Below are 57,272 nucleotides of genomic sequence, written 5' to 3' on the forward strand. Positions count from 1 at the left end.
AGATGTTTATAAGAGACAGGGGTGGTTTCCACCAGTTGCGGATGCTCGCCGTCAGACGCCGTCTCCGGCACCTGCATCCGGCTGGTCGACATGCCGCCGGACAGCGGTTCGGGCAGGGCTTCCGGCAATGCAGCCTCCGGGGCGGCAACCGGCTCCACCGTGTAGAACTGCTCGTCGTGTGCCTTCCACCACACCAGCAGGAACAGCAGCAGGCCGATGACGAAGGCCGCGGCGACAATCTGCAGGCTGTGGCGCGGCAGGCGGAGCACGAAGGCGTCGTCGGATTCGGAGGGTTTGGCTGGGCTCATGTCGGTTCCGGTGCTGTGTCCCGATTCTGGCACAGCCCGCCGGCCGCAGATGAGCGACTGCTGATCGGGCAATCGCAGCCGGAACCGGCGATAATTGCCGTCCGTTTCGCAGATCGACCGATTCCATGCTCGACCCCAGCCTGCTGCGCCAGCAGCCCGAAGACCTTGCCCGACGCCTGAAGGAAACCCGTGGCTACGACCTCGATGTCGCTACACTGGGCGAGCTGGAGTCGCGCCGCAAGCAGATCCAGGTGCGCACCCAGGAACTGCAGAACCTGCGCAACACCCGCTCCAAGGCGATCGGCCAAATGAAGGCCAGGGGCGAGGACACTACGGCGATCATGGCCGAGGTGGCCGGTTTCGGCGATGAGCTGAAGGCGTCTGAGGCCGAGTTGGACGGCATCCGCAACCGGTTGGACGCGCTGGCCATGGGCATTCCCAACCTGCCGCACGAAAGCGTGCCGGTCGGCGCCGACGAGTCGGGCAATGTCGAACAACACCGATGGGGCACGCCGCGGATGTTCGAGTTTCCGGTCAAGGACCATGTCGATCTCGGCGCCCGTCACGGCTGGCTGGACGGCGAAACCGCAGCCAAGCTGTCCGGCGCCCGCTTCACCGTGCTGCGCGGGCAGCTGGCTCGGCTGCACCGCGCGCTGGCGCAGTTCATGCTGGATCTGCACAGCGGCGAACACGGCTACGAGGAAACCAACGTACCGGTGATCGTCAATGCCGACAGCCTGTTCGGCACCGGCCAGTTGCCGAAGTTCGAGGAGGACATGTTCGTCACCCAGCTGGGCGAACACCGTCGCTACCTGATTTCGACTTCGGAGATCGCGCTGACCAACGTGGTCCGCGACGAGATCGTCGAAGCCGAGCGACTGCCGCTGCGGATGACCGCACACTCGCTGTGCTTCCGATCCGAAGCCGGCAGCGGCGGCCGCGACGTGCGGGGCATGATCCGCCAGCACCAGTTCGAGAAGGTCGAGATGGTCAGCATCGTCCGTCCGCAAGACAGTTACGGCGAACTGGAGCGCATGACCCGCTGCGCCGAGGCTGTGCTGGAGACGCTGGGGCTGCCGTATCGGCGCATGCAGTTGTGCAGCGGCGACATGGGGTTTTCCGCCGCCAAGACCTACGACCTGGAGGTCTGGCTGCCGTCGCAGCAGACCTATCGCGAGATTTCCTCCTGCTCCAACTGCGAGGCCTTCCAGGCCCGTCGCATGCAGGCGCGCTGGCGCAACCCGGAGACCGGCAAGCCGGAGCCGGTGCACACGCTGAATGGCTCCGGCGTGGCCGTGGGCCGCGCCCTGATCGCGGTGATGGAGAACTACCAGAACGCCGACGGCTCGATCGACGTACCCGAGGTCCTGCGCCCGCACATGGGTGGGGCCGAGCGGATCGCCTGAGCGGGACGCGCGTTGCGCAAAAAAGCGGCCCGCAGGGCGGGCCGATGGAGAGATACCGCTTTGGGGAACCGTTGCCGGCTCAGGCCGCCTTGCGCAGCGGCGACGGGATCGCCGCCAGCGCGGCATCGATGGCCTCGAGCCGGTGCTGCGGCGAGAGGGCCAGCCCTTCGGCACGGACGAATTCCACGTCCTCAATGCCCAGGAAGGCCAGTACCGCTTTCAGGTACGGTTCCTGGAAATCGGCCGGCGACCCGCTGTGCAGACCGCCGCGCGCGCTGGCGATGATGACCTTCTTGCCGCCTGCCAGCCCTTGCGGGCCTTGTTCGGTGTAACGGAACGTCTTGCCGGCAACGGCCACGCGGTCGATCCAGGCCTTCAGCGTGGACGGAATGCCGAAGTTGTACATCGGCGCGCCGATGACCACGATGTCGCTGTCGAGGAATTCCTGCAGCACCTGTTCGGCCCTGCGACTGGCGACCGAGTCGGTACCGGCCAGCGCGGCGGCGGTCAGATGGGGCAGGGGATCGGCATCGAGGTCGCGATGGGTGACCTGCAGGCCGGGCATTTCGTCGCGCCAGCGGGATACGATGGCGTTGCCGAGCTGGCGGCTGACCGATTGTTCGCTCAGCGCGCTGCTGTCGATGTGCAATAGTTTCATGTGAGGTCTCCTGTTCCGGCACCGTTGCCACTGGGGCCGCATCCTCCTCTGTTGCTTTGGTGGAATAAAGAGGATTAAATATCACTGTTTGTTCCATTTGTGGAATTTCTGTTATGCAGAACGACCTCAACGACCTGTATTACTTCGCGATGGTGGTCGACCACGGCGGTTTCGCCGCCGCCGAGCGCGCGCTGGGCATTCCCAAGTCGCGGCTGAGCCGGCGCATCAGCCAGCTCGAAGCCGACCTGGGCGTGCGTCTGCTGCAGCGTTCCACCCGCCGTTTCGCGGTCACCGACGTCGGCATGAGCGTGCATCGCCATGCACAGACCATGCTGGCCGAGGCCCAGGCCGCGCGCGAAGTGGTCGACCGGCTCAGCGCCGAGCCGCGCGGGGTGGTGCGGGTCAGCGTGCCGGTGGCGGTGGCGCAGATGCAGTTGCCGAAGATCCTGCCGCAGTTTCTCGACAAGTACCCCAAGGTCCGGCTGCAACTGCACGTCAACAACCGCCGGGTCGACATCATCAACGAGGGCTACGACGTGGCCCTGCGGGTGCGCGCCAGGCTCGACGACGACGGCAGCCTGGTCATGCGCAGTTTCGGCCACATCCAGCAGTTGCTGGTGGCCAGTCCGAAATACCTGCGGCGCGCCGGACGGCCGCAGATTCCCGAGGATCTGACCGAACACGTCACCCTGAGCATCAGCGAGGACGAGGCCCGCCAGCGCTGGGAACTGCATGGCCCGGACGGCGAGGTGCGGCGGATCGAACTGCAACCGCGGCTGGCCGGCTCGGATTTCCCGCTGCTCAAGGCGCTGGCCAGGGACGGGCACGGCATCACCTTGTTGCCGGAAACGGTCTGCGCCGATGCGGTGAGCAGCGGCGAACTTGAGGTGGTGCTGCCGCAGTGGTCGCTGCCGCAAGGCATCTGCCACGCGGTATTCGCTTCGCGTCGCGGCATGCTGCCAGCGGTGCGGGTGTTCATCGACTTCCTGGCCGAACATCTGCCGCAGCAGATCGAGGCTTCGCGGCTGGACTGCGGCGGCAAGTGCGACAAGGCCGTGCCGGAGATGCCGAAGGCGGAGCTGGCGCAGGTCGGCTGAAACGTCCCGGCTTCGTGCGAGAATACCGGCGCCAAGCGATCCGGAGAGGTGGCCGAGCGGTTTAAGGCACCGGTCTTGAAAACCGGCGAAGGGTCAAACCTTCCGTGGGTTCGAATCCCACCCTCTCCGCCACTTGATCGTGCTCAATGATGGTCTGCTCAGGTTCGATCATCATGCAAGACATCCCCTGACACATGAGCTTGCCCTTTTCGGCCATTGCTCCACGGTCTCGACTTGGGCATGCGTATGGGCAGGGGTGCCGGAATTGCCGACTGGGTGCCAGCATGCGTGCCTCGCCATCCTCGTTTTCATTGTCGCAGCGGCTCCTGCATTGGGCCATGGTGCTGCTGATTCTGTGCAACCTGCTGTTTCCGCAAGGCATGGGCGGCACAGGGTTGGACTTGGGGTTCGTGTTGCCGGCCCGGGCCCACATCTGCATCGGTATCGCCGTACTGGTTCTGGCGCTGATTCGGCTGTTCCTGCGTTTGGGCAGGGGCGTTCCCTCGACACCGACCCGGGTTCCGGTGTTCTTCCGCGGGCTGGCGCGAGCCGGGCAGTGGACCTTCTATCTGCTGTTCTTCGCCACGCCGATCACCGGCCTGCTGATTCACTATCACGGCAACGCCAGCGCGCTGCTGCTGCATGGCAAAGTCATCCGACCATTGTTCTGGACGCTGATTGCCGTACATGTCGCCCTGGCTCTGGCACACCAGTACTACTGGAAAACAGGCCGGCTGGAGAAAATGGTCAGAGGTTGAAGCAGGCCTGCAGGAGTCGAGGAGGGCTGTCGATCCTGCGATCGCCTTCGCCATGGACTGCTTTATAGTGATGACATGTCACATCTGGTCGCCACTCGTCAGACTATCCCTTGTTCCGGTCGCCATCGGCGATTAGGCTCGTATTCAGGGAATGGAAAGCGGAGGTTAGGATGACGATACGCGTATTCCTGATAGACGATCACGCGCTGGTCAGGGCAGGGATGAAGATGATCCTCGCCGGCGAGACCGACATCGAAGTGGTCGGCGAAGCGGACAGCGGCGAAGAAGCCCTGCCGCAGGTGCGCAAGCTGAAACCTGACGTAGTGCTGTGCGATCTGCACCTGCCGGGACTGAGCGGGCTGGAGATCACCGAGCGCATTGTCCGCTCCGACCTCGGTACCCGGGTCGTGATCGTGTCGGTGCTGGAGGACGGTCCGCTGCCGAAGCGGCTGCTGGAAGCCGGTGCCGCCGGCTATGTCGGCAAGGCCGGCGATGCCGGCGAATTGCTGCGCGCCATCCGCGATACTTCGCGCGGCAAGCGCTTCCTCGGCAGCAGCATCGCGCAGAACCTGGCTCTGAACACCGTCGCCGGCAACGGATCGCCGTTCGACCAGATGTCGCCGCGCGAACTGGAAGTGGCCATGCTGCTGGTGCAGGGATTGCGTCAGGAAGAAATCGCCAAGCGGCTCAGCCTGAGTGCCAAGACCGTCAACACGCACAAGACCCGACTGTTCGAGAAAGCCGGGGTGCAGGACAACATCGCCCTGGCCCGGTTGGCGACCCAGTACGGACTGGTCGACAGCGCGCATTCGCTGTAAAGCAAAAGCCCGGCGCACGCACCGGGCTTTCGATCTTGCGCAGGACTGCAGCGGCCGGAAACCCGGCCGCTATACGGATCAGGCCTGTACGGATCAGGCGTTGTGCCGCCCGTCCTCGCCATCGGTCGCCGCCGCGTCGTCGGCCGCCAGCGTCGTAGCTGACAGTTCGCCGGTTTCGGCGTCTTCGTCGTCTTCCGATTCGACCGGCAGCGACGCCGGGGAAGGATCGATCAGGTGACGGATCACCGAGGCCGGGGTGTCGATATCGGCGGTGAAGAACAGCGAGCCGTTGTAATCCGGCTCCGGTGATGCCACAGGAGCAGCGGCGATGATCGTCGTCTCCTCGGCAATGGCTTCGGTTTCGGCAACTGATGCCGGAACGGGCTCCGCTTCCTGCACGATCGCTTGCGCATCGACCCTCTGCTCCGGTAGCGGAGTCCCTTCGAGGGTGCCGATTTCGTCGGAAAGCGCATTCGCGATTTCCGCGACACTGGCCGTGACTTCTGTCGGTGCAGGCGTTTCGGTCGGAACGTCGGCCTCGGTGCCCTGGGCCTCGAACAGCGAGACCTGGGGCGTCGTCGCAACAACGGTTTCAGTTTCGACGGCGACGTCCGCGACGGCAGCTGGTAATACCGGCTCCGGAACAGATTCCTCCGGTGCAACCGCAGCCGCGCGAACTTCCGGCTGCGCCGCCGCCGGGATGGCGACGTCGTCGAAGTCGAATTCCGGCTGCGCTTGACTGATGGCGATTACCGTGTCGTCGCCCGACATATCGTTGTCGGCACTGGTCTCGTTCTCGCTACCGGTCGCGGCGGCATCGCCGGTCTTGCGGCGACGGCGTCCGCCACGGCGCCCTCGGCGGCGGCGGCTGCCGCCCTCGGCATTGCCTTCTGCCGCAGCCTCAGCAGCCGGGTTGGCGGCATCGGTTGCTGTCGTCGCGACGGCTTCGACCTGCGGCAGCGCATCATCGGCGACCGCGGCCGGAACGGCAGCCGCTACGGCGACGGGATCGACCGGCGCGGTTTCGGCTTCCGCAGCGACCGGAGCCGGCTTGGGCGTCGTTTCCTTGCGCGGCGGGCGCGGCGACTTTTGCTTGGTCGGCTGCGGAGTGTCGTCCTTGTTCTTGTTCGAGGTCTTGCCGGTCGCTTGCTGCTGCGATTTGCCGGATGCGCGGCTGTCGTCGCGGCGCGATTCCTGGCGGTTCTTGCCGCCATTGCGGCCCTGGCCATTGTTGCGGCCATTGCGGCGCTGGCGGGAATCCCGCTGTGAGGTCTCGGGCGCAGCCTTGCGGGTCTGTTCGGCCAGGGTCGGTTCGGGTGCCGTGTCGGCGCTGCCGAGCAGGCGCTTGAACCAGCCGAACACACCGCCGGAGGCGGGTGCCTGCACCGGGGCGGGGGCCGCCGCCGCAACCGGGGCCGGCTCGGGCTCGCGCACCGGAGCCGGCTGCGTGTGCTTGACCGAAGTCACCGCCGGGGCCGGCGGGATGTTCAGCTGCGACTTGCTCAGTGCATGCACCGGCAGCTTGCGCGGGGTGCCACGCTGGTAGCTGGGCTTGCCGGATTCCTCGCTGAGCTCGTTCTCGCGGATGCGGGTGACTTCGTAGTGCGGGGTCTGCAACTGCTCGTCGGCGACGATGATGATCGGCGCGTCATGGCGCTGCTCGATTTCGCGCAGTGCGCCGCGCTTCTCGTTGAGCAGGTAGTTGGCGATCTCGATAGGCGCCTGCACCAGCACTTGGCCAGTGTTGTCCTTCATCGCGTGCTCTTCGGCCACGCGGATGATCGACAGCGACAGCGATTCGACGCTGCGCATGCGGCCGTGGCCCTCGCAGCGCGGGCAGACGATCTGGCTGGATTCGCCGAGGCTTGGACGCAGGCGCTGGCGGCTCATCTCCATCAGGCCGAACTTGGAGATGCGGCCGAGCTGCACGCGCGCGCGGTCGTACTTCAGCGCACCCTGCAGGCGGTTCTCGACCTCGCGCTGGTGCTTGTTCGAGGCCATGTCGATGAAGTCGATCACCACCAGGCCGCCCAGATCGCGCAGGCGCAGCTGGCGGGCGACTTCGTCGGCGGCTTCCAGATTGGTGTGGAACGCGGTTTCCTCGATGTCGCCGCCCTTGGTGGCGCGCGCCGAGTTGACGTCGATCGCGGTCAGGGCCTCGGTCTGGTCGACCACGATGGCGCCGCCGGACGGCAGCCGCACTTCGCGCTCGTAGGCGGCCTCGATCTGCGATTCGATCTGGAAACGGTTGAACAGCGGAATATCGTCGGTGTAGTGCTTCAGCTTGCGCAGGTTCTGCGGCATGACCTGCTGCATGAACTCGGTCGCGGTCTGGTGCATTTCCTCGGTGTCGACCAGGATCTCGCCGATGTCGGCGCGCAGGTAGTCGCGCAGGGCACGGACGATCAGCCGGCTTTCCTGGTAGATCAGGAACGGGGCCGGCTTGCTGAGCGCGGCTTCGGCGATCGCACGCCAGACGCTGAGCAGGTAGTCCAGGTCCCATTGCAGTTCTTCGGCGTCGCGGCCGACGCCGGCGGTGCGGATGATCACGCCCATCTCGTCGGGGATGTTCAGCGCGTCCATCGCCCGCTTCAGTTCGGCGCGGTCTTCGCCTTCGATCCGGCGCGAAACGCCGCCGGCGCTGGGCGAGTTGGGCATCAGCACCATGTAGCGGCCGGCCAGCGAGATGAAGGTGGTCAGCGCGGCACCCTTGTTTCCGCGTTCGTCCTTGTCGACCTGGACCACCACTTCCTGGCCTTCACGCAGCAGCTCGCGCAGGTTGCCGGACTTGTGGTCGGCACCGGCCTGGAAGTAGTCGCGGGAGATTTCCTTCAGCGGCAGGAAGCCGTGGCGTTCGGCGCCGTAGTCGACGAAGGCCGCTTCCAGCGAGGGCTCGAGCCGGGTGATGCGGCCCTTGTAGATGTTGGACTTGCGTTGTTCCCTGGACGGCTGCTCGATGTCGATGTCATACAGGGTCTGTCCGTCGACGATGGCCACGCGCAGTTCTTCCGCCTGCGTGGCATTGATCAGCATACGCTTCATTGTTGCGTTCCTCGCGCAGCTACCGCGCGGAACGCCGTGGCGTTTCGTCTCTGGAACCAACGACCCCTTGCGGGGCGGCGCCCCTTTCGCGCGCGTGCGCGGCCGGGTGGCCGGATCTCCAGCGCTTCGACAACCACGGCAAGCCGCGGGAGCGCTTCTTATTGTCAATCGTGTTGCGGGCCGTGCGGCCGGGAGGGCGCCGGTCAGGCGACCTGTCCCCGCACCGCGCGGGACATGTTCAGCTCCGGCGTCTGACACGCCGGGCGATGGCCGGGTCGGGCATCAGGCCGCTAACATGTCCACCCTGCGGGTGGTGGTTGCGCTCCGGACACCATCGCGGAAAGCCGGGCTTCTGGCCCACGGCCTGCCGGGGGCCGCCCTGGGGCGGGTCCGGACCGGACGACCGTTGCAACTTCCTGCGAAATCAAACCCTTATCTCGCCCGGCGAGTGTAACAGAATAAATGCTCGAATGACCGACCCGGATTCCACCTCCCCCCGCCCGCGCCCCGGCGTCGTACGTGCCGCCGCGCGGATGGCGACCGTGCCGGCCGACCGCGCCGGACAACGGCTGGACAACTTCCTGCTCGGCCAGCTGAAGGGCGCCCCCCGCAGCCTGGTCTACAAACTGGTCCGCAGCGGCCAGGTTCGGGTCAACGGTGGCCGTGCCAAGGCCGAGCGCAAGCTGGAAGCCGGCGACGAGGTCCGCATTCCGCCGGTCAGTCTCAACACACCCGGAGATGCCTCCACACCGCCGGAAGCCTTCCTGCGCCGGATGGAGCGGGCGATCGTGTTCGAGGACGCCCGCCTGCTGGTGATCGACAAACCCTCCGGCGTGGCCAGCCACGGCGGCAGCGGGATCAGCCACGGCGCCATCGAAACGATGCGGGCGCTGCGGCCGGGGCAATCGCTGGAACTGGTGCATCGGCTGGACCGCGACACCTCGGGCTTGCTGGTGCTGGCCAAGAAGCGTTCGGCGCTGACTGCGCTGCAGGCGTTGATGCGCGAGGAGGGCGGCGACGGCATCCGCAAGCGCTATCTGACCCTGCTGCTCGGGCGAATGCCGGACGGCACGATGAGCGTGGACGCGCCGCTGCACGTGGGCCTGCGCCAGGGCGGTGAGCGCCATGTCCAGGTCGATCCCGGCGGCAAGCCGTCGCTGAGCCATTTCCGGGTGCTGGAGCGGCGCGGGGGACATTCCTACTGCGAGGTGCGGATCGAGACCGGGCGCACCCACCAGATCCGCGTGCATGCCAGACACATCGGGCATCCGGTGGCCGGCGACGACAAGTACGGAGATGCCGAGGCCAACCGTCGCCTGCGCGAGAAGATCGGCCTGAAGCGCTTGTTCCTGCACGCCGCCTCGCTGGAGTTCGAGCTGGACGGCCAGGATTACGTGCTGAATGCGCCGCTGGCGCCGGAGCTGGCCGAGGCGCTGGACCGGCTGGGCTGAGGTGCCCGAATCAGGGCATTTCCGGAATGAGGGTTTCCTCGCCGACGTAGTCCAGCCGACGTTGCTGGCGCAGCAGGACGACCCGGGCCGGCAGCTCTTCCAGTCCCGACAGGGTCAGGTCCAGTCCGGTCCAGGCCTGGCAGCAGCGCGGCGCGAACGGGTTGTCGATGCGCGCGACCAGCGGCACCACGATGCGGATCTCGTCGCCGCTGCGCCAGGCGCGCAGGTCGCGGATATCGACCTTGTCCAGTTCGTCATGGGCCAGCCAGGTGAGCACCCGCAGGGTGTGCGCATCGACGATCAGCAATTCCAGCTCACCGGCTTCGATGTCTTCGGGCAACTCGTGGGCCTGCTGCGCGCTGCCGCCGATCGCGACCGCCTGCACGTCTTCGTAATGCACGTCAGGCTGTGGTGGCGACGGAGGCGTAGGCACCGTGGTGGCCGTCGAGGCGGCGGCAAGGGACAGGTACAGCATCCAGGCGCTCATGCGCGGGTCCGTTCGCAGCGCGGCGTCAGTGTTGTTCGTCCAGCGCGAAGCAGGCATCCGGCCGCGGCTGCGGCGGATTGAAGCTGACCGGCACCCGGATGGTCTGCGCGATGGCCTGGCCGTTGCGCGTGGCCGGCTTGAACAGCCAGCCCTCGACCGCCGTGCGCGCGGCGCTGTCCAGCCGCTCGTCGCCGCTACTGCCGACCTGCTCGATCGCGGTCGGCTTGCCCTCGGTACCGACCGTCACCGACAGTGTGACCGTGCCGCCGATGTCGGCGCACGCCAGTTCCAGCGGATATTCCGGTGGCGGCGTCTGCAGCGCGGCCAGTTCGGTGGGTGCGACAGCCGGGGCGGTGGTGTCGGTCGAAGGCGTGCAGGCGGCCAGCGCCAATAGGCAGGCAAGGGTAACGACAGGCTTCAGGTTCATGGCGTGCTCTCCAGCAGGGCGTCGGCCCTGGCCGCGCAGATGAAGTCGTTCTCGCTCAAACCGCCGACATCGTGGGTGGAATAGCGGACCACGGCGCGGTCGTAATGCACGCCGAGATCGGGGTGGTGATCCTCGCGATGGGCCATCCAGGCCAGCGCGTTGACGAAGGCCATGGTCCGGTAGTAGTCGTTGAAACGGAAGGTCTTGAGCAGGGCATGGCCGTTTTCGGCCAGTTCCCAGTTGTCCAGCTGCGGCATCAATTCGGCGATGCGCGCCGGGGGCAGCCGGTGTTCGCTGCCCTTGCGCGACAGGCAGTGCGCTTGCGCGAGCGGGATCAGGTCGGTCATCTGGTCTTCCTCCATGGCTGGATTCGCGCTGGTCGGGCGCAACTGAACATTCCACGCACGTTGCCGGCGCGCGGGCCGGAAAGCCGGGGTTCCGGGGCTAGAATAGCCGCATGATCCAGATATCCGAACCGGCGCAGGCGCATTTTCGCAGATTGATCGAGCGCGAGGCATCGCCCGGACTGGGCGTGCGCCTGGCCGCGGTCGAGCCGGGCACGCCGCGCGCGGATGCGCGGCTGGAATTCGCCGAGGCTTCCGAATTGCTGGGCGACGAATGGGCGGTGGATTGCGACGGTTTCGTCCTCTACGTGGCCGCCGACAGTGTGGCCTGGCTGGATGGTGCCGAAATCGACTACGTCAGCCGCGACACCGGCGGCCAGCTGACGATCAAGGCCCCGCGAATCAAGGGCGAAGCGCCGGGCGAGGCGGCTTCGCTGGTCGAGCGGGTGCGTTGGGTGGTCGAGAACGAGATCAATCCGCAGCTGGCGCAGCATCGCGGCCACGTGGCGGTGGAGCAGGTGGGCGCGGACGGCGAAGTCTGGCTACGTTTCGGCGGCGGCTGCAACGGCTGCGGCATGGCCGACGTGACGCTGAAGCAGGGCATCGAGAAGACCCTGCTGGCGCGCGTGCCGGGGGTGACCGCGGTTCGCGACATCACCGACCACGATACCGGGCAGGCGCCGTACATCCCGCGCGGCAACGCCGCCTGACGCCGCCGCAACACCGGTGACGAAAGCCGCCGACATCATCGAAGCCCTGGCCGGCCGGCAGTCGCCGCCGCTGCTGGAGCGCCAGACCGGGCTGCCGCATGGCTGGGGACTGTGGCTACGCGCGCAGCCGGAGAAGCTGGGGCGGATCGAACACGTGCAGGCACAGGCGCTGGCCGAGGAACTGGCGGGTCGTGCGCCTCCGGCGCCGATGCGGCTGCGGATCATGGGGCGCCTGCGCACCCTGCGCAGCCTGTTCTACCAGCAATGGGATCCGCCCCCGCGCGAGGAGCGCGGCCTGCGCTGGTTCGCGGCGATCTTCAGTGGCTTGCTGCATCTGGCGTTCGCCGTGCTGCTGATCGTGCTGGCCTGGGTCCATCTGCCACCACCGCCACCGCCGCAGGCCGATTCGGGCTCCGGCAGCCGAGTGCAGGTGGAACTGGTCGATCGCACGGATGCCGCCGATGACGGCTCCCAAACTGCGGAACCGACGACGACGCAGCGATCCGCCGCCGAATCCCCGACAGCCGCCTCGCACCCGGCCGCCGCGCCGCAAGCCGACGATGCCGAAGACCGTCCGCAACCCGCCGTGTCGGAGCAGCCTTTGCAGGTCACCGAGGCCGAACGCCCGACCACCGATTTCGTACTGACAGCGCCGGTCCGTACCGAGGTACCCGTGCCCTCGATGCGGACGACCGAAGTGCAGCTGCGCGAACGTGAAGTGACCGTGGTGGAAACCCCGCAGCCACTCGCGCGGCAGCCGCTGCCGACCGAGGTGCGCGCTCCCGATACGCAGACGGCCTTGCCGGCGCTCCGCCAGCGCGAGGTCAACGAACCGTTGCAGGACATTCGTGTTCCCCAGACATCTGCGCAACCCGTCGATGCGACGGCGATCCGCACCACGCAACCGCAGCTGCAGGTACGCGAAGTCGACGAACCGCTGCCGCAGATCCGCGCACCACGAACCGCCGCATCAACGGTCGAAGCGCCCCAAGTGCGCGCACCGGAAATGTCGATGCGGCAGGCCGAAATTCCTGCCCCCACAGTTCCCAGCCCTGCCGCTGCCGCGACACCGTCGACTTCGACGTCTTCGGCAGCGGCAGCCACACCGTCAGCGAACAGCGCCGCGCCGGGAGCCACGATCACGCCGCGCGCCACCGATGACTGGGGCGCCGCCTCCGCGCAACCGGGCAACGGCAGCGGGCTGTTCAATGCGGATGGCAGCGTGCGCCTGCCCGACGGCGCCGGCCAGGCGGCCGAGCCGGTGCGCGGCGCGCCCGGAACCCAGCAGCACCAGGCCTACCAGGCCGACCGCGGCAGCAAGTGGCTGCAGCGGGTCGAATACCCCTACGACGCCACCATGTTCGACCAGTACTGGGTCCCGCGCGAATCCCTGCTGCAGGAATGGGTCCGCAAGAATATCCGCGAAGTCGAACTGCCGATCCCGGGAACCAACAAGCGGGTCAAGTGCGTGGTTTCGGTCCTGCAACTGGGCGGCGGCTGCGGCCTGTACGACCCGAACATCAACGCACAGCCGGCCGAGGCCCGCCCGCCGCCGGAGATTCCGGTCAAGCGCAATCCGTTGCCACCGGACGAGACCGGCAGCGATGGCAATCCGGAGACTGGCGGATGACTTTCCGGCGCCTCACTAGTCTGTTGGCGGGTCTGATCGGAGTGATGTTTGCCGGAATAGGCGTGCTGTTATTGGTGATTGTCGCTTCGGGCAATGTTCACCAGGGCCAGGTGGGCATGCTGATTTATGGAGTCGGATTTCTGCTTGTCGCGGCTCCGATGCTTGCAGTCCCGTTTTCAGTTCCGACCGCCAGATGGCTGGTATGGGCAGTTCTTGCTGGTTTCTCGGGTGTAGCGATCTGGCTGGCCTTCTGGCCGCAAAGTGGCGTTGTTCCTTCACCGGCGGTTAAAGCGGCTGTCGCGGCATTCGTCGGTTTGCTGCTTGTACGGATATTCCTCAGTCGGCGAGATCGCAATTGAGCGTTCGTCACAGACACATTCAACATGCCACAAAAAAACACGGGGCCATCCGGCCCCGTGGATGCATCCAGTCCGCAGGAACGCTTATTCGACGCCGTGCAGATCGCGTAATTGGGTCGTGCGCGAGCCGAAATAGGCGGCCAGGTCGGAAATGTCCTGGTCGCTCAGCGCGGCGGCCTGCGGCGACATCAGCACGTGCACGCGCTCGCCGGCACGGTATTGCTGCAGTGCATGGGCGATGTAGTCGCCGTACTGACCGCCCAGCTTGGGATAGGTGTCGTCGATCGGCGCGTTGCCTTCGGCGCCGTGGCAGTCCACGCAGCTCTGGCCGGTGGCCGCACCCTTGGCGCTGGCCAGTTGCTCGCCCTGGGCGATGCGGCCGTCCGGCAGTCCGGCGGACGAGCTGGAGCCATGCTCTCCGCTGGCATGGCCGGGATCGGCGGCGGAGACTTCGGGGTTTTCGACCTTGGAGCAGGCGGCCACGGCAAGCGCGGCGAACAGGGCGATGGCTAGACGCGGGGCGTACACGGCGTTCGTCATGGAGGGCTTACTTCTTCAGCGAGGACAGATAGGCGGCCAGGTCGGCAATGTCCTGGTCGGAAAAGCTCTGGGCCTGGGCCTGCATGGTGGGGTGCTTGCGGTTGCCCTGCTTGTATTCGCTCAGGGCCTGGACCAGATAGGCCTCGGACTGGCCGCCGATCAGCGGCACGTGGAAATTGGGGTAGGCGTTCTTGTAGCCGGTGACGCCGTGGCAGCCCTGACAGGTATAGGACAGGGTGCGCCCGGTTTCGGCATTGCCCGCAAGCGGGCCGGCAACGGCTGGGGCTTCTGCGGCGGCCGGAGCGGGGGCTTCGACGCTCGCATCGGCGGCGGGAGGAACAGTTTCTTCCTGCGCGGCGCTGGTGGCGGCCATGGTCAGCAGGGCGGCCATGGTCAGGCCGGCGGCGATCGGCAACGGTCGCTTCATGGAATGTTTCAGGCTCCCTTGGAAGTGCTGGCACCGCATGAGGCCGCGGCGCTTGGCCGCCGCGAGTATAGCCTGCCATTCACAAAGGTCGCCATCGGCATGAGATGGCTGCAACCCTGAAGCCGGTCCGGGCATCCCACTACGGTCACCATGACCTTCGGCGCATGAGCCTCACATTGACTTGGTGATATACCTATGTACAACACCTAAACAACGGCTATTACACCATGCGAACCACCACCCCACCGTACGGACGCCGGATTGCACGCGCGGCCATGCTCGCCAGCGCCATGATCCTGATGCTGGGGGCCTGCAAGGTCGGTCCCGGGGGTGAGAAGGCACAAGCCAAGGCTGGCGAGGAAGCCAATGTCGATGCGGTGCCGGTGGAAGTGGCCAAGGCCGCGCACCGGACCGTGGCCGCCAGCTATTCCGGCACCTCGACGCTGGAACCGCGCGCCGAATCGCAGGTGGTGGCCAAGACCTCGGGCGTGGCCCTGGCCGTGCTGGTCGAAGAAGGGCAGGCCGTTCGTGCCGGGCAGCCGCTGGTACGACTGGACCCCGACCGCCCCCGGCTGGCGCTGGCGCAGATCACCGCGCAGATGCGCAAGCTGGAAGCCAACTACGCGCGTGCGCAGAAGCTGGTCAACCAGCAGATGATCAGCGCCAACGACGTCGACGAGATCCGCTACAACCTGGAGAACGTCCGCGCCCAGTACCGCGCGGCGCAACTGGAGCTGTCCTACACCACGGTGACCGCGCCGATTTCCGGTGTGATCGCCTCGCGCAGCATCAAGACCGGCAACTTCGTGCAGATCAACACCCCGATCTTCCGCATCGTCGACAATTCGCGGCTGGAGGCGACACTGGACGTGCCCGAGCGCGAGCTGGTGACGATGAAGGCCGGGCAGCCGGTGGAAATGGCCGTGGACGCACTGCCGGGCCGCACGTTCACCGGCGTGGTGGCGCGGGTGGCGCCGGTGGTCGACTCCGGCAGCGGCACCTTCCGCGTGGTCTGTGGCTTCGACGGCGGCGACCTGCTGCAGCCGGGCATGTTCAGCCGCATCCGCATCGACTACGACACCCGTACCGACGCGCTGGTGGTGCCGCGGGTCGCACTGCTGGACGACAGCCAGGACAGCCAGGCCGTGTACGTGGTCCGCGACGGCAAGGCGGTGCGTGTGCCGATCGAACTGGGCTACCTGGACGGCGAATGGGCCGAGGTGCGCAAGGGCCTGCAGGCCGGCGACCAGGTGGTGACCGCCGGCAAGATCGCCCTGCGCGACGGCAGCGCGGTGCAGGTGATCGGCGAGCCGGAGAAGAAGCCGGTGGCCGCCGCCAAGCCGGCCGCCGAAGACGGTAGCAAGCAATGAGTCCGGCCTCCGGGGAAGAGATGCGCGGTCCCGGCGAGGACAGCACGCGCGGCGGCGGACTGGTGGAATTCTCCACCCGGCGCCGGGTCACCGTGGCGATGTTCTGGATCACCATGGTCCTGTTCGGCGTCATCGCACTGGTCTCGCTGAAGGTCAACCTGCTGCCGGACCTGAGCTATCCGACCCTGACCGTGCGCACCGAATACACCGGCGCGGCGCCGTCGGAGATCGAGACCCTGATCACCGAACCGGTCGAAGAATCGGTCGGCGTGGTCAAGAACCTGCGCAAACTGAAGTCGGTGTCGCGCACCGGCCAGAGCGACGTGGTGCTGGAATTCGCCTGGGGCACCGACATGGACCAGGCCAGCCTGGAAGTGCGCGACAAGATGGAAATCCTGTCGCTGCCGCTGGAAGCCGAGCAGCCGGTGCTGCTGCGCTTCAACCCCTCCACCGAGCCGATCATGCGTCTGGTGCTGTCGCCGAAGCAGGACGCCGCCTCGCCGGAGGACGAGATCCGCCAGCTGATCGAGCTGCGCCGCTACGCCGACGACGATCTGAAGAAGAAACTGGAGCCGGTGGCCGGCGTGGCCGCGGTCAAGGTCGGCGGCGGCCTGGAGGACGAGATCCAAGTCGACATCGACCAGCAGAAGCTGGCCCAGCTGAACCTCAGCATCGACACCGTGATCGACCGCCTGCAGAAGGAGAACATCAACATCTCCGGCGGCCGGCTCGAACAGGGTTCGCAGCGGTACCTGGTCCGCACCGTCAACCAGTTCGCCGGCATCGACGAAATCCGCAACCTGCTGGTGACCACGCAGAGCGGTGGCAGCAATGCCGCGGCCAACGCCGCGGCGCAGATGGCCGCGATCGCCGCGACCACAGGCAACGCCAGCGTGCTGGCGGCGGCGGCGTCGGTGCAGAGCGCATCCTCCTCCGGCTCCAGTACCGCCGCCGGCGGCATGCCGGTGCGGCTGAAGGACGTGGCCGAAGTCCGACAGGGCTACAAGGAGCGTGAAGCGATCATCCGCCTGGGCGGCAAGGAAGCGGTCGAACTGGCGCTGTACAAGGAAGGCGACGCCAATACCGTCGCTACCGCCGACGCCATCTCCGCGCGGCTGCAGCGCATCCGCGCGCAGTTGCCGCACGACATGGAACTGACCATCATCGACGACCAGTCGGTGTTCATCCGCCACGCGATCAGCGACGTCAAGACCGACGCGGTGATCGGCGGCATGCTGGCCATCCTGATCATCTTCCTGTTCCTGCGCGACGGCTGGAGCACCTTCGTCATCAGCTTGTCGCTGCCGGCGTCGATCATCACCACGTTCTTCTTCATGGACCGGCTGGACCTGAGCCTGAACGTGATGTCGCTGGGCGGCTTGGCGCTGGCCACCGGCCTGGTGGTGGACGACTCGATCGTGGTGCTGGAAAGCATCGCCAAGGCGCGCGAACGCGGGCTGGGCATCCTGAAGGCGGCCATCGCCGGCACCCGCGAAGTCAGCATGGCCGTGGTCGCCTCGACCCTGACCACCATCGCCGTGTTCCTGCCGTTGGTGTTCGTCGAAGGCATCGCCGGCCAGTTGTTCCGCGACCAGGCCCTGACCGTGGCCATTGCCATCGGCGTGTCGCTACTGGTGGCCATGACCCTGATCCCGATGCTGAGCGCACTGAAGGCGAAGGCGCCGCTGGCGTTCCCCGAGGAACCGGCACATCCGCGCTGGCAGCCGCAGTCGCGCTTGCAGAAACCGCTGGCAGCGACCGGTCACGGCATCGGCGCGGCCATCCGCGGGGTGTTCTTCGGCATCGCCTGGAGCGTGGTGCGCGTGTGGCGTGGTCTGCAGGCCGTGGTCGGCCCGGTGATGCGCAAGGCCAGCGATCTGGCGATGGCGCCCTACGGCCGCGCCGAGGGTGGCTACCTGAAGCTGCTGCCGGCGGCCCTGCGTCGTCCATGGCTGGTACTGGGACTGGCCGCCGCCGCATTTGCCGCCAGCCTGCTGCTGGTGCCGCTGCTGGGTGCCGACCTGATCCCGCAGCTGGCGCAGGACCGCTTCGAAATGACCGCCAAACTGCCGCCGGGCACGCCGCTGCGCGAAACCGACGCCATGATCCGTGGCTTGCAGCAACAGCACGACGGCGATGAAGGCATCCAGACCCTGTACGGCGTCAGCGGTACCGGCACTCGCCTGGATGCCAGCCCGACCGACAGCGGCGAGAACGTCGGCAAGCTGACCGTGGTCATGGCCGGTGGCGGCAGCGAGAAGCTGGAAGCTACCGAAACCGACAAGCTGCGTGCCAGCATGCGCAAGTACCCGGAAGCACAGGTCGATTTCAGCCGGCCCGAGCTGTTCAGCTTCTCCGCGCCGCTGGAGATCGAGATCGACGGCCCCAGCATGGAGGGCATCGAGAAGGCCGGCCGCCGCATGGCCGAACTGCTGCGCGCCAATCCGCACTACACCGACGTCAAGTCGACGGTGGAGCAGGGTTTCCCCGAAATCCAGATCCGCTTCGACCAGGAACGCGCTGGCGCGCTCGGCCTGACCACGCGGCAGATCGCCGACGCGGTGGTGAAGAAGGTGCGCGGCGAAGTGGCGACCCGCTACAGCTTCCGCGACCGCAAGATCGACGTGCTGGTGCGCGCGCGCGAGGACGAGCGCAACAGCGTGGAAAGCATCCGCAAGCTGATCGTCAACCCGACCAGCGCGCAGCCGGTGCTGCTGGAGTCGGTGGCCGACGTGGTCGCCACCACTGGCCCCAGCGAGATCCATCGTGCCGACCAGATCCGGGTAGCGATTGTCTCGGCCAACCTCAACGGCATCGACCTCGGCGGTGCGGTCGAGGAAGTGCAGAAGATCGTCGCCGAGAATCCGCTCGGCGCCGGCATCGGCATGCACATCGGCGGCCAAGGTGAAGAACTCGGCGAGTCGGTGCGTTCGCTGCTGTTCGCCTTCGGCCTGGCGATATTCCTGGTCTACCTGGTGATGGCATCGCAGTTCGAGTCGCTGCTGCACCCGTTCGTGATCCTGTTCACCATCCCGCTGGCCCTGGTCGGCGCGGTGCTGGCGCTGTTCCTGACCCGCTCGCCGGTCTCGGTGGTGGTGTTCATCGGCCTGATCCTGCTGGTCGGACTGGTAACCAAGAACGCGATCATCCTGATCGACAAGGTCAACCAGCTGCGCGAGGCGAGCATCGCCAAGCATGAGGCGCTGGTGGAAGGCGCGCGTTCGCGCCTGCGGCCGATCATCATGACCACCATGTGCACGCTGTTCGGCTTCCTGCCGCTGGCGCTGGCCTTCGGCGAGGGCGCCGAGGTGCGTTCGCCGATGGCGATCACCGTGATCGGCGGTCTGTTGGTATCCACCCTGCTGACCCTGCTGGTCATCCCGGTGGTGTACGACCTGCTGGATCGTCGCCCGGACGCGTACTACGCCGAGCGCGGCCGCCGCAACCGCGAGGCATTGGGCATGGACGGCGGGGAAGGCGAGGCACAGCCGACATGAGCATCGCCGAGTTCAGCATCCGCCGTCCGGTCACCACGATCATGATGTTCGTGTCGATGTTCGTCATCGGCCTGATCGCCGCCGTGCGCCTGCCGCTGGAAGCCTTGCCGGACATCTCGGCGCCGTTCCTGTTCGTGCAGTTGCCGTACGCGGGCTCGACTCCGGAAGAGGTCGAGCGCACGATCCTGCGGCCGGCCGAGGAAACCCTGGCGACGATGCCGGGGATCAAGCGCATGTTCGGCCAGGCCAGCGCCGACGGCGCCGGCGTGTTCATCGAATTCTCGGACTGGGATCGCGACGTCGCCATCGCCGCTTCGGAAGCGCGCGAGCGGATCGACGCGATCCGTTCCGACCTGCCGGACGACCTGCAGCGCTACTTCGTATTCAAGTGGTCCAGCAGCGACCAGCCGGTGCTGCGGGTACGGCTGGCCAGCAATATCGACCTGACCGGCGCGTACGACATGATCGACCGCGAGTTCAAGCGGCCGCTGGAACGCATTCCCGGGGTCGCCAAGGTCGAAGTCTCGGGCGCGCCGCAGAGCGAGGTGGAGATCGCCATCGCCGCCGACCGCCTGACCGCGCACGGCCTGAGCCTGAACGAGCTCAGCCAGCGCCTGCAAACAATCAACTTCTCCATTTCCGCCGGACAGATCGACGACCACGGTCAGCGCCTGCGGGTGCAGCCGGTTGGCGAGTTGAAGGATCTGCAGGAACTGCGCGACCTCGTCATCAATGCCAATGGCGTGCGCCTGGGCGATATCGCCGATGTGCGCCTGAAGCCGGTGCGGATGGAATACGGGCGCCGGCTCGATGGCCAACCGGCGGTCGGCCTGGACATCTTCAAGGAGCGCAACGCCAACCTGGTGGAAGTTTCTCGCGCGGTGCTGGCCAAGGTCGACGAGATCCGCGCGCAGCCGCGCCTGAGCGACGTGCAGACCAAGGTGATCGAGAACCAGGGCGAGGCGGTGACCTCCTCGCTGCTGGAACTGGCCGAAGCCGGCGCGATCGGTCTGCTGCTGTCGATTGCGGTGCTGTTCTTCTTCCTGCGGCACTGGCCGTCGACGGCGATGGTGACCCTGGCAATCCCGATCTGTTTCGTGATGACCCTGGGCTTCATGCATTTCGCCGGCGTCACCCTCAACATCCTGACCATGATGGGCTTGCTGCTGGCGGTCGGCATGCTGGTCGACAACGCGGTGGTGGTGGTCGAAAGCATCTACCAGGAACGCGAGCGCTTCCCCGACCAGCCGGTCCGCGCCTCGATCGTCGGTACCCGTAGCGTGGCGATTGCGCTCAGCGCCGGCACTTTGTGCCACTGCATCGTGTTCGTTCCCAATCTGTTCGGCGAAACCAACAACATCAGCATCTTCATGTCGCAGATCGCGATCACCATTTCGGTGTCGCTGCTGGCATCGTGGCTGGTGGCAATCAGCCTGATCCCGATGCTGTCGGCGCGGATGAAGACCCCTCCGGCGGTGAACACCACCAGCGGCCTGATTCCGGCCCTGCAGCGCCGTTATGCCGGCCTGCTGCGCTGGACACTGGATCACCGCGGCTGGAGCATCCTCGGCATCCTGCTGGTGATCCTGGTCAGCCTGTGGCCGATGACGCACACCAAGACCGACATGTTCGGCGGCAGCAAGGCTGGCGAAACGAACATCTTCTACCAGTTCAAGGGCTCGTACTCGAAGGCACAGATCTCCGACGAAGTGCTGCGGGTCGAGCAGTACCTGGACGCCAACCGCGACAAGCTGAAGATCACCCAGGTGTACTCGTGGTTCAGCGAGCAGGGCGGTGGCGGCACCGTGGTCAAGTTCGACACCACCAACCCGGACGAGACCCAGCGTCTGACCGAGGAACTGCGCAAGGGATTGCCGAAGTCGGCGCGCGCCGATATTGGCATCGGCGGCAACAATGGCGGCCCCGGCGGCGGCGGGGGCGGGCAGTCCAGTGGTCCAAGTGTGCAGGTCGACCTGGTCGGCGACTCGACCCAGACGCTGGAGGAAATCGCCAGGGAGGTCATTCCGATCCTGTCGCGGCGTCCGGAGCTGCGCGACGTGCGGCTGAACACCGGCGACCAGAACACCGAACTCAACGTTCGCGTCGATCGCGAACGCGCCGCTGCCTTCGGCTTCAACGCGCAGGATGTGGCCCAGTTCGTCGGCCTGGCGCTGCGCGGTGCGCAACTGCGCGACTATCGCCGTGGCGACACCGAAGTGTCGGTGTGGGCCAGATTCGATGGTGCCGAATCGTACAGCGCCGAGGATCTGGCCGAATTCACCGTGCGCTCCCCGAATGGCGACAACGTTCCGCTGATGTCGCTGGTGGACGTGGCAGTGACCCCTTCGGCCTCGCAGATCAATCGTCGCAACCGCCAGACCACGCTGAGCATCCAGGCCAACCTGGCCGAGAACGTCACCGTGCCAGACGGGCGCAAGGCAATGGAAGATGCGCTGAAGGCGATGAGCTTCCCGCCGGGCTACAACTACAGCTTCGACGGCGGCAATTTCCAGGATGATGCCGAGGCAATGCAGCAGATGCTGTTCAACCTGTTGATCGCGCTGATCATGATCTACGTGGTGATGGCGGCGGTGTTCGAATCACTGCTGTTCCCGTCGGCGATCATGAGCGGGGTGCTGTTCTCGATCTTCGGCGTGTTCTGGCTGTTCTGGATCACCGGCACGGTGTTCGGAATCATGTCCTTCATCGGCATCCTGGTGCTGATGGGCGTGGTGGTGAACAACGGTATCGTCATGGTCGAGCACATCAACAACCTGCGGCGACGCGGCATGTCGCGCACGGATGCGCTGGTCGAGGGCAGCCGCGAACGCCTGCGGCCGATCATGATGACGATGGGCACGGCGATCCTGGCGATGGTGCCGATCTCGCTGACCAATACCCAGCTGTTCGGCGACGGTCCGGCCTATGCGCCGATGGCGCGCGCCATCGCCGGCGGTCTGGCGTTCTCCACCGCGGTCAGCCTGCTGTTCCTGCCGACCATCTACGCGATCCTGGACGACTTGAGCAACGGTGTGACGCGCATGATCGCAAGAGCGCGCGGCAAGCGCGTTGCCGAATCGTCTTCCACGGAGAATGTCGCGGCGGAGGCATCGTGAAGAAAACTGCGCGTCTCGCCGGCATGCTCTATCTGGTTGTGGTCGTAACCGGCATCTTCAGCCTAGGCTACGTACCCTCGCAGGTGAATGTCGCAAACGACTGGCCCGCGACCATCGCCAACATTGTCTCGCGGGAATCGTTGTTCCGACTGGGCATTGCTTCCTTCATGCTCGAGCAGGCCGCATTCCTGCTGTTGCCGCTGGCCCTGTACCGGATATTTGCCGATGTCGATCGCAGGGCGGCAGTCGTCATGGTCGCATTCGCGGCGGTCGGGGTTCCGCTTGCCTTGGCCGCGTTGAGTCACCGCATCGATGCGCTTTCGCTGCTGACCGACGCCGATATCGTCAAGCTGATGGCGCCTGCGCAATTGCAGGCCATGGTTGTGCAGTCTCTGGATGCCTACGGCAATGGCCTGGTCGCGACACGGATGTTCTGGGGCCTGTGGCTGCTGCCGCTCGGCTATCTCGTGTATCGCTCTGGACGCATGCCCAGAATCCTTGGTCTGCTGTTGGTGCTCGGCTGTTTCGGCTACCTGGTCGATGTGTTCGGGGACCTGCTCGCGCCAGGCCAGTACACGGGCTCCGCATTCGCCCAATACGTGACGCTTCCGGCCTCGATCGGCGAAATCGGCACCTGCCTATGGTTGCTTGTGGCCGGCGTGCGGGTTTCCGGCAAGCCGGATTCACATCGGACAGCCACCGCTACGCATTGATTCGTATCGCTTGGCGCACCGGTGGAAGTTCCGAATGCCTGTCCTTTCCACCCACCGACGATCACTCGTTGACACGCTCGCGGACCCGTGCCAGCACCCGCTCGCCGTAACGCTCCAGCTTGCCGGCGCCGATCCCGCCGATCTCGGCCAGCGCATCCGGATCGCGGGGGCGATGCAGGGCGATTTCGTGCAGGGTGCGATCGTGGAAGATGACGTAGGCCGGCACGTTCTGCTCGCGCGCCAGTTCGGCACGCAGTTCGCGCAACGACTGGAACAGCGCCAAGCCGGCTGGATCGAGGTCGGCCATCGCCTGCAAAGCGCCGCGTGAGGCGCTGCCGCGGCTTCGTCTTGGTAAGGGATCGCGGCGCAGGAAGACCGGTTGCTCTCCGCGCAGCACCGCACGGCTGGCCGCGGTCAGGCGCAGGCCGCCGTAGCCCTCGCTGTCCACCGCCAGCAAGCCCTGCGCCACCAGTTGCCGGAACACGCTGCGCCAGGCGCGCGCATCCAGGTCGCTGCCAACGCCCCAGGTGCTGAGCAGGTGATGGTCGAAGCGATGGATGCGCTCGCTGTCGCTGCCACGCAGGATGTCGATCAGATGCGCCGCGCCGAAGCGCTGGCCGCTGCGATAGACGCAGCTCAATGCCTTCTGCGCAACAGTACTCGCATCCCAGGTCTGCGGCGGTTCCAGGCAGTTGTCGCAATTGCCGCATGGCTGCGGATAGGTCTCGCCGAAGGCTTCCAGCAGCACCTGACGCCGGCAGCGAATGGTTTCGCAATAGCCGAGCAGCGCGTCCAGCCTGCGGTGTTCCAGCCGCTTGCGCTCCTCGCCGGCTTCGGACTGGTCGATCATCTGTCGCAACAGCACCAGATCGCCCAGTCCGTAGCACATCCAGGCCTCGGCCGGTTCGCCGTCGCGACCGGCGCGACCGGTCTCCTGGTAGTAACCCTCCAGCGACTTGGGCAGGTCGAGATGGGCAACGAAACGCACGTCCGGCTTGTCGATCCCCATGCCGAAGGCGATGGTGGCCACCACGACCACGCCATCGCCACGCAGGAAACGGCGCTGGTTGTCCGCACGCACGCCCGCGTCCATGCCGGCATGGTAGGGCAGGGAATCGACACCATGCTCCTTTAGGAACTCGGCCGTTTCCTCCACCTTGCGCCGCGACAGGCAGTAGACGATGCCGGCTTCGCCGGGATGCTCCTGCACCAGCCGCAGCAGTTGCCGGCGCGCATCGTCCTTCTGCACGATCCGGTAGCGGATATTGGGGCGATCGAACGAGCTGACGAAGCGGCGCGCCTGCTGCAACTGCAGGCGTTCGGCGATCTCGTGCTGGGTCGGCGGATCGGCGGTCGCGGTCAATGCAATCCGCGGCACCTGCGGCCAGCGCTGGTGCAACACGGTCAGTTCGCGGTATTCGGGACGGAAGTCGTGGCCCCACTGCGATACGCAGTGCGCCTCGTCGATGGCGAACAGGGCGACCGGGACGCGTTCCAGCATCGACAGGAAGCGCGGAGTCAGCAGCCGTTCGGGGGCGACGTACAGCAGATCCAGTTCACCAGCCAGCAGCTGACGTTCAACGCTGGCCGCCTGTTCCGCGTCAAGGCTGGAATTGAGGCAGGCCGCGCGCACGCCGAGCTGGCGCAGGGCTTCGACCTGGTCCTGCATCAGCGCGATCAGCGGCGAGACCACGATCGCGGTGCCGTCGCGCAGCAGGGCAGGCAATTGGTAACACAGCGACTTGCCGGCACCAGTCGGCATCAGCACCAAGGCATCGTGGCCGGCGGCGACGTGTTCGACGATGGCGGCCTGCTGGCCACGGAATTCGCCGTGGCCGAAGACGCGGCGCAAGGTTTCGCGGGCGGGGTCAGTCACGATCCGTGCAGGGCGCGGGCGCCGATGCCGCTCACACCAGTTTCCCGAGCATGCGCAGGCCGCCGGTCCACACGCCGATGGCGGTGCCCATGCTGGTCAGGAAGAAGTTCAGCACCAGCCGCGCCACCCGGTTTTTCCACCAGCCCTTCCAGTGCTGCACGTCGTCGCGCAGGGCCAGGAAGTCGGCATAGGTCGGCTTGCGCAGATTGGCCTCGACGAAGGCGCTGACGGTGCCCGAGGCCAATGCCGGATGCAGCGGCGTCAGCGGCGAGGAGACGAAGGCGGCGAGGATGCTCAGCGGATGTCCGCCGGCGATGGCGCAGCCGATCGCACCGAGCACGCCGGTGGCCAGCACCCATTGCAGCAGCAGGTCGGCGCCGACATCGACGCCGCCTTTCCAGAATCCCCAGACGAAGCCACCGAGCAGGAAGGCGCCGATCACCAGTTCCATCCACGGCACTTTCGACTTCGGCTTGACCGTTTCCAGTTCGCGCTCGACCTCGGCCGGCGCATCGGTGTCGGCGGCCAGATGCGTTTCCATCCCGGCCAGATGACCGGCGCCGACCACCGCCAGCACCTCGCGTGGCTTCGGTTCGATCTGCGCGAGGGCACGCAATTTGGCCGCCATGTAGCGGTCGCGTTCGGCGATCAGGGCCTGGTACAGGGCAGGGCTGCCCTGGGCGAATTCGCCGAAGGCCGATTCCAGCATGTCGCCCTGCTTGAGCTTCTCGATCTCGTCGTCCTCGACATCCTCGTCGACCAGCAGGGTGGCCAGCAGGCCGGTGCTGAGCTTGGCGCGGCTCCACCAACCCAGTTCCTGCAGGGCGCGACGGAAGGTCAGACCGACCTCGCGGTCGATCAGGTGCATCGCCAGCCCCTGTTCGCGCGCCTGCAGCACCGCGGTCTTCAGTTCGGCGCCGGGCTCGACTTCCAGTTGTTCGGCCAGCCGGCGCTGGTAGGCGGCCAGCGCCAGGTTGGCGGCGAACATCGGCGTGCGGTTCTCGCGGATGACCTTGACGATGTCCAGCCGCGCCAGCGCATCGGGATCGGTCAATGCCTGCAGCCGACCCGCATCCAGTTCCACCGCGACGGTGTCGAATGCGTCGCTGGAGATCGCCGCCTGCACGGCTTCGACGCTGGCGCGCGACACGTGCGCGGTGCCCAACAGGGTATAGCGCACGCCGTCGCGCTCGACGATGCGGTGCGGCTGGTCCTGCCAGCCGGTGTCGCCGGTCTCGCTCATCATGTCTCCAGTTGCGGTTCGCGGTCGGCGCCAGGGCCCAAGGCGCGTTGCATGAATACGGTGTCCAGCCAGCGTTGCTGCTTCCAGGCGATGGCGACGAAGGTGCCGACGTGACGGAAGCCGAAGCGCTCGTGCAGCTTGATCGAGGCGATATTGGTCGGTTCGCCGATCACCGCGACCATCTGCCGGAAGTCGCGCGCCTCGCATGCCTCAATCAGCCGGCCCAGCAGCGCCGCACCGACGCCGCGTCCTTGCAGTCCGCTGGCGACGTAGACCGAATTTTCCACCACCCAGCGATAGGCGGCACGGCTGCGGAAGCTGCTCGCATAGGCATAGCCGGCGAATTGCCCATCCAGTTCGGCGCACAGATAGGGATAGCCGCCGGCAAGCACGTCGCGCATTCGCCGCCGCATTTCCGCCGTGTCCGGCGCCTCGTACTCGTAAGTATTGACGCGCTCGAGCACTTCTTCGGCATAGATCACGGCGATGGCCGGCACATCGGCCTCGCCCGCATCGCGTACGACCAGCGCCATCAATCGATGTAACGCTTCAGCAGGCCGCCGTACGCGTCGATACGGCGATCGCGCAGGAACGGCCAGATCCGGCGCACGTGCTCGCTGCGGCCCAGGTCCACCTCGGCCGTCAGGATCGTCGTCGCGGTGTCCGCCTGGGCCAGGTATTCGCCCTGCGGCCCCAGCACGTGACTGTGACCCCAGAAATCGATGCCCGAAGCGCCCAGCGGCGATGCTTCGTGGCCGACCCGGTTGCACGACAGCACCGGCAGGCCGTTGGCGACCGCATGTCCGCGGTGGCTCAGCAGCCAGGCGTCGCGCTGGCGGGTCTTTTCGTCTTCCGCATCATCCGGGTCCCAGCCGATCGCGGTGGGGTAGAGCAGCAGTTCGGCGCCGGCCAGCGCCATCAGCCGCGCCGCCTCCGGGTACCACTGGTCCCAGCACACCAGCACGCCGAGGCGGCCGACCGAAGTGTCGATCGGGGTGAAACCGAGATCGCCCGGGGTGAAGTAGAACTTCTCGTAGAAACCCGGATCGTCCGGGATGTGCATCTTGCGGTACTTGCCGGCGATGCTGCCGTCGGCCTCGAAGACCACCGCAGTGTTGTGGTACAGGCCGGTGGCGCGGCGCTCGAACAGCGAGCTGACCAGCACCACGCCGTGCCGCTGGGCCAGCTTGCCGAGGCGATTGGTGCTGGGGCCGGGAATCGGTTCGGCGTGCTCGAATTCGTCCACCGCCTCGTGCTGGCAGAAGTAGGCGCCGTTGTGCAATTCCTGCAGCAGTACCAGCTTAACGCCGGATTTTGCGGCCTCGGCCACCCGTGCTTCGATCACGGCCAGATTGGCCTCGGCATCGCCGTGGTTGGTTTCCTGCACCAGGGCAACGGGAAGGGTCTTGGTGTTCATGGATGCAATTGTAGGTCGGGCTCGGGCCCGACCTACACCAACCCTTCGGGAAGCTGCATGGTGATGCAGTGCAGACTGCCGTTCTGCCAGATCAGCGGACGGCACGGGACTGGCACGATCTCGCGGTCCGGGAAGGCAGCCGCGAGCACCGCAGCGGCGGCGGCATCGGCCGGATCGTCGTAGGCCGGCATCAACACCGCACCATTGACGATCAGGAAGTTGGCGTAGGACGCGGCCAAGCGCCGACCTTCGTCGAGGATCGGCTGCGCCCACGGCAGCGGGAACAACCGATAGGGGGCACCGTCGCGGGTGCGCAGCGCGGCCAGCTCGGCGGCCATTGCCTGCAACTCGGCATGATGGGCGTCGCTGGCATCGTCGCAGGCCTGGTAGACGATGGCGTCCTCGGCGGCGAAGCGCGCCAGGGTGTCGATATGGGCGTCGGTGTCGTCGCCTTCCAGATAGCCATGATCCAGCCACAGCACCCGGTCCTGCATCAGCCAGATGCCCAGGGCGGCGGCCAGACGCTCCCGGGTCTCGTTCGGATGGCGTTCGTGCAGGCAGCGCCAGGTGGTCAGCAGAGTGCCGGCACCGTCGGTCTCGATGGCACCACCTTCCAAGGAAAAATCAATACTTTGAACGAAATAGTTGCGAAACAAGTTCATGCCGGACAACTCGCCGACCAGGCGGTCGTCGCGGCTGGCCTCGAACTTGCCGCCCCAGCCGGTGAAGCGGAAGTCCAGCAGCTTGAAGTTGCCGTTGTTGCGCAGACTGATCGGCCCCGAGTCGCGCAGCCAGGTATCGTCGTATTCGACGAACGGGACGAAGCGGACCCGGCCCATGTCGACCCGCGCCGAGCGCAGGCGCGCTTCGGCATAGGTCTGCAGATCCTCGTCGGCGACGCAGATGACCACCGGCTGGAAGCGGCAGATCGCGGCGACCAGGGCGACATAGGTCTCCTCGACTTCACCCAGACACGGGGCCCAGTCGGTGTTCTCGTTCGGCCAGGCGATCAGGACCGCGGACTGGGGTTCCCACTCCGCGGGAAAACGGTAGGCGTCGGTCATGGGGAGGGACTGGAACGGTACGGTACTGCCGCGATCAGCGGACCGGCGGCTTCGGGCCGATCTCGTCCGGGCCGGCCTGGTTGACCACCACGTCGATGACCCGGTTCTTTTCGAAATAGACCGTATAGCCCGGGTAGACCCAGCGATGGATCACCGGCCAATGCCGCGACTGGCCGCCGCGCGGTTCCAGCTTCTGCTGCGGAGCACCGAACCGGGCCGCGACCTGGTCGGCGCTCATGCCGCGACCGGGCACGTTGCCGGCGGGGGTCTGGACGCGATCGACCAGCAGGGTTTCGGCCTGCAGCGGAACGGCCAAGCCAAGCAACAGGACGAAGGGCAGGGCAAGGATTGGGCGACGCATCGGCTGGCTCCCCCGCGGCGCGGGACTGGACATGGACACTGTTATAGCAAATGCCGGATCGGCAGGGTGCGAAAACGGGAAAGCCGCCCGGAGGCGGCTTTCCAATCTGCAACGGCCGCGCCGGGGCGCTGGCCGGCGTCTCAGCGCTGGCGCGCCTTGAAACGCGGATTCGACTTGCAGATCACGAAGACCTTGCCGCGACGGCGGACCACCTTGCAGTCGCGGTGCCGGGCCTTCGCTGACTTCAGGGAGGACAGGACTTTCATGACAAACCTCTGGAAATTGGCTGATGGGCGAAAACAGCCCGCTATGATACAGGGGTTTTCCTTTCACGTTCAAGCCGTTGCGGCACGCGGCATAATCTCCGCCCTCGCTCGCCAGGAGTCGCCATGTCCAATCCGCCGCCGGTACTGACCATCGATGGCCCTTCCGGGGCGGGCAAGGGCACTGTCAGCCGGATCGCCGCGACCCGGCTGGGCTGGCATTACCTGGATTCGGGCGCCCTGTACCGCGCGGTCGGGGTGGCCGCCAGCTGGGCCGACCTGGACCTGTCCGATCCGGCGGCGCTGGTCCGCTGCACCTTCGACACCGACATCCGCTTCCACGAGCGCGAAGGCGGCGACCTGCGGGTGCTGGTCAACGGGGTCGACGCCACCGACGAGCTGCGGCTGGAAACCACCGGGACCGTGGCTTCGGCGATCGCCGCCATCCCCGAGGTGCGCGCGGCGCTGAAGGACCGGCAGCGGGCGTTTCGCCAGTCGCCGGGCCTGGTGGCCGACGGCCGCGACATGGGCACGGTGATCTTCCCGGACGCCCCGTACAAGGTGTTTCTGACCGCCAGCGCCGACGAACGCGCGGAAAGGCGATATAAGCAGTTGAAAGACAAAGGGGTTTCCGTCACAATAGACGGTCTGCTGCGCGAGATTCTCGCCCGCGACGCCCGCGATGCCCAACGCACGGTGGCGCCGTTGCGGCCGGCCGACGACGCCGTGCCCATCGACACTACCGGTCTGGACATCGACGAAGTGGTCGCGCGCGTGCTGGCCGTCGTCAAGCCGCAAGGCTGAAGCGTCGCCGTCCCGCCAGCAGGCAAGCCCCGACGGAAGCGATTCCGTCGGTTCATCCATCCAGCACTCACGGTCACAGGCAATCCCGCCAGACCGATCAACGGGTGGATCGGCAAGCGCAACGCATTGCGCCGCTGTCGATCTGTTTCATCAACCGAGTAATCAAGACAATGACCGAATCTTTTGCAGAACTGTTTGAACAGAGCCAGACCCAGCTGGCCAAGCTGAAGCCTGGCGCCATCGTCAGCGGTACCGTCGTCGAAGTCCGCAATGACGTGGTGGTGATCAACGCCGGACTGAAGTCCGAGGGCGTGATCGACATCGAGCAGTTCCGTAACGACGAAGGCGAGATCGAAGTGTCCGTGGGCGACGTGGTCAAGGTCGCGCTGGACTCGATCGAGAACGGCTTCGGCGAAACCGTCCTTTCGCGCGAGAAGGCCAAGCGCGCCATGGTGTGGGACGAGCTGGAAGAAGCCCTGGAGAAGAACGAGACCATCACCGGCCGCATCAGCGGCAAGGTCAAGGGCGGCTTCACCGTCGATATCAAGGACGTCCGCGCGTTCCTGCCCGGTTCGCTGGTGGATGTGCGCCCGGTGCGCGACCCGGCCTACCTGGAAGGCAAGGAGCTGGAATTCAAGCTGATCAAGCTGGACCGCAAGCGCAACAACGTGGTCGTCTCCCGCCGCGCGGTGGTCGAGACCGAGCACTCCGAGGAGCGCGAGCAGCTGATGGAGAAGCTGGTCGAGGGCGCCGTGCTGAAGGGCGTGGTGAAGAACCTGACCGACTACGGCGCGTTCGTCGACCTGGGCGGCATCGACGGCCTGCTGCACATCACCGACATGGCCTGGAAGCGCGTGCGCCACCCGTCCGAAGTGGTCGAAGTTGGCCAGGAGCTGGACGTGCGCGTGCTGAAGTACGACCGCGAGCGCAACCGCGTCAGCCTCGGCCTGAAGCAGCTGGGCGAGGATCCGTGGGACAACATCGCGCGCCGCTACCCGGCCAACAGCCGCGTGTTCGGCAAGGTCTCCAACGTCACCGATTACGGCGCGTTCGTCGAGATCGAGCCGGGCGTGGAAGGTCTGGTGCACGTGTCCGAGATGGACTGGACCAACAAGAACGTCAACCCGTCCAAGGTGGTGCAGGTCGGTGACGAGACCGAAGTGATGGTGCTGGATGTGGACGAAGAGCGTCGCCGCATCTCGCTGGGCATGAAGCAGGTCATGGCCAATCCGTGGGAAACCTTCGCCGCCATTCACAAGAAGGGCGACAAGGTTTCCGGCCAGATCAAGTCGATCACCGACTTCGGCATCTTCATCGGCCTGGACGGCGGCATCGATGGCCTGATCCACCTGTCCGACATCAGCTGGAGTTCCACCGGCGAGGACTTGGCCCGCAACTTCAAGAAGGGCGACACCGTCGATGCGGTGGTGCTGGCGGTCGATCCCGAGCGCGAGCGCATCAGCCTGGGCGTGAAGCAGATGGAGCAGGATCCGTTCGGTCAGTACATGGCCGAGCATCCGCGCGGCTCCAAGGTCGAAGGCACGGTCAAGGAAGTCGACGCCAAGGGCGCCGTGATCGAACTGGCCGAGGGCATCGAGGGCTACGTGGCCGCGCGCGACATCAGTACCGAGCGCGTGGACGACGCCAGCCAGCACCTGAAGGTCGGCGACAAGATCGAGGCCAAGTTCGTGGGCATGGACCGCAAGGGCCGCGCCCTGCAGCTGTCGATCAAGGCCAAGGACGACGCCGAGATGCGCGAAGTGCTCGAGGAGTACCAGAGCGCGGCCGGCGGCACCACCCAGCTTGGCGCGCTGCTGCGCGCGCAGCTGGACGGCGGCAAGTCCGAGTAAGCCAACCCGCCGGTCGTACCGGCCCGTCAAACCGGGCCGGTACGACGCTTTCCGCTGGATGCCGTAGCCGATGACCAAGTCCGAACTGATCGAAATCCTGACCCGCCGACAGCCGCACCTGAAGCCGGACGATGTCGATCTGGCCGTGAAGGCGCTGTTGGAGATGATGGGCGGGGCGCTGGCCGAGGGTCAGCGCATCGAGGTTCGCGGTTTCGGCAGTTTTTCCCTGCATTACCGCCCGCCGCGCATGGGCCGCAACCCCAAGACCGGGGACGCGGTGGCGCTGCCGGCCAAGCATGTCCCGCATTTCAAGCCGGGCAAGGAATTGCGCGAACGGGTCAGCGACGTCGTTCCGCTGGAAGAAAGCGCCCGCGACTGATCCCGGTTCCGGCCGGGGCGCGCACTCGGCTAAGCTGACGGCCGACACCCGCCTGGAGACCCTGCAATGAGCGTTCCGCGTCTGCTGGCCGCACTACTGTTCCTGCTGGTCGGCCTGCTGATCGGCATCTGGAACACCGATGCGGTCACGGTCAGCTTCCCTTTCCTCGGGGCGGTCAAGACGACCTCGGGAGTCGCCATCATCGTGTCCCTGCTGTCCGGCGTGCTGATCGGTGGGCTGCTGGTGGTCGCCGCGGTGGTCTGGCCGATGTACGCCAAACTGCGTAAGGCGAACAAGACGCCCGTCGCGACTCCGGTCGACGGCGGCTGACGCGAGGAGGCGACGCAGCGGATGGAATTCCTCAACGAGTGGTTCTGGTTCTTCCTGTTCCTGCCGCTGGCCGCGCTGACTGGCTGGGTCGTCGGCCGCCGCGGCGGGCAACGGCATGGCGATTCGCAGGTCAGCCGGCTGTCCAGCACCTATTTCCGCGGCCTGAACTACCTGCTAAACGAACAGCCCGACAAGGCGATCGAACTGTTCCTGCACATCGCCGAGCTGGACAAGGAGACCTTCGAAACCCAGGTGGCTCTGGGACATCTGTTCCGCCGCCGCGGCGAGGTCGATCGCGCCATCCGTCTGCATCAGGGACTGATGCAGCGCTCGGACCTGAACGATGCGCAGCGGGTGCAGGCGATGCTGGCATTGGGCGAGGACTACATGCGCTCGGGCCTGCTGGACCGCGCCGAGACCGTGTTCACCGACCTGGCACAGATCGATCGCCGCGCCCCGCAGGCGCTCAGGCATCTGATCGGCATCTATCAGGCCGAGCGCGACTGGGAAAAGGCGATCGACAACGCCAGCCGCTACGAAGAGGTCACCGGCGAGCCGATGGGCAAGCTGATCGCCCAGTTCGAATGCGAACTGGCCGAGCGCTTCCGTATTGGCAACGACATCGAACAGGCTCGCGCCGCCATTTCGCGTGCGTATCAGGCCGATGCCGGCAGCGTCAGGGCCGGCATGCTGGAAGGGCGGATCGAATCCGATGCCGGCAATGCCGAGGCCGCCGTGCGTGCGCTCGAGCGCACGGCGCGGAACGACCCGGACTATCTGCCGGAACTGCTGCCGGAGTTGATGCTCAACTACCGCAAGGTCGGCGACCTGTCCGGCGCGCGTACCTTCCTGTCGGAGATGTGCGAGCACTACCGCGGCATCGCTCCGGTACTGGCGCTGACCCACCTGGTCGAAGATCAGGAAGGCGCACCGGCCGCCCGCGCCTATCTGGCCCGGCAGCTGAAGGACCGCCCCTCGGTCCGCGGCGAGGCGGCACTGATCGACCTGACCCTGGCCACCGAGGCCGACCCGGTGGCGACTCTGGGCGACCTGAAACACATCACCGACCAGTTGCTGGTGCGCAATCCGAGCTATCGCTGCACCAAGTGCGGATTCGGCGCGCGCACCCACCACTGGCAATGCCCGAGTTGCAAGGAGTGGGGGACGGTCAAGCCGTTGCTCAACTACGCGGTGGTCTGATGGGGGCAGGGTGGACGTGGATCGCGCTGCACCTGCTCGGTGCGGCCCTGCTGACGGCGGGCGCGTGGCGTTATGCCCTGCAACGCAAGTTGCTGGACGCGCCCGGAGAGCGCCGCAGCCACGACATCCCGACGCCGCGCGGGGGCGGCATCGCGATCGTGCTGACGGTCCTGGCCGGTCTGTTCTGGCTGGCATCGCGAACGCCTGCGAACGCTGGACACCTGCTGACCATCGCTGCGGGACTGGCCCTGGTGTCAGGAATCGGCTGGGTCGACGATCACCGCCCGCTCTCGGTCCGCGCTCGCCTGTTCGTGCATGCCATCGCCAGCCTGATGCTGGCCTGGGTGGCCTGGTCGGAAGGGCATTCCCTGATGCTGGCAACGGCGGCGTTCCTGCTGTCGATGTACCTGATCAACATCTGGAACTTCATGGACGGGATCGACGGCCTGGCCACCAGCCAGGCCTTGATCGCGGCTTCGGCACTGGCCTGTCTGCTGCCGTTGCCCTGGCCGTGGCTGGCGGCGGGACTGGCGGCAGCCTGTGCGAGCTTCCTGCCATTCAATTTCCCGAAAGCCCGGATCTTCCTCGGCGACGTGGGCAGCGGTTCGTTGGGATACCTGCTGGCGGCACTGTTCGTCGCCGGAATGGCAATGCTGCCTTGGGCAAGCTGGCCATGGCTGCTGTTGCCGGCCAGTGCTTTCATTGTCGACGCCGGCTTCACATTGGCCTGGCGCATGCTGAATGGGCAACAATGGTGGTCCGCGCATGTCGACCATCTTTACCAGCGCTGGGCACGACGGATCGGACATCGACGTGTCACATTGGCTTATGCATTATTCAGTATGTTGGCGACGATACTATGTCTGGCTGTGTGGAATGCAGATTTGGAAGATCGCACAGCCGGTGCCCTGACGGGGATTTGGTATGCGGGTGCCGCCGGGCTCTGGTTCTGGGGTCACCGCAAAGCAGGGCGGGCACGATGAGCACAGGGAGCAGTTGCAGATGATGTCTTCGTGGCGGGACAAGGCTACGGCTTGGCTTCCACGTTTCGCCGTGGTCGGGCACGATCTGTTCATGGTCTGGGCCTGCTGGGTCGGCCTGCACCAGATCCGCTATGCCATGCTGCCGAATCCGCCCGCGAACCCCTGGTGGTCGTGGGAAATCGCCATCGTCCTGCTGGCGCAGGGACTGGTGTTCTGGCAGGTCGGCCTGTACCGCGGCCTGTGGCGCTTCGCCAGCGTCCCGGATCTGTGGAATATCCTCAAGGCCAGTATTCTCGGATTGCTGGCCATCGCTTTAGGATTGGCTCTGTACAACCGTCTCGGCGTCGTGCCGCGGGCGGTGTTGGTGCTGTACCCGTTCGTGCTGGCGGGATTGCTGGGCCTGCCGAGGTTGGTCTATCGCGCCTGGAAGGACAACCAGCAAACCCTGCACAAGGATGGCGTCGCCGTACGCGTACTGATCCTGGGCGCCGGTCGTGCAGGCGAAACCCTGCTGCGCGACCTGCGTCGCAGCAGCAGCTACCAGCCGGTCGGCCTGCTCGACGATTCGGCTCGGTTGCATGGCACCAAGCTGCACGGTGTGCCGGTGTTGGGCGCTTTGGACGAAGCGCCGCGGATTGCGCGCGAAACCGCCGCCAAGTTGGTCGTCATCGCAATGCCTTCGCTGGATGCACCCGCGATGCAGAGGGTGGTCGGCATCTGCGAAAGCACCGGCCTTCCGTTCCGGACCGTGCCGCGACTGGCAGACATGCTGGAAGGACGCGCGCTGCCGGGCGAGCTGAAGGAGGTCGCAATCGAGGACCTGCTGGGTCGCAAGGCGGTTACCCCGGACTGGAAGCTGATCCGCAACTGGCTGGGCGCGCGCACCGTTCTGGTGACCGGGGCAGGTGGCTCAATCGGCTCCGAACTGTGCCGGCAATGCGCGCGCCACGGTGCCGAGCGGATCGTGCTGGTGGAAGTCAGCGAACTGGCACTGATCACCGCCGAAACCGCATTGCGGCGGGCATTCCCCGATCTGGACATCGTTTCAGTACTGGGCGACTGCGGCGACCCCGCAGTGATCGGCCATGCGCTGCGAACCTCCGAACCCGATGCGGTCTTCCATGCCGCCGCCTACAAGCAGGTTCCGCTGCTGGAGGACCAGTTACGCGCGGCGGTACGCAACAACGTGATGACAACCGAAACCGTGGCCCGCGCCTGCCGCGAGGCCGGGGTGGCCACCTTCGTGTTCATCTCCACCGACAAGGCGGTCGATCCGGCCAATGCGCTGGGTGCAACCAAGCGGATGGCCGAGATGATCTGCCAGGGGCTGGACGATCTGCGTTCGACCCGGTTCGTCACCGTACGCTTCGGCAACGTGCTCGATTCGGCCGGCAGCGTGGTGCCACTGTTCCGCGAACAGATCCGCCAGGGCGGGCCGGTGACCGTGACCGATCCCGGCGTGACCCGCTATTTCATGACGATTCCGGAAGCCTGCCAATTGATCGTGCAGGCCGCCGCCACGGCCGCCCACGCATCCATCTACACGCTGGACATGGGCGAACCGGTGCCGATCCGCGTGCTGGCCGAACAGATGATCCGACTCGCCGGCAAGGAGCCGGGCAAGGACATCGCCATCGTTTACACCGGCCTGCGTCCGGGCGAAAAACTGCACGAAGCGCTGTTCCATGAAGAAGAGGACTATCGCCCGACCTCGCACTCCAAGATCCTCGAGGCGCGCGCCCGTGAAGTCCACCCGGAAGTGCTGAATCGGGCGTTGTCGATGCTGAAGAACGCGGTTGCCGATTATGACAACGAAGAGATTTCCCGTATCCTGAAGGCCACTATTCCGGAATTCAGTCCGATCGAGTCCACGGATACGGTGACTACCATCGTGCCGTTCCCGGCTCGTGAAGCCAGAACGACACGATGACACAAGCTTCCGGCGCCCATCGGCGCATCCGCAAGGCCGTATTCCCCGTCGCGGGGCTCGGTACCCGCTTTCTCCCCGCCACCAAGACCGTTCCCAAGGAGATGCTGCCGATCATCGACCGGCCGCTGATCCAGTACGCCGTCGACGAGGCAGTCGAAGCCGGCTGCGACACCCTGATCTTCATCACCAACCGCTACAAGCATGCGGTGGCGGATTATTTCGACAAAGCCTACGAACTCGAGCAGAAGCTGGAGAAGGCCGGCAAGCAACAGCAGCTGGAAATGGTGCGCAACGTGCTGCCGGACGGCGTGCGCGCGGTGTTCGTGACCCAGGCCGAGGCGCTGGGTCTGGGCCATGCCGTGCTGTGCGCCAAGCCCATCATCGGTGACGAGCCGTTCGCCGTGCTGCTGCCGGACGATCTGATCTGGAACCGTGGTGACGGCGCGCTGCGGCAGATGGCCGATGCGGCGGAAGCCTCGGGCGCCAGCATGATTGCCGTGCAGGACGTGCCGCGCGAACAGACCGGCAGCTACGGCATCGTGGCAACCGATGCGTTCGAAGGTCGCTCCGGACGCATCCGCGCCATGGTCGAGAAGCCGAAGCCGGAAGTTGCCCCCAGCAATCTGGCCGTGGTCGGTCGCTACGTTCTGGATCCGCGGATCTTCGACCTGCTGGAATCGACCTCGCCCGGCGCCGGCGGCGAAATCCAGCTGACCGACGCCATCGCCCGGCTGCTGGACGAAAAGCCCGTGCATGCCTTCCGCTTCCAGGGCACCCGTTTCGATTGCGGCACCCATATCGGTCTGATCGAAGCGACCATCCGCTATGCGCTGGACCACGAGAAGCTCAGCGATGCGGCGGCGCAGCTGATGCAGAGCGCGTTGAAGGAGCTGGGCGTGCTGGAACTGGACTAGGGCCGTGTCGGCGCCTGTTCAGCTTTCAGTGGACACACTCTGGGCATGACGCCACGGCCCACTTTTCAGAGCTTCCTGTCGATCCTCCTGTTATGCGCTTCGGGGCTGATGGCCACCGATGCCCAAGCGGGAGGGCGCGAGCGCCTTCATGCCTTCACGGACGGACTGAACGGACTGCAGGGAGACTTCAGTCAGCAGGTCTCGGATCGGGGTGGCCGGCTGAAGGAGTCTTCGACCGGGCACGTCGCCTTCTCGGTGCCGCGGCATTTCCGCTGGGAATACGTGAAGCCCTATGAGCAACTGATCGTGGCCGATGGCGACAAGGTCTGGATCTACGAGCCGGACCTGCTGCAGGTCAGCGTGCGCAATCAGGGACAGGAAGAACAGAACAGCCCGCTGGCCGTGCTGCTGGATCCTTCGGCGCTGGATCGCCAGTTCGAGGTGGTGGAGCGCGATGCCGGCGAAAACGGCCTGGACTGGCTGCTGCTGACGCCCAAGGACCCGGGTGGGGCGAATTTCCAGTCCGCGCGCCTGGGATTCGACGCGACCGGGTTGGCGCGGATGGTGCTGGTCGATGCGGTGGGGCAGGAGACCCGCATCGCGTTCACCGACTGGAAGCGCAATCCGCGTTTCGCGGCCGACGCCTTCCGATTCGTCCCGCCCGATGGCGTCGACGTGGTCGGCGATCCCTGACGCAGCACTGCGTCTCATCGTCTGCGCCCCGGCACGCTAGAATGCGCGGGTGGCCAAAGCCCGCAAATCGATCTTCGAAGCCCCCGATCTGCTGAGCGTGGATCGTACCGCCATGCGCCCGCTGGCCGAGCGCATGCGGCCGCGCACGCTGGACGAAATGGTAGGCCAGCAGCGTCTGCTGGCGCCTGACAGCGCGCTGCGCCGCGCCGTCGAGTCCGGCCATGTGCATTCGATGGTGTTGTGGGGACCGCCCGGTTGCGGCAAGACCACGCTGGCGCTGCTGTTGGCACGCTATGCCGATGCCGAGTTCCATGCCATTTCCGCCGTGTTGTCCGGCCTGCCGGAAGTGCGCCAGGTATTGGCCGAGGCCGCGCACCGTTTTGCCGAAGGTCGGCATACGGTCCTGTTCGTGGACGAAGTACACCGCTTTAACAAGGCGCAGCAGGATGCCTTCCTGCCGCACATCGAGCGCGGCACGATCCTGTTCGTCGGCGCCACCACCGAGAACCCGTCCTTCGAACTGAACTCCGCGCTGCTGTCGCGTTGCCGCGTGCACGTGATGGAGGCCGTCTCGGCGGAAGACATCCTGCACGCGTTGAAGCATGCACTGGACGATACCGATCGCGGGCTGGCCGGGCAGGGCCTGAAGGTTTCCGACACCGCTCTGCGGGAAATCTCCACTGCTGCCGATGGTGACGTTCGCCGCGCCCTAACCCTGCTGGAAATCGCCGCCGAACTGGCGCAGGGGGAGGGCGGCGAGATCAGCGAAACAACCCTGGCTCAGGTGCTGGCCGACCGCACCCGCCGTTTCGACAAGGGCGGCGAACAGTTCTACGATCAGATCTCGGCCCTGCACAAGTCGGTACGCAGCTCGCATCCCGATGCGGCTCTGTACTGGCTGACCCGCATGCTGGACGGCGGTTGCGACCCGATCTATCTGGCGCGCCGGATGACCCGGATGGCGGTGGAAGACGTGGGGCTGGCCGATCCGCGCGCGCTGCAGATGGCCATCGACGCCTGGGAGACCTACGATCGGCTTGGCAGCCCGGAAGGCGAACTGGCGCTCGCGCAACTGGTCATCTACCTGGCCAGCACGGCCAAGTCCAACGCCGGTTATCTGGCCTTCGGCGCCGCCAAGCGCGACGTGCGCGAATTCGGCACCCAGGAGGTTCCGATGCACCTGCGCAATGCACCCACCAAGCTGATGAAGGAACTCGGCTACGGCACCGGCTATCAGTACGATCACGATATCGCCGGCGGCGTGGCGCTGGATCAGACCGCATTCCCGGACACGATGGGCGAACGCATTTACTATCAACCGGTCGAGCGTGGCATGGAAATCAAGTTGAAGGAAAAGCTGAGCGGATTGCGCACCGCGCGCGCCGAGGCCATGCGCAAGGCGCGACGAGACAGATGAGCGCCTTGCCCGGTCTGTGGTGGCAGCAACTGGCGCTGGTCATGTCCGGCGGTGCCTTGGGTGCTGCCGGGCGCTTCCTGCTGGGCGGCTATCTGCTCAGACATTTGGGCACCGGCTTTCCGTGGGGAACCTTGGCTGCCAATCTTCTGGGCTCGTTCATAGCCGGCTTCCTGGTGATCTGGCTGGAAGACAAGGGCCCCAGCGCACTGTACTGGCGTGCCTTCCTGATCGTCGGCGTGCTGGGCGCGCTGACCACGTTTTCGGCGCTGATGATCGAATCCCTGCTGTACGCCAAGAGCGACCGCAGCGGCGTATTGCTCGGTTACCTGGTCGTCAGCCTGACAGGCGGTCTGATCTTGGTCTGGCTGGGCAGCCGTTTGGCCCTGTGGCTGAACCTAGGACTCGGGGCATGTCGGTGACTCCTTAACCATGTTATCGTCACCAGAGGATTCCTAAGTTATTGATACGTAGAGGAATTGTTCTGGCGTCTCATGCCGGCACCACTGAGCGCGTGTCGGTTTGCGCCATGGTTATGGGCATAATTTGCAACTAGGTCAGCTTCTGATCTCGACATGACTCAGTCCAGTGCACCTGCTGATGTTCGAGAACTTCCGAAGCCGGAACCCATCTCAACAACACCGCACACGACACCTGAAAACTGAGGTGAACCATGGATTGGACGGCATTGGGCGCGCTGGGGACATGGGCTGCGGTTGTCGCCGCACTCGCTATTGCCTTGAAAGACACGCTTCTGCGATGGAAGGAACGTTCAGCACGGCATATTTTGACGGCCGCCAATATTTTCCCTGAGGTTGCTCAAACCAAGAATGCCTTTGAAACTCTTATCAACGAAACTGCGCCTGAAGCGTTGCCAGAACCATCGGCCCAAGAACTTCGAGATGCCTGCGATCGCTTCCTGTCTGTAGCTGAGAATCTTGGACTACAACACCTCGCCGGGCACGCAGACCAAGTTGATGCATTGCCAGAACATATCCTGATTCCCTTGGTCAAGGCCATAACTGTTACCAGGATGCTAGTACACAACGGTTCGATTGCTCAGAAGATTGACTGGGCAGAAACCGATGACGGACTCCGTTACGCTTTGCACGAATGGCGAGAACAAAGCCAAAGCGTTGTTGGTTCACTGAAGTGGGTTGAGCAAGGAATAGAACGATTCATGCGGACACGCCGATGGAGCAATCCAGAAGACTTCGGTTGGTAGGAAACACTCTTCAATGAATGACATTGCAGACGACTACGACTATTGCACGCTTCGACTGAAACTGGATGTCGGACAAAGATATGGCGAGCCCTCAGAACTCGTGGAATCTCATCGTGCGCTTCGAGACGCATCGGCTTCTAACTACCTGATTCTTATGTTGTGATTTGTTGGATCATGTCGTCGTATCGGCACATGTCACGGTTAGGGATCAGACGGCACAGTTATAGGAACGCCGACAGCAATGTGGCCAACCACCGCCACAACAACCCACCATTTGCGCTTACATAATCGCGTTTTAGCAGCACCAACGGAAAATCCACCCTTCATTTTGAGTAGATGAACCGATTTAGGGTCAGTAGGTTACAAACATAAATCTAATGCATTACTTTAGGTCTTACATAATATACATTATGCGAAATATACAGCGGATTGCCTGGTGCGTATGGCGCTGGCTGGCATGGCAGCTGCACTGCAGGCTTGCCTGGTGTTGATTGCAGAGAATTTGGGGGCAACGAGGCAGAAATACTGCATTTCGAAGTAAAGAAATCTGACGTGCCGGGTGCCCATTCAGAGTTGTTTGAGCCTCGGCTCGCATGCAGCAGAACTTTTTATTTGCAGGTTTGCAGTGTGCGTCTGGGCTGAGCTGTCTTTTTGTGCTCAAGTGGCGCTGGAAACTCTTAGGTCTCAGCACCGTCGGCTTGGGTACGCTTCAGATGCCTGTGCCTGGCAACAGGGAGCTCGTCGGAACGAACCCATCTTCCCACTGGCGGCCCCATTCCTTGATCGCCGCCCACTGCTCGGGCGTGAAATCAAGGATGTCGTCATCGATGGCTGGCGGCACAACGTCTTGGGATGGGCAGATTTCAGTTTTCTTGGTCATGATCTTCGTCTATTCCGGGGTCTGAGGAGTCGTCGTCGATCATTCTCACCTTCGGGCAGTTCGGGCATCAGAGCCAGCAATTCTTCCTCTGACTTCGTCTGTATAGATCACCACCTACCCTTCGGTACGAACTTTAGCGCGCTTTTCTGCCGCTGGTGATACCCCGTCGCTTACTCACTGGCTTTCGCTGCTTCAACGGGATCTCGCTTCGCCGAATCGCCGCTTCCAAGGCCGCGGGTAGATCCTGGAACTTTGCCAGTTGCTTTTCGATCGCATCGGCACGAGCGCGCTCGATGCCGGCGACCCGGCTCGCCTCGGCGGCCGTTGCTTTGGCCAATTCTGCGGCCTGCCGCAGCGATTTCTCGATGGCAGCATGCTCCTTGGTCATGGTAGCCAACCGAGATTGCAGTTCCTTGGCCTCCTGACGAGCGCGATCGATCTCAGTATGAGCGCGATCCTCGACAGCTCGCACATGTTGAGCAAGTCCTTCGCGTTCGGAGCGGGCGGCGTGCTGCAACTCCTGTATGCGCACGTCGAGGGATTGCCGTGCGGTATCTGCTTCTACAACCCCGGCGAGCGCAGCATCACGTTGCCGGATAATTTCCTCAACTCGCCCCTCGAACTGGCTGACCAGCCGTTGCAGCTCAGCGGCCTGGGTTGTGGCAAGTCGTTCGGCCTGGGCAGCGGCGTCCACCTTTTGACGCAGTGCCGCAGCTTCGGCAGCGAAGCCCTCCTGTTCCTGTCGGAGCGCTCCCTGTTCCGCCTGCAAGGCGGCGCGGTCGGCGGCAAGTGCTTCCGAGGCAGCGGTATGGGTATGCTCGAGCGCCAACGCCCACCACTCCCCTGCCAGAGCGGCAACCGCCTCTGGCGCGTCTGGAACTGCCAAGTGGGTTCGCTGACCCTGCAGCCGATCACCGAGCCCCCGCCACCAGGTCTCCAGCCAGCGCGTGACTGTGTTCGGTGAACCGGTGCCCAAATGCGCGCGAATGCGCTCGACGGTCGGGTCGGCCGCTCGCCGATAGCGACGATCTCATCGGCCGCGGTATGGACGTCGGATTCGGTAATCCCTCGGGCCATGAAAGTGCCTCCTACGCGAGTGCCCTACTCTGTTGATTATGTACTCACGATAAGTGATGAGCATCGGAGTCATGCGAATCAGACCCAACTTCGCCAACAGGACGCCATGAATCTCCACTACCCTTTCCATCGGGAGTTCGACGGGGCCGGTAAGGTCCCATAAGAGAGATTCATACAGTGCTTTGGCTTCGTATATGCGGGGGTCTTCATGAACCACATCCTTAAGCCATTTCGAATTGATCCCCTTGAGTGCTCCCGGGTCGTGGCCGTCATGAAAATACCTTTCGAAGGTCCTGCGCCTTCCTCGCTGCTCTGACGCTTGGGCATCTGTCGGCGTCCCCTCATCAATCTTTTTCAACCAGAAGTCATCCACCTTCTGCCAGGAATCAGCACCGGGGGTCAGGTAATACACCAGCCAGGCCCACAGCCGGTTCCGCGTGCGTAAGGAAACATCCGTCGGCTTAGGTCCGGGGGTTTTCTTCACCGTATCGTCTCCGTTGGATGGCAATTGCCCGGCAAATGGCATGCCACAAATGCTTCGGGGAGTATGCAACCTTCTGGTGCCACTACCGGCCATTAAGGGGCGCTAGGCGCCACCAACCATGGAAAGCCACCCGCACCCACCCCATCCGAACGACGTGGTCAAGGCCCTCGTGGACGTCTACGGTGAAGTCGTAGGTGGGAAGGCTCTGCACCGTTGCCTAGGATTTCGTAGCACCAGATCATTTCAGCGTGCACTGCAGGCTGGGAATCTGCCGGTGCAGACCTTTTTGCTTCCTGGACGGCGGGGACGGTTCGCTCGGACGCGGGACATTGCGCTGTGGGTCAAACAGCTCGGCCAGAAGCCTGAATTGGCGGACGTCATGCTCATCACAGACCATACCCGCACCAACCAATAAGGAGGGACAATTAGCTCAATCGGAAGACGTCGCGACGTGTCATCGACGTTACCCACAACGCGAAAAGCCCCTGCGAAGAGGGGCCTTAAGCGGATCTTAGTTTGGCGGCTAAGCCCGTTTAGGGGACCACGATTCGCTGGGCATGTCAAGGCTCTGCACTCATTCAGGTGCGAGGTCACGGGCGTCATTTGTCTGGAGAAAATCAGTGGTCCAACCAATCAATACCGTGGGCGAAGGCCGGGCAGCAAATCCTCTCGCCGACAACGCCGTGCCGTTCCAGCCCCGTCCGCTGACGCTAGCGGAGGAAAAGCGGCTCGATCTGTACTATTACCATTCCCCAAAAAACGGCGAGCGGCTTGTCAGCGTAGTGGAGCCTTGCCGGCTTGCGATCGCACTCGATCTCGAATTTGATGTCGACGTCACGAGCTACGTAGAGCGCCCTCGTGCCCTACTGGTTGACGAACGTGAAGTTGAACTCTGTTTCTGGATTAGACGTCGCAGCGCAGCTGAAACTTTCGTGGTTTTTCGACGTCAAGCAAAACCAAGCGTCCCGGCACTCCGGGCAGAAGAAAAGCTCTGTTCCAAGCTCCTTGATGCCGCGAACGCCGCTGGGCTTTCGCTCACTATCCGGAAACCCGCCTCCATACTCGCTTCCCGGATTGCCAATGCAACCCGTCTAGAGCTTCTGCCGTACGTGCAAGCCGCAGCAAGATTAGAAGGTATCGACGTCTTCTTGAGCGCGATCCTCGCACACATGGGTTCCAATCCGAAGAGTTCGTTTCAGACCATTGAGCGTTCCCTGTGCGGCCCATTTGATTGGCGCGATGTTCGCAGTGCCACCTGCTCACTCATCCATCGGGGTGTCCTGGGTATCGATTTCAGCGAGAAACTCAAGACTTCATCGGCGGTGTACTTGAAAGATGACCGCCATGCATGATCTGACCTTCAAGGATCTATCGTCGTGGGACCAAATAAATCCCGTCGGGCTTTCGCCAAAAGAGCAAAAGGCGTTCCAATCGCGGCGGAAAGCGGTCACGGCAGTTACGAAGGGCCACACGATCGCGGCAGCGGCAAAGCGGCATGGCGTCAACGCCAGGACCCTGGCTTCCACAATCCAGAAGGCGACCTCCAAAGCTCCCGACGGCAGGCCATGGGGATGGCGAGCTTGCCTGCCCCATCGCGTCAGACTGGCTCGCGCCACCGCGCCCGAGGAATTCCCACTAGTCGCCGGTCCTGGCGCGTTTTCCGCCTTTTTGCGGAAATCCACGGAGTTCCAGGAACGCCTTGTCAATTATTCGGGCCCGGTCCCGGGAAGAAACGCTCCCAGCACCAAATTCGAAGCATTCTTCAAGACGCTGTGCGCATGGATCCGAGAAGCGGTCCCCAAGGACCGTTACCCGGCCAACGACAAGACGTATGCACGCCGAAGCGTCATCGAGTTCATCAAGAAGCAGCGCAAGGGACACCCCTTCATTGATGACGACTTCCAGGTCGAAGATGCTGTGATCGCAAGCCAACTCGGCGAAGTCTTCGCGCTGCAGCTTGGGGACTGGGTTCAATACGACGGTCACAGCATGGATTGCGAATTCCATGTTGAAGGCGAAGACGCTGACGGAAACCCCTATCTCCAGCAGGTCACCAAGACTTGGCTGCTGGTCGGCTACATGGCGTTGTTACGTTTGTGCTCGAGTTGGATGCTCTCGTTCACGAAAAACTACAACGGGACCGACTTCAACCAGGTCTGTGCGAATAGCCTGCGGCAATGGACGCCTCGCGAAATCTTGGCGCCATCAATGACCTATGTCCCGGGAAGCGGCATTGGCACTGCCGAGGCGATCGGCTTCGTCACGTCGGGCGCGATCACCAGTATTGACAATGCCATGGCTCACAAGCTGGACGTGAATCGACAGCGGATGGCGGGAGAACTCCTCGGCGTAATCCATTTTGGCAGAAGTGGCGTTCCAGAGACGCGCGGGCATCTGGAAGCATGGAACAAGCGGATTGAGGAAGCGGTCGTCCGTGAACTCCCCGGGGGTTACCGCCCGGCAGGTGAAAACAGCGATACGCCAACCAGGACCAACTCGCACGCGCCAGAGAAATACCCAGTAGTGATCGAAGCACTCGAAGACCTCATGGACGTCACGATCAGTGCGTCGAATGTCACTGGCCTCGATGCTTTCCAATCACGGTCACCCACGCAGGTACTGCAGTCTTTTGTGGCTTCTGGCGGATGGATATTCGCAACGCGCGACCATGAAAGCAGAGCAAATGCCCTTTCGAAGCTGTCGTGCTCTGTGGTTTTTTCCGGATCAAAGCAGAAAAAGCGACAGCCATATGTGCGCTACCGGTACGCACGATACCGTTCGGTATCGTTGAAGAACCGCTGGGATCTCATTGGCGAAAGATTCGCCGCGCAGGTCGACATCCATGATGGCCGATTCCTTCGCCTATACAACGAAAAAGGCGAGCTCTTCGTCGTGTTGCGTGCAGCGCGTCCATGGGGACGATCTGCCCATAGCCTTGCGCTGCGTAAGTTGATCTACCGCTTGGCACGACAAGGACGCTTCGAGATCCGGGGCGTTAAAGACGCTATGCCGGTGTTCCGGGAGTACCTGCGCAAACAATTCCATGCAAGCCGGGAGGCAGCCACGATGGCGATCCAGTTCCGGCAGGACCTCAATGCCACCACCGCGTTGGGCACTACTGATTCGCGGCCAGCGTCAGCGCCTCCCCCGGGCAAACCCGCGCCCTCCAGTGTTGATGTCTATGTGCCCCTCACTGGTCGGGTCACCTTGGGCAAGAAGGGAGATGCACGATGACTGTCTTCTACTGGCATGGAAAGCCCATCGTACCGTCACTCTCGATGGAGGACTCACTCACGAAGCTCGCGTCTGCCATAGAGGCGGAATACAAGGGGGCGGGCCTGCACTCCTTGACTCGATTCGGAAAGAGCACGCTCGCGGAGTACATCTATGCGTACCACGATTGGATAGACATCCCCTATGTGGCAAAGCGGGCTGATGTTCGATCCATCGGAAGTGGTGAAAGCGCGATGTTCGACTGGTTTCTCACACAAATCGGAGTCCAGCCAGTTGCACGCCAGCTTCCCGACCAGAAACTCAACAGGATCGTCAACACCGTCACCATGCAGTTGCAATCCGCGAGCGCGCGCCTCTATTTGCTCATTGTGGATGATGCCAATCTCATAGAGCCTGACGCCTTCCAGCACTTCATCACCATCGACAATGCACTTGAAAAATCGGGAATTTCTCTCTTCGTCGTATTCTTGTTCCAGGACAATCACACCACTAGCAAGCGCGAACAGATCAATAAATTGGTTGTCTCCCCTCAGATTCGGAGTCGCTTCCTGACGCGTTACCACCGAATTTTTGGGATACGCGGACCAGATGACATTTTCGTCTTCATCCAGCGCTTTGAAGATGAAGTGGAGATGGCGCTTGAGGCTGGGATCACGCTACCCAGGAGCATGGCGCCAGCGCTCTACGACTCGAATTGGCGCATGCGCAACGCGAGCGGCATGATTTGGGAACAGGGCTGCATTCATCGCGCTGCCGCAGGTCACTCAGACATCGACGAGTGGCCGATGAAGGCATTCAGTCTGATCGTGTACTACCTGTCGACACGTGTGATCTGCGAGCCCGGTTTCACTGGCTTCACGACGGAACATATAGATCAGGCCATACGGTTCTCCGACCTCGCCGCATTTGACGGCGAATCCGGTGCGGTGGAGTTCAGCGATGATCCCTAGTGATGGAACTCTTCTGACGATCGCTCATCGCGACTTCGCAGAGCTTCATGGCATATCGCCGCTTGGGCTCGTGGTTCAAGGACTGAGGATCAACTGCCTGCTTCCCGTGGATGCCTTTTGCACCATGGGCGTTCGGCTGACCTATGGTGAAGACTGGAGCCAACGGCTGTGTCTTTCCAAACGCCTGAAGGCCGCACTCTTGACCATGCTCCCCGCGGCGTCCGTGCTCGCCCCGATGTGGGAGCCTGAACACTGGCAAGCCTTTGGGGACGGGCACAGGCACTGGCGGCCGATGTTGACGGCCTGCCCGGAATGCCTGAAGAGTGGATACCACTCAATGCTGTTCCAGATTCCATGGGTAGATCGCTGTCCATGGCACCGCGTTTCATTGACGACGCAGTGCACCACTTGTTCCAAGCCCTTGTGGCAAAGCATTGCACGCGACACCCCTCCCCTCCTGTGTGAGTGTGGGCATGACCCGGTCAGTGCCGAGGCGATGCTTCATGAGCCGGGCGAGCTCATTGAGCGTCGACGAACATCCTTGACGCGCTACATGGTTTGGGCGCTTGCAAGCAGGGCCAGAAGGGACGTGTTCGGACTCCGAGATGATCCCAGGGCTTGGGACGTTCTGGGCACGAGGCTTCTCGGCACCCGTCTGGCTTGGCACGAGTCAGGAACGCCAAACCGCAAAGTTCTCGCGAGGACCTCAACCGTTCATCACCCTGCCCCGCTTCCCAGTGGCGAGTGCCACGAGGACCTGGCGCGAATCGCATCGGAAACCAGCCAGGCGAAAGACTTCTTTCTGGAACTCCCTGTCTCAGTCGAGAAGTCTATGAGGCGTGTATCTGCTTCGATCGCCTCAAAGTTCCCGCCTGACACCTTCACTGAACGAGAACGCGTCTTCTTGGGGATCACCACTGGTTCGGCTACCCCTGCCGAACGGCAGCCCCGTCCATCCGTCATTCTCTTGGCCGCATATCGGGTCAAAGACAGGTTGTTCTTCGACGGACGGATACTGTCCAAATCCGTGCAGGCGGTGCTTCAGGAAATATGTCTGGCCTTGGCCGAACAGCCCGGGGACCAAAGCCGCATCGGCGGATATCTTCGTGCTTACGAGCGCATCCTGTCTCGCGGGTATGCCGGCGCGGCTTACCACGCGCTATCCAAGCTCGCATCCCCGAGCAGTCCAAGCACGGCCGCGTTCTGGAGACCGGTTGTTATGGTCCGGCGGCGAAAACAGACAAGTAGGCTGACCATCCTGTGGTTACGAGACCGGCCGCCAACGACGGACACATGAAAGCCACTGGGCACGGAACGCCATTATCCTTAACAATGTGGCTCCCAGCGGGCACAAAAGTCTGCGGCTGCTCCCCATTCCGCAGATTTGTCTGCAGCAGACCCGGTAGGCTAGCGCATGCTCCGTAGAAAAATCATTAGCAAAAACAATTCGTTACAACTCACCGAATTCTCTACCGTAAACACCTGGCGATCAGAGTCCGACGCCAGACTGCAGACCGTTCCGGTCGAATGACTTTTCCACCTGGCATCACCCGCAGGCGTTTCGTCACCGGTATCGGCCTCAGTTTGCTGGCAGCGCGGCTGCATGCCGCATCAAGCTCCGCAACCGCTGTTGCGAACGGCGTGCCCGAACTGTCCGGAACCCATTTCGAACTCGGCATCGCCGCACTGCCGGTGACGCTGGGCAATGGTCCCGCCGCCGCGATCGCCGTCAACGGCTCATTGCCGGCGCCGACCTTGCGCTGGCGCGAAGGCGACACCGTGCATTTGCGGGTGCGCAATCACATCGAACGCGACACCTCGCTGCACTGGCACGGCATCCTGCTGCCGGCGGTGATGGACGGCGTGCCGGGACTGAGCTTCCACGGCATCGCGCCCGGCGGTTTCTACGACTACCGTTTCCCGCTGCGCCAATCCGGCACCTACTGGTACCACGCCCACTCCAGCATGCAGGAAGCCCAGGGCGTATACGGCGCCATCGTGGTCGAACCGCGCGATGGCGAGCGGCATGCCGCCGACCGCGACTACGTGCTGTTGCTGTCCGACTGGAGCGACGAGGATCCGCACGCCATCCTGCGCAAGCTCAAGATCCAGGCCGACTACTACAACCGGCAGAAACCGACCGTGGCCGACCTGTTCCGCGATGCCGGTCGCGACGGTTGGAAGGCGACACTGGCTGACCGCGCGGCCTGGGGCCGGATGCGGATGAACCCCAGCGACCTGGCCGACGTCAGCGGCCTGACCTACACCTATCTGGTCAACGGCGTCCCGCCAGACGGCAACTGGACCGGCCTGTTCCGGCGCGGCGAGCGTATCCGCCTGCGCTTCATCAACGGCTCGGCGATGAGCTATTTCGACGTGCGCATTCCGGGGCTGAAGATGACGGTAATCGCCGCCGATGGGCAACCGGTGCATCCGGTCAGCATCGACGAATTCCGCATCGGCGTGGCCGAAATCCTGGATGTGCTGGTCGTCCCGGAAGAAGACCAGCCCTATACCGTGTTCGCCCAGGCGATGGATCGCAGCGGCTACGCGCGGGCGACGCTGTCGCCACGCCCCGGCTTGCAGGCTCCGGTGCCGGAACCGGATGCGCGCGTGCTGCTGAGCATGGCCGACATGGGGCATGGCGGGCACGACATGGCGGGCATGCAGGACCACGCTTCGATGGACCATGCGGCAATGGACCATGCTTCGATGGGGCACGCTTCCATGGATCACGGATCGATGGACCATGCCGACATGGATCACGCAGCGACGCCCTCCTCCGCGGCATCCGGCAACGGCATGATTTCGCATCCGGTCAGCGAAGCCGGCAATCCTGCCGTGGACATGCAGACGATGAGCCCTAGCCGGCGCCTGGACGATCCCGGCGTCGGCCTGCGCGACAACGGCCGCCGCGTGCTGACCTATGCCGACCTGCGCAGCGAGTTTCCCGACCCCGACCCGCGCGAGCCGGGCCGCACGCTGGAACTGCACCTGACCGGCAACATGGAGCGTTATGTCTGGGGCTTCGACGGCATCCCCTTTTCGCGCGCCGATCCGATCTGGCTGAATTACGGCGAGCGCGTCCGCATCGTGCTGGTCAACGACACCATGATGGAGCACCCCATCCATCTGCACGGCATGTGGAGCGATCTGGAAAGCGCCGACGGCCAGTTCCAGTTGCGCAAGCACACGGTCAGCGTACCGCCCGGCAGCATCCGCAGCTTCCGCGTCAGTGCCGACGCGCTGGGGCGCTGGGCCTTCCACTGCCACATGCTGCTACACATGGAGCTCGGCATGTTTCGCGAGGTGCGGGTCGAATGACGCGCATGCTCGCCCCCGCCCTGCTCTGCTGGATGGCTTCGGCGGCCGCGCAGCCGCAGGATCACGCCAGCCATCATGGCCATGGCACCGAGCCGAGCGCAGCGGCCGAATCCGCCCCGGAATCGCTGCGCCCGCAATCGGTCACCGCACCCACGCCTGAACAGCTTGCCGCCGCTTTCCCCGATCTCGGCGGCATGGACATGCGCGAGCATATGCAGGAAGACCCGCTGATCGGCGTGCTGCGGATCGACGAACTGGAAACCGGCCAGGCCCACGGACTGGACTGGAACCTGCGCGCCAGCCTCGGCCACGACCTCGACAAACTCCTGCTGCGCAGCGAAGGCAGCCAGCCGCAGCATGGCGATCGCCACGGCGATGTTGAATTACTTTGGAGCCATGCCACCGGCCCGTGGTGGGACCATGTCGTCGGCCTGCGCAGCGATTTCGGCGAAGGCCCCTCACGGCAATGGCTGGCGGTCGGGGTCAGCGGCCTGGCGCCGTACTGGTTCGAGGTCGAAGCCACCGCCTACGTCGGTGAATCGGGACGACTTGCGGCGCGGCTCGAGGCCGAATACGAGTTGCTGCTGAGCAACCGCCTGATCCTGCAGCCGAAACTGGAAGCCAACCTGTACGGCAAGGACGACCCGGCCAACCGCATCGGGCACGGATTGAGCGATGCCGAACTGTCGCTTCGCCTTCGCTACGAGTTCAGCCCGCGGTTTGCGCCCTACGCCGGCTACGCCTGGGAACGCCGTTTCGGCCGCAGTGCCGATTTCGCCGAAGCCGAGGACGGAACGGCCAGCGAACATGGCTGGGTTGCCGGAATCCGCTTCTGGTTCTGAAACCGGCGCGCAACCGGTGCGCGCAGCTTGCAAGGGCCGCCCGGCACCGATAGAATGCGCGACCTTTCCCGCACGTGGGGCCATAGCTCAGCTGGGAGAGCGCCTGCATGGCATGCAGGAGGTCGGCGGTTCGATCCCGCCTGGCTCCACCAAATCCGGACTCCTAGGCTGGTCCGGGCCGAAGCGCGAAATCCGCTGTATCCGCGTCCCCATCGTCTAGAGGCCTAGGACACCACCCTTTCACGGTGGCGACCGGGGTTCGAATCCCCGTGGGGACGCCACTTTTCCGTTGTCTGCAGGGCCGCCGAAAGGCGGCCCTGCGCTTTTGTGCCTTCGTAGGAATTTTCCTACGCGAATTCACGCGGCATACCGATACCGCCCGAATCGGCGAACACGCATTCTGTCCCTGCGGCAACGGACTTGCAGCATGCCAGCGCCCCGGGCCAGGGACGGGAGTTCCCCGGGGCATTGGCGCATCTCGAACCATGAGACAGGCAATGCCCAGGATTGACCCCATGCCGACTTGCCGCGTTCGCTACACGTTCACCACGACGTCGTCCCGCCAGCATGCCGATCCGCCGGGTTTCTGCACCGGCCTGGCCGAGGAAATCCGGGAGCCGGACGACGCCGGGCAGCCGGGCAGGCTGGTCTCGCGCTACTGGCTGCGCGCCATCGCCGAAGATGGACAGGACATCGCCGAACGCCTCAACAGCGGCTACTTCCGGATATCGAGCCTCGACCTGATCGGAACCCTGGCCTGGGATACGGTCGAGCCATGATCGACGCGCCGGGTTGAGTCGCTCCGCACAGCGGTGAGCAGTGTCACGGGCACACGAATCAGTAGGCTTCGGCCGTCGCCGCCTGCTCCTGCAACGGATGCAGGGTCGCCACGCCATGTCCCTGTTCGGCCAGATATTCCAGCCACTTGCCGAGGAAGGTGTTCATCCGCATCCGGTGGCCGATCACCTCGTCCGGCGGCGGGTACAGGCCGATCACGTCCTGCCAGCGACGGCCGACATAGCAGTGCGTCGCCTCGGCCTGACCGGCGTCGCGGTACAGGCGGATGAAGGCGGACGGATCGGGTTCACCGGTGACAGGGTCGTGCAACCCGTAGGTCAGCCGCAGTTCCACCGTGTAGCGATGGGTCTCGATCACGTCCAGATACACATCCAGGCCGTCGCCGGTCGAAGACACGTAGCGGCCCGTCGCAAGCCTGCCCGGCGCGAACAGCCGGTTGAGCCGGGCGCAGTTCTCCGCGTACAGCGCCATCAGCCAGCCGAACCGGCTCAGCCTGGGAATGCGCGCAACGCTGGAAGCGGTGTGGGCCATGGCTCGATCCTACACGCGAAATCCGCCTTGCGGCAGCATTGACGCACGCGCTTCGATTGCCTACCTTGGATGATCTCGGCAGGGTCGATCGACCCTTCGCCCGCCCGCTCCCCTCTCAATACATCTCGCGCTGCAGGCCGAGCGTGGTCATCACCTTGCTGGCGATTTCCTCGATCGAGGTATGCGTCGTGCTCAGGGTCGGAATGCGCTCGGCCTTGAACATCGCTTCGGCCACGGCGACTTCGCGCCGGCAGGTGTCGAGCTGCGCGTAGCGGGAATTCGGACGCCGCTCCTGGCGGATCTGGTGCAGCCGTTCCGGATCGATGGTCAGGCCGAACAGCTTGCGCCGGTATGGCCGCAGGCGCGGCGGCAGACGGTCGGTTTCCAGGTCCTCGTCGGTCAGCGGGTAGTTAGCCGCGCGGATGCCGTAATGCAGCGCCAGGTACACGCAGGTCGGCGTCTTGCCGGCGCGCGACACCGCGACCAGGATCAGGTCGGCCTCGTCGTAATTGACCGCGATGCCGTCGTCGTGGCTCAGGGCGAAGTTCATCGCGTTGATACGACGATGGTAGGTATCGAAATTGACCATGCCGTGGGCCTGGCCGACCCGCGAATGCCGCGGTGCCCCCAATTCGTTCTCCATCGGCCCGATGAACGGGGCGAACACGTCCAGGGTCAGTGCACCGCTGTCGGCGACGGTGGCGGCGATGACCGGGTCGACGATGGAGTGGAACACGATCGGCCGGGCCTGGTGCTGCTCGCCGGCCTCGCGGATGCGGCGGACCGCCTCTTCGGCCGCGGCGGGGCTGTCCACGAAGGCGATACGGCCGGTAACGAAGCTGAATCCCGTGAACTGGGTAAGCATGCTGTGGCCGATGGTTTCAACGGTGATACCGGTGCCATCGGAGACGTAGAACACCGGACGGATGCTGGACATGCGGAAACTACCTCGGGATCAACACGAAAAAGCCGGGCAAGACAAGCTTGTCTGCAATTGGTATGCGCTGCATCATAGCGCCCTTCCCCACGGACGCGGCCCCGATCGCCGGCTTTGCGGCGCTGAAGGCCTTTGGAGCTTGGCTTGAACCAGAACATCCTGTGGCTGCACGAACTGCGCCTGGCCGATCTGGCCCGGGTCGGCGGCAAGAATTCCTCGCTCGGCGAAATGATCGGCCACCTGGCCGGGCTGGGGGTTTCGGTTCCCGGGGGCTATGCAACCACTGCCGAGGCCTTCAAGGCCTTCATTGCGCACAACGACCTGCATCAGCGCATCTTCGACCGTCTGGCCACGCTGGATGTCGAGGACGTGCCGGCGCTGACCGCGGCCGGCGGCGAGATCCGCGGCTGGGTCATCGACGCCCCGCTGCAGCCGGATCTGGACAAGGACATCCGCGACGCCTACGCCAAACTGTGCGCCGAAAACGGCGGTGAGGTAGCGGTGGCGGTGCGCTCCTCGGCCACCGCCGAGGACCTGCCGGACGCCTCGTTCGCCGGCCAGCAGGAGACCTTCCTCAACGTGACCGGCGCCGACGATGTGGTGCGCAAGGTCAAGGAAGTCTTCGCCAGCCTGTACAACGACCGCGCTATCGCCTACCGCGTGCACCACGGCTTCAAGCACGAGGACGTGTTCCTGTCGGCCGGCGTGCAGCTGATGGTGCGTTCGGACGTTGGCGCTTCGGGCGTGCTGTTCACCCTGGACACCGAATCCGGCTTCCGCGACGTGGTGTTCGTCACCGCCAGCCTGGGCCTGGGCGAGATGGTGGTCCAGGGGGCGGTCAACCCGGACGAGTTCTACGTCTACAAGCCCACCCTGCAGGCCGGCAAACCGGCGATCCTGCGCCGCACACTGGGCAGCAAGGCGGTGCGGATGGTGTATTCGGACGTGCCGGGCGAGCGGGTGCGGGTCGAGGACACTCCGGTCGAATCGCGCGGCAGGTTCGCCATCAGCGACGACGACGTGCAGGAACTGGCCAAGCAGGCGCTGGTGATCGAAAAACATTACGGCCGGCCGATGGACATCGAATGGGCCAAGGACGGGGTCAGCGGCAAGTTGTTCGTCGTCCAGGCGCGCCCGGAAACGGTCAAGTCGCGTGCCCGCGCCACCCAGATCGAGCGCTATGCGCTGCGCCAGCGTGGCGATGTGGTCTGCGAAGGCCGCGCGATCGGCCAGAAGATCGGCGCCGGCACCGCCCGCGTGGTGCGCTCGCTGGACGACATGCAGCGCGTGCAGCCCGGCGACGTGCTGGTCGCCGACATGACCGACCCCGACTGGGAACCGGTGATGAAGCGCGCCAGCGCCATCGTCACCAATCGCGGGGGCCGCACCTGCCACGCCGCGATCATCGCCCGCGAACTGGGCGTGCCGGCGGTGGTCGGCACCGGCAATGCGCTGGACTGCATCGAGGACGGCAACGCGGTGACGGTCAGTTGCGCCGAAGGCGATACCGGCTACATCTACGCCGGCACCCTGCCCTTCGAAGTCACCACCACCGACCTGGGCAACATGCCGCCGGCGCCGCTGAAGATCATGATGAACGTGGCCAACCCGGAGCGCGCCTTCGATTTCGGCCAGCTGCCGAACGCCGGCATCGGCCTGGCGCGGCTGGAGATGATCATCGCCGCGCACATCGGCGTGCATCCCAACGCGCTGCTGGAATACGATCGCCAGGACGCGGAAACCAAGAAGAAGATCGACGCCAGGATCGCCGGCTACGGCAGCCCGGTCGATTTCTACGTCAACCGCCTGGCCGAAGGCATCGCCACCCTGACCGCCTCGGTGGCGCCGAACCCGGTGATCGTGCGGCTGTCGGACTTCAAGTCCAACGAATACGCCAACCTGATCGGCGGGCCGAACTACGAGCCGCACGAGGAAAACCCGATGCTGGGTTTCCGCGGCGCCAGCCGCTACGTCGACCCATCCTTCGCCGAAGCCTTCGCGCTGGAGTGCCGGGCCGTGCGCAAGGTGCGCGGCGAGATGGGTCTGGACAACCTGTGGGTAATGATCCCGTTCGTGCGCACGCTGGAGGAAGGCCGCAAGGTCGTCGAGGTACTGGAGAAGAACGGCCTGAAACAGGGCCAGGACGGGCTGAAGATCATCATGATGTGCGAAGTGCCGTCGAACGCGCTGCTGGCCGACGAGTTCCTCGACATCTTCGACGGCTTCTCGATCGGTTCCAACGACCTGACCCAGCTGACTCTGGGTCTGGACCGCGATTCCAGCATCGTCGCCCACCTGTTCGACGAGCGGAATCCGGCGGTCAAGAAGCTGCTGTCGCTGGCCATCCAGACCGCGCGCGCCAAGGGCAAGTACGTCGGCATCTGCGGCCAGGGGCCTTCGGATCACCCCGACCTGGCCGAATGGCTGATGCAGGAAGGCATCGAGTCGGTATCGCTGAACCCGGACACGGTGGTCGATACCTGGCTGCGACTGGCGAAATCGAAGGCGGCCTGATCGAATTTGTTCATGCCGCAATTGCTAGACTGATTTCCGGCATCGGAAGCCCCGCTCCTCGCGGGGCTTCCTGTTTCCGGAGACTGGAATCCCTCACCTATGGAGGATCGAATGGCTGACTGGTGGCATCTTGCACAGGAAAAGGGCTGGATCGATCTGGCGCTGTCGATAGGCCTGCGCATCTTGCTGGCGCTGCTGGTCCTGTATGTCGGCAACCGCCTCGCCCGCTGGGTGGTCGGACTGGCGCTGAAGGCGATGGCCCGCGCCGAAATGGAGGAGGCTTCCCGGCAATTCATCAGCCGCACGATTTATGTCGCCCTGCTGGTGGTGCTGATCCTGGGTATCCTGCAAGTGGCTTTCGGCGTGCAGGCGAACTCGCTGATCGCGGTGCTGGGCGCTGCCGGCCTCGCCGTCGGCCTGGCGATGAAGGATTCGCTTTCGAACGTCGCTTCCGGCCTGATGCTGGTTTCCCTGAAGCCGTTCCGGGTCGGCGACATCGTCACCATCGCCGGCGAAACCGGCAAGGTCGAGACGGTCAGCATGTTCCAGACCCGGTTGCGCGGCGCCGACAACCAGACCATCGTTCTGCCCAACAGC

General features: G+C 64.6%; 51 protein-coding genes, 3 tRNA genes and 2 pseudogenes (1 of these 56 running past the window's edge). 35 read left to right on the forward strand and 21 right to left on the reverse strand.

Annotated features, from left to right (window positions below; translation table 11 throughout):
• Positions 1–308, reverse strand: a pseudogene (locus CSC70_RS14680) (energy transducer TonB); the annotation flags it as partial.
• 125 nt (positions 309–433) lie between these two features.
• Between CSC70_RS14680 and serS the strand changes: the two are divergent.
• Positions 434–1,714, forward strand: coding sequence for a serine--tRNA ligase (serS, locus tag CSC70_RS08595; RefSeq protein WP_162456273.1), 1,281 nt, complete (start codon positions 434–436; stop codon positions 1,712–1,714).
• 79 nt (positions 1,715–1,793) lie between these two features.
• Here serS and CSC70_RS08600 read toward each other — a convergent pair whose 3' ends face one another.
• Positions 1,794–2,372: an FMN-dependent NADH-azoreductase gene (locus CSC70_RS08600; RefSeq protein ID WP_162456274.1), complete on the reverse strand. Its 579-nt coding sequence runs from the start codon at positions 2,370–2,372 to the stop codon at positions 1,794–1,796.
• A 113-nt stretch (positions 2,373–2,485) separates the two neighbouring features.
• On the opposite strand from CSC70_RS08600, the gene CSC70_RS08605 reads away from it, so the two are divergent.
• From CSC70_RS08605 to CSC70_RS08620, 4 genes are all read left to right on the forward strand, one after another.
• Positions 2,486–3,469 carry a LysR family transcriptional regulator gene (locus CSC70_RS08605; protein ID WP_162456275.1) on the forward strand — a complete coding sequence of 328 codons (984 nt, stop codon included), beginning with the start codon at positions 2,486–2,488 and terminating at the stop codon, positions 3,467–3,469.
• Between the two features lie 42 nt (positions 3,470–3,511).
• Positions 3,512–3,601, forward strand: a tRNA-Ser gene (locus CSC70_RS08610).
• 152 nt (positions 3,602–3,753) lie between these two features.
• Positions 3,754–4,227, forward strand: a complete 474-nt coding sequence (locus CSC70_RS08615) for a cytochrome b (protein WP_281349601.1) — start codon at positions 3,754–3,756, stop codon at positions 4,225–4,227.
• Positions 4,228–4,397: 170 nt separating this feature from the next.
• A complete protein-coding gene (locus tag CSC70_RS08620) occupies positions 4,398–5,045 on the forward strand; it encodes a response regulator (RefSeq protein WP_162456277.1) in 648 nt (215 codons plus the stop codon).
• 93 nt (positions 5,046–5,138) lie between these two features.
• On the opposite strand, the gene CSC70_RS08625 is transcribed toward CSC70_RS08620, so the two are convergent.
• Positions 5,139–8,087, reverse strand: coding sequence for an Rne/Rng family ribonuclease (locus CSC70_RS08625; RefSeq protein WP_162456278.1), 2,949 nt, complete (start codon positions 8,085–8,087; stop codon positions 5,139–5,141).
• Positions 8,088–8,557: 470 nt separating this feature from the next.
• On the opposite strand from CSC70_RS08625, the gene CSC70_RS08630 reads away from it, so the two are divergent.
• Complete coding sequence (locus CSC70_RS08630) at positions 8,558–9,538, forward strand: RluA family pseudouridine synthase (RefSeq protein ID WP_162456279.1); 981 nt, start codon at positions 8,558–8,560, stop codon at positions 9,536–9,538.
• A gap of 10 nt (positions 9,539–9,548) precedes the next feature.
• Here CSC70_RS08630 and CSC70_RS08635 read toward each other — a convergent pair whose 3' ends face one another.
• Genes CSC70_RS08635 through CSC70_RS08645 form a run of 3 tightly spaced genes read right to left on the reverse strand, consistent with a single transcriptional unit; the run spans position 9,549 to position 10,799 of the window.
• Positions 9,549–10,025 (reverse strand): hypothetical protein, encoded by a 477-nt coding sequence (locus CSC70_RS08635; RefSeq protein ID WP_162456280.1) that lies wholly within the window; start codon positions 10,023–10,025, stop codon positions 9,549–9,551.
• A 25-nt stretch (positions 10,026–10,050) separates the two neighbouring features.
• On the reverse strand, positions 10,051–10,452 hold the full coding sequence (locus CSC70_RS08640) for an energy transducer TonB (protein WP_162456281.1): 402 nt from the start codon (positions 10,450–10,452) through the stop codon (positions 10,051–10,053).
• Positions 10,449–10,799: a 4a-hydroxytetrahydrobiopterin dehydratase gene (locus CSC70_RS08645; RefSeq protein ID WP_162456282.1), complete on the reverse strand. Its 351-nt coding sequence runs from the start codon at positions 10,797–10,799 to the stop codon at positions 10,449–10,451. Before CSC70_RS08645 ends, CSC70_RS08640 begins: the two co-directional genes overlap by 4 nt.
• 110 nt (positions 10,800–10,909) lie before the next feature.
• On the opposite strand from CSC70_RS08645, the gene CSC70_RS08650 reads away from it, so the two are divergent.
• From CSC70_RS08650 to CSC70_RS08660, 3 genes are read left to right on the forward strand one after another with little or no spacing between them, the layout of a single operon-like run.
• Entirely contained in the window at positions 10,910–11,506 is a 597-nt protein-coding gene (locus tag CSC70_RS08650; protein ID WP_162456283.1) for an NfuA family Fe-S biogenesis protein, read from the forward strand.
• Between the two features lie 16 nt (positions 11,507–11,522).
• Entirely contained in the window at positions 11,523–13,136 is a 1,614-nt protein-coding gene (locus tag CSC70_RS08655; RefSeq protein ID WP_162456284.1) for a hypothetical protein, read from the forward strand.
• On the forward strand, positions 13,133–13,495 hold the full coding sequence (locus CSC70_RS08660) for a hypothetical protein (protein WP_162456285.1): 363 nt from the start codon (positions 13,133–13,135) through the stop codon (positions 13,493–13,495). The genes CSC70_RS08655 and CSC70_RS08660 overlap by 4 nt, the downstream gene beginning before the upstream one ends.
• A gap of 84 nt (positions 13,496–13,579) precedes the next feature.
• On the opposite strand, the gene CSC70_RS08665 is transcribed toward CSC70_RS08660, so the two are convergent.
• The gene (locus CSC70_RS08665) at positions 13,580–14,035 is read right to left on the reverse strand and encodes a c-type cytochrome (protein ID WP_162456286.1); all 456 of its coding nucleotides are present in this window, start codon (positions 14,033–14,035) and stop codon (positions 13,580–13,582) included.
• A 7-nt stretch (positions 14,036–14,042) separates the two neighbouring features.
• Entirely contained in the window at positions 14,043–14,462 is a 420-nt protein-coding gene (locus tag CSC70_RS08670; RefSeq protein ID WP_211369459.1) for a c-type cytochrome, read from the reverse strand.
• A gap of 227 nt (positions 14,463–14,689) precedes the next feature.
• Here CSC70_RS08670 and CSC70_RS08675 point away from each other — a divergent pair, with 227 nt between their 5' ends.
• Genes CSC70_RS08675 through CSC70_RS08690 form a run of 4 tightly spaced genes read left to right on the forward strand, consistent with a single transcriptional unit; the run spans position 14,690 to position 23,158 of the window.
• Positions 14,690–15,832, forward strand: a complete 1,143-nt coding sequence (locus CSC70_RS08675) for an efflux RND transporter periplasmic adaptor subunit (RefSeq protein ID WP_162456287.1) — start codon at positions 14,690–14,692, stop codon at positions 15,830–15,832.
• Complete coding sequence (locus tag CSC70_RS08680; protein WP_162456288.1) at positions 15,829–19,329, forward strand: efflux RND transporter permease subunit; 3,501 nt, start codon at positions 15,829–15,831, stop codon at positions 19,327–19,329. The genes CSC70_RS08675 and CSC70_RS08680 overlap by 4 nt, the downstream gene beginning before the upstream one ends.
• The gene (locus tag CSC70_RS08685; RefSeq protein ID WP_162456289.1) at positions 19,326–22,445 is read left to right on the forward strand and encodes an efflux RND transporter permease subunit; all 3,120 of its coding nucleotides are present in this window, start codon (positions 19,326–19,328) and stop codon (positions 22,443–22,445) included. Before CSC70_RS08680 ends, CSC70_RS08685 begins: the two co-directional genes overlap by 4 nt.
• A complete protein-coding gene (locus CSC70_RS08690; RefSeq protein WP_246189375.1) occupies positions 22,442–23,158 on the forward strand; it encodes a DUF4386 domain-containing protein in 717 nt (238 codons plus the stop codon). Before CSC70_RS08685 ends, CSC70_RS08690 begins: the two co-directional genes overlap by 4 nt.
• Positions 23,159–23,219: 61 nt before the next feature.
• On the opposite strand, the gene recQ is transcribed toward CSC70_RS08690, so the two are convergent.
• The 7 genes from recQ to ykgO form a co-directional block, all read right to left on the reverse strand.
• Positions 23,220–25,034, reverse strand: coding sequence for a DNA helicase RecQ (gene recQ / locus CSC70_RS08695; protein ID WP_162456290.1), 1,815 nt, complete (start codon positions 25,032–25,034; stop codon positions 23,220–23,222).
• 31 nt (positions 25,035–25,065) lie between these two features.
• Entirely contained in the window at positions 25,066–26,280 is a 1,215-nt protein-coding gene (locus CSC70_RS08700; protein ID WP_162456291.1) for a TraB/GumN family protein, read from the reverse strand.
• The gene (locus tag CSC70_RS08705) at positions 26,277–26,810 is read right to left on the reverse strand and encodes a GNAT family N-acetyltransferase (protein ID WP_162456292.1); all 534 of its coding nucleotides are present in this window, start codon (positions 26,808–26,810) and stop codon (positions 26,277–26,279) included. The genes CSC70_RS08700 and CSC70_RS08705 overlap by 4 nt, the downstream gene beginning before the upstream one ends.
• Positions 26,810–27,694 carry a carbon-nitrogen hydrolase gene (locus CSC70_RS08710; RefSeq protein ID WP_162456293.1) on the reverse strand — a complete coding sequence of 295 codons (885 nt, stop codon included), beginning with the start codon at positions 27,692–27,694 and terminating at the stop codon, positions 26,810–26,812. The genes CSC70_RS08705 and CSC70_RS08710 overlap by 1 nt, the downstream gene beginning before the upstream one ends.
• A 32-nt stretch (positions 27,695–27,726) precedes the next feature.
• Positions 27,727–28,758 carry an agmatine deiminase family protein gene (locus CSC70_RS08715; RefSeq protein WP_162456294.1) on the reverse strand — a complete coding sequence of 344 codons (1,032 nt, stop codon included), beginning with the start codon at positions 28,756–28,758 and terminating at the stop codon, positions 27,727–27,729.
• A gap of 34 nt (positions 28,759–28,792) precedes the next feature.
• Entirely contained in the window at positions 28,793–29,119 is a 327-nt protein-coding gene (locus tag CSC70_RS08720; RefSeq protein WP_162456295.1) for a hypothetical protein, read from the reverse strand.
• Positions 29,120–29,259: 140 nt separating this feature from the next.
• On the reverse strand, positions 29,260–29,385 hold the full coding sequence (gene ykgO, locus CSC70_RS08725; RefSeq protein WP_010342887.1) for a type B 50S ribosomal protein L36: 126 nt from the start codon (positions 29,383–29,385) through the stop codon (positions 29,260–29,262).
• 123 nt (positions 29,386–29,508) lie between these two features.
• Here ykgO and cmk point away from each other — a divergent pair, with 123 nt between their 5' ends.
• The 12 genes from cmk (at position 29,509) to CSC70_RS08785 (ending at position 41,104) form a co-directional block, all read left to right on the forward strand.
• Entirely contained in the window at positions 29,509–30,186 is a 678-nt protein-coding gene (gene cmk / locus CSC70_RS08730; RefSeq protein WP_162456296.1) for a (d)CMP kinase, read from the forward strand.
• A 170-nt stretch (positions 30,187–30,356) separates the two neighbouring features.
• Entirely contained in the window at positions 30,357–32,036 is a 1,680-nt protein-coding gene (rpsA, locus tag CSC70_RS08735; RefSeq protein WP_162456297.1) for a 30S ribosomal protein S1, read from the forward strand.
• A 70-nt stretch (positions 32,037–32,106) separates the two neighbouring features.
• Positions 32,107–32,415: an integration host factor subunit beta gene (locus CSC70_RS08740; protein ID WP_162456298.1), complete on the forward strand. Its 309-nt coding sequence runs from the start codon at positions 32,107–32,109 to the stop codon at positions 32,413–32,415.
• A 66-nt stretch (positions 32,416–32,481) separates the two neighbouring features.
• On the forward strand, positions 32,482–32,745 hold the full coding sequence (locus tag CSC70_RS08745; RefSeq protein WP_162456299.1) for a LapA family protein: 264 nt from the start codon (positions 32,482–32,484) through the stop codon (positions 32,743–32,745).
• A 21-nt stretch (positions 32,746–32,766) separates the two neighbouring features.
• Positions 32,767–33,945 (forward strand): lipopolysaccharide assembly protein LapB, encoded by a 1,179-nt coding sequence (gene lapB, locus CSC70_RS08750; protein ID WP_162456300.1) that lies wholly within the window; start codon positions 32,767–32,769, stop codon positions 33,943–33,945.
• Complete coding sequence (locus CSC70_RS08755; protein ID WP_162456576.1) at positions 33,945–34,928, forward strand: MraY family glycosyltransferase; 984 nt, start codon at positions 33,945–33,947, stop codon at positions 34,926–34,928. Before lapB ends, CSC70_RS08755 begins: the two co-directional genes overlap by 1 nt.
• A gap of 22 nt (positions 34,929–34,950) precedes the next feature.
• The gene (locus tag CSC70_RS08760) at positions 34,951–36,858 is read left to right on the forward strand and encodes a polysaccharide biosynthesis protein (protein WP_162456577.1); all 1,908 of its coding nucleotides are present in this window, start codon (positions 34,951–34,953) and stop codon (positions 36,856–36,858) included.
• A complete protein-coding gene (galU, locus tag CSC70_RS08765) occupies positions 36,855–37,772 on the forward strand; it encodes a UTP--glucose-1-phosphate uridylyltransferase GalU (protein ID WP_162456301.1) in 918 nt (305 codons plus the stop codon). Before CSC70_RS08760 ends, galU begins: the two co-directional genes overlap by 4 nt.
• A 45-nt stretch (positions 37,773–37,817) precedes the next feature.
• Positions 37,818–38,465 (forward strand): outer membrane lipoprotein periplasmic chaperone LolA, encoded by a 648-nt coding sequence (lolA, locus tag CSC70_RS08770; RefSeq protein ID WP_162456302.1) that lies wholly within the window; start codon positions 37,818–37,820, stop codon positions 38,463–38,465.
• A gap of 112 nt (positions 38,466–38,577) precedes the next feature.
• Positions 38,578–39,882 (forward strand): replication-associated recombination protein A, encoded by a 1,305-nt coding sequence (locus CSC70_RS08775; RefSeq protein WP_425501563.1) that lies wholly within the window; start codon positions 38,578–38,580, stop codon positions 39,880–39,882.
• Complete coding sequence (gene crcB / locus CSC70_RS08780; RefSeq protein WP_162456304.1) at positions 39,879–40,301, forward strand: fluoride efflux transporter CrcB; 423 nt, start codon at positions 39,879–39,881, stop codon at positions 40,299–40,301. The genes CSC70_RS08775 and crcB overlap by 4 nt, the downstream gene beginning before the upstream one ends.
• A 251-nt stretch (positions 40,302–40,552) precedes the next feature.
• Positions 40,553–41,104 (forward strand): hypothetical protein, encoded by a 552-nt coding sequence (locus tag CSC70_RS08785; RefSeq protein ID WP_162456305.1) that lies wholly within the window; start codon positions 40,553–40,555, stop codon positions 41,102–41,104.
• Positions 41,105–41,813: 709 nt separating this feature from the next.
• Here CSC70_RS08785 and CSC70_RS08790 read toward each other — a convergent pair.
• From CSC70_RS08790 to CSC70_RS08800, 4 genes and pseudogenes are all read right to left on the reverse strand, one after another.
• On the reverse strand, positions 41,814–41,984 hold the full coding sequence (locus CSC70_RS08790; RefSeq protein ID WP_162456306.1) for a hypothetical protein: 171 nt from the start codon (positions 41,982–41,984) through the stop codon (positions 41,814–41,816).
• 133 nt (positions 41,985–42,117) lie between these two features.
• Entirely contained in the window at positions 42,118–42,372 is a 255-nt protein-coding gene (locus CSC70_RS14685; RefSeq protein ID WP_246189396.1) for a hypothetical protein, read from the reverse strand.
• Positions 42,373–42,738: 366 nt separating this feature from the next.
• Positions 42,739–42,960, reverse strand: a pseudogene (locus CSC70_RS14690) (DNA-binding protein); the annotation flags it as partial.
• 54 nt (positions 42,961–43,014) lie between these two features.
• A complete protein-coding gene (locus CSC70_RS08800; RefSeq protein ID WP_162456307.1) occupies positions 43,015–43,545 on the reverse strand; it encodes a hypothetical protein in 531 nt (176 codons plus the stop codon).
• Between the two features lie 620 nt (positions 43,546–44,165).
• Between CSC70_RS08800 and CSC70_RS08805 the strand changes: the two genes are divergently transcribed.
• From CSC70_RS08805 to CSC70_RS08840, 8 genes are all read left to right on the forward strand, one after another.
• Entirely contained in the window at positions 44,166–44,897 is a 732-nt protein-coding gene (locus CSC70_RS08805; protein ID WP_162456308.1) for a hypothetical protein, read from the forward strand.
• Positions 44,881–46,779, forward strand: a complete 1,899-nt coding sequence (locus CSC70_RS08810; protein WP_211369460.1) for a hypothetical protein — start codon at positions 44,881–44,883, stop codon at positions 46,777–46,779. Before CSC70_RS08805 ends, CSC70_RS08810 begins: the two co-directional genes overlap by 17 nt.
• On the forward strand, positions 46,776–47,729 hold the full coding sequence (locus CSC70_RS08815) for a P-loop NTPase family protein (protein WP_162456310.1): 954 nt from the start codon (positions 46,776–46,778) through the stop codon (positions 47,727–47,729). The genes CSC70_RS08810 and CSC70_RS08815 overlap by 4 nt, the downstream gene beginning before the upstream one ends.
• 1,527 nt (positions 47,730–49,256) lie before the next feature.
• Positions 49,257–51,053, forward strand: coding sequence for a copper resistance system multicopper oxidase (locus CSC70_RS08820; RefSeq protein ID WP_162456311.1), 1,797 nt, complete (start codon positions 49,257–49,259; stop codon positions 51,051–51,053).
• Between the two features lie 5 nt (positions 51,054–51,058).
• Positions 51,059–51,895 (forward strand): copper resistance protein B, encoded by an 837-nt coding sequence (locus CSC70_RS08825; protein WP_246189378.1) that lies wholly within the window; start codon positions 51,059–51,061, stop codon positions 51,893–51,895.
• A 76-nt stretch (positions 51,896–51,971) separates the two neighbouring features.
• Positions 51,972–52,047 (forward strand) — tRNA-Ala (locus CSC70_RS08830).
• Between the two features lie 53 nt (positions 52,048–52,100).
• Positions 52,101–52,176: transfer RNA gene (locus tag CSC70_RS08835), tRNA-Glu, on the forward strand.
• 234 nt (positions 52,177–52,410) lie between these two features.
• On the forward strand, positions 52,411–52,674 hold the full coding sequence (locus CSC70_RS08840) for a hypothetical protein (RefSeq protein WP_162456313.1): 264 nt from the start codon (positions 52,411–52,413) through the stop codon (positions 52,672–52,674).
• Between the two features lie 58 nt (positions 52,675–52,732).
• Here the strand turns inward: CSC70_RS08840 and CSC70_RS08845 are convergent, their stop codons facing one another.
• Positions 52,733–53,224 carry a DUF1249 domain-containing protein gene (locus CSC70_RS08845; RefSeq protein ID WP_162456314.1) on the reverse strand — a complete coding sequence of 164 codons (492 nt, stop codon included), beginning with the start codon at positions 53,222–53,224 and terminating at the stop codon, positions 52,733–52,735.
• Positions 53,225–53,339: 115 nt separating this feature from the next.
• Positions 53,340–54,161, reverse strand: coding sequence for a posphoenolpyruvate synthetase regulatory kinase/phosphorylase PpsR (ppsR, locus tag CSC70_RS08850; RefSeq protein ID WP_162456315.1), 822 nt, complete (start codon positions 54,159–54,161; stop codon positions 53,340–53,342).
• Positions 54,162–54,305: 144 nt separating this feature from the next.
• Here ppsR and ppsA point away from each other — a divergent pair, with 144 nt between their 5' ends.
• Complete coding sequence (ppsA, locus tag CSC70_RS08855) at positions 54,306–56,675, forward strand: phosphoenolpyruvate synthase (protein WP_162456316.1); 2,370 nt, start codon at positions 54,306–54,308, stop codon at positions 56,673–56,675.
• Positions 56,676–56,786: 111 nt separating this feature from the next.
• Positions 56,787–57,272 carry the 5' portion of a mechanosensitive ion channel family protein gene (locus CSC70_RS08860; protein WP_162456317.1) on the forward strand. 450 nt of this gene lie beyond the right edge of the window, so 486 of the gene's 936 nt are visible here — the first part of the coding sequence; its start codon is at positions 56,787–56,789; its stop codon lies beyond the right edge, outside the window.

Origin of the sequence: Pseudoxanthomonas kalamensis DSM 18571 (assembly GCF_010211745.1) — a bacterium.
GTDB classification, from domain to species: domain Bacteria; phylum Pseudomonadota; class Gammaproteobacteria; order Xanthomonadales; family Xanthomonadaceae; genus Pseudoxanthomonas_A; species Pseudoxanthomonas_A kalamensis.

Bases quoted from the DNA above. Each gene is read 5' to 3' on its own strand.
- serS (WP_162456273.1), top strand. From the start codon at position 434: ATGCTCGACCCCAGCCTGCTGCGCCAGCAGCCCGAAGACCTTGCCCGA.
- CSC70_RS08600 (WP_162456274.1), bottom strand. From the start codon at position 2,372: ATGAAACTATTGCACATCGACAGCAGCGCGCTGAGCGAACAATCGGTC.
- CSC70_RS08605 (WP_162456275.1), top strand. From the start codon at position 2,486: ATGCAGAACGACCTCAACGACCTGTATTACTTCGCGATGGTGGTCGAC.
- CSC70_RS08615 (WP_281349601.1), top strand. From the start codon at position 3,754: ATGCGTGCCTCGCCATCCTCGTTTTCATTGTCGCAGCGGCTCCTGCAT.
- CSC70_RS08620 (WP_162456277.1), top strand. From the start codon at position 4,398: ATGACGATACGCGTATTCCTGATAGACGATCACGCGCTGGTCAGGGCA.
- CSC70_RS08625 (WP_162456278.1), bottom strand. From the start codon at position 8,087: ATGAAGCGTATGCTGATCAATGCCACGCAGGCGGAAGAACTGCGCGTG.
- CSC70_RS08630 (WP_162456279.1), top strand. From the start codon at position 8,558: ATGACCGACCCGGATTCCACCTCCCCCCGCCCGCGCCCCGGCGTCGTA.
- CSC70_RS08635 (WP_162456280.1), bottom strand. From the start codon at position 10,025: ATGAGCGCCTGGATGCTGTACCTGTCCCTTGCCGCCGCCTCGACGGCC.
- CSC70_RS08640 (WP_162456281.1), bottom strand. From the start codon at position 10,452: ATGAACCTGAAGCCTGTCGTTACCCTTGCCTGCCTATTGGCGCTGGCC.
- CSC70_RS08645 (WP_162456282.1), bottom strand. From the start codon at position 10,799: ATGACCGACCTGATCCCGCTCGCGCAAGCGCACTGCCTGTCGCGCAAG.
- CSC70_RS08650 (WP_162456283.1), top strand. From the start codon at position 10,910: ATGATCCAGATATCCGAACCGGCGCAGGCGCATTTTCGCAGATTGATC.
- CSC70_RS08660 (WP_162456285.1), top strand. From the start codon at position 13,133: ATGACTTTCCGGCGCCTCACTAGTCTGTTGGCGGGTCTGATCGGAGTG.
- CSC70_RS08665 (WP_162456286.1), bottom strand. From the start codon at position 14,035: ATGACGAACGCCGTGTACGCCCCGCGTCTAGCCATCGCCCTGTTCGCC.
- CSC70_RS08670 (WP_211369459.1), bottom strand. From the start codon at position 14,462: ATGAAGCGACCGTTGCCGATCGCCGCCGGCCTGACCATGGCCGCCCTG.
- CSC70_RS08675 (WP_162456287.1), top strand. From the start codon at position 14,690: ATGCGAACCACCACCCCACCGTACGGACGCCGGATTGCACGCGCGGCC.
- CSC70_RS08680 (WP_162456288.1), top strand. From the start codon at position 15,829: ATGAGTCCGGCCTCCGGGGAAGAGATGCGCGGTCCCGGCGAGGACAGC.
- CSC70_RS08685 (WP_162456289.1), top strand. From the start codon at position 19,326: ATGAGCATCGCCGAGTTCAGCATCCGCCGTCCGGTCACCACGATCATG.
- CSC70_RS08700 (WP_162456291.1), bottom strand. From the start codon at position 26,280: ATGATGAGCGAGACCGGCGACACCGGCTGGCAGGACCAGCCGCACCGC.
- CSC70_RS08705 (WP_162456292.1), bottom strand. From the start codon at position 26,810: ATGGCGCTGGTCGTACGCGATGCGGGCGAGGCCGATGTGCCGGCCATC.
- CSC70_RS08710 (WP_162456293.1), bottom strand. From the start codon at position 27,694: ATGAACACCAAGACCCTTCCCGTTGCCCTGGTGCAGGAAACCAACCAC.
- CSC70_RS08715 (WP_162456294.1), bottom strand. From the start codon at position 28,758: ATGACCGACGCCTACCGTTTTCCCGCGGAGTGGGAACCCCAGTCCGCG.
- CSC70_RS08720 (WP_162456295.1), bottom strand. From the start codon at position 29,119: ATGCGTCGCCCAATCCTTGCCCTGCCCTTCGTCCTGTTGCTTGGCTTG.
- ykgO (WP_010342887.1), bottom strand. From the start codon at position 29,385: ATGAAAGTCCTGTCCTCCCTGAAGTCAGCGAAGGCCCGGCACCGCGAC.
- cmk (WP_162456296.1), top strand. From the start codon at position 29,509: ATGTCCAATCCGCCGCCGGTACTGACCATCGATGGCCCTTCCGGGGCG.
- rpsA (WP_162456297.1), top strand. From the start codon at position 30,357: ATGACCGAATCTTTTGCAGAACTGTTTGAACAGAGCCAGACCCAGCTG.
- CSC70_RS08740 (WP_162456298.1), top strand. From the start codon at position 32,107: ATGACCAAGTCCGAACTGATCGAAATCCTGACCCGCCGACAGCCGCAC.
- CSC70_RS08745 (WP_162456299.1), top strand. From the start codon at position 32,482: ATGAGCGTTCCGCGTCTGCTGGCCGCACTACTGTTCCTGCTGGTCGGC.
- lapB (WP_162456300.1), top strand. From the start codon at position 32,767: ATGGAATTCCTCAACGAGTGGTTCTGGTTCTTCCTGTTCCTGCCGCTG.
- CSC70_RS08755 (WP_162456576.1), top strand. From the start codon at position 33,945: ATGGGGGCAGGGTGGACGTGGATCGCGCTGCACCTGCTCGGTGCGGCC.
- CSC70_RS08760 (WP_162456577.1), top strand. From the start codon at position 34,951: ATGTCTTCGTGGCGGGACAAGGCTACGGCTTGGCTTCCACGTTTCGCC.
- galU (WP_162456301.1), top strand. From the start codon at position 36,855: ATGACACAAGCTTCCGGCGCCCATCGGCGCATCCGCAAGGCCGTATTC.
- lolA (WP_162456302.1), top strand. From the start codon at position 37,818: ATGACGCCACGGCCCACTTTTCAGAGCTTCCTGTCGATCCTCCTGTTA.
- CSC70_RS08775 (WP_425501563.1), top strand. From the start codon at position 38,578: ATGCGCCCGCTGGCCGAGCGCATGCGGCCGCGCACGCTGGACGAAATG.
- crcB (WP_162456304.1), top strand. From the start codon at position 39,879: ATGAGCGCCTTGCCCGGTCTGTGGTGGCAGCAACTGGCGCTGGTCATG.
- CSC70_RS08785 (WP_162456305.1), top strand. From the start codon at position 40,553: ATGGATTGGACGGCATTGGGCGCGCTGGGGACATGGGCTGCGGTTGTC.
- CSC70_RS08790 (WP_162456306.1), bottom strand. From the start codon at position 41,984: ATGACCAAGAAAACTGAAATCTGCCCATCCCAAGACGTTGTGCCGCCA.
- CSC70_RS14685 (WP_246189396.1), bottom strand. From the start codon at position 42,372: ATGACCAAGGAGCATGCTGCCATCGAGAAATCGCTGCGGCAGGCCGCA.
- CSC70_RS08810 (WP_211369460.1), top strand. From the start codon at position 44,881: ATGACCGCCATGCATGATCTGACCTTCAAGGATCTATCGTCGTGGGAC.
- CSC70_RS08815 (WP_162456310.1), top strand. From the start codon at position 46,776: ATGACTGTCTTCTACTGGCATGGAAAGCCCATCGTACCGTCACTCTCG.
- CSC70_RS08820 (WP_162456311.1), top strand. From the start codon at position 49,257: ATGACTTTTCCACCTGGCATCACCCGCAGGCGTTTCGTCACCGGTATC.
- CSC70_RS08825 (WP_246189378.1), top strand. From the start codon at position 51,059: ATGCTCGCCCCCGCCCTGCTCTGCTGGATGGCTTCGGCGGCCGCGCAG.
- CSC70_RS08840 (WP_162456313.1), top strand. From the start codon at position 52,411: ATGCCGACTTGCCGCGTTCGCTACACGTTCACCACGACGTCGTCCCGC.
- CSC70_RS08845 (WP_162456314.1), bottom strand. From the start codon at position 53,224: ATGGCCCACACCGCTTCCAGCGTTGCGCGCATTCCCAGGCTGAGCCGG.
- ppsR (WP_162456315.1), bottom strand. From the start codon at position 54,161: ATGTCCAGCATCCGTCCGGTGTTCTACGTCTCCGATGGCACCGGTATC.